Source organism: Microbacterium rhizosphaerae, assembly GCF_034120055.1.
In the GTDB taxonomy this organism is placed as follows: domain Bacteria; phylum Actinomycetota; class Actinomycetes; order Actinomycetales; family Microbacteriaceae; genus Microbacterium; species Microbacterium rhizosphaerae.
The window spans coordinates 3,990,904-4,048,381 of the sequence record NZ_CP139368.1; the positions used below are offsets into that span (position 1 = coordinate 3,990,904).

The 57,478-nt window shown below is 65.9% G+C and carries 54 protein-coding genes and 2 pseudogenes (2 of these 56 running past the window's edge); 27 read left to right on the plus strand and 29 right to left on the minus strand.

Annotated elements, in window-relative coordinates; all coding sequences use genetic code 11:
• Both SM116_RS18120 and SM116_RS18125 read left to right on the plus strand, forming a co-directional pair.
• Positions 1-10, plus strand: the 3' end of a protein-coding gene (locus SM116_RS18120; protein ID WP_320942364.1) for a TetR/AcrR family transcriptional regulator. The gene continues 608 nt to the left of window position 1, outside the view; only the last 10 of its 618 coding nucleotides appear in the window; its start codon lies beyond the left edge, outside the window; the stop codon is at positions 8-10.
• Between the two features lie 324 nt (positions 11-334).
• A pseudogene (locus SM116_RS18125) lies at positions 335-664 on the plus strand (tyrosine-type recombinase/integrase); the annotation flags it as partial.
• A 257-nt stretch (positions 665-921) separates the two neighbouring features.
• Here SM116_RS18125 and SM116_RS18130 read toward each other — a convergent pair.
• The 8 genes from SM116_RS18130 to SM116_RS18165 all read right to left on the minus strand — a co-directional run bounded on the left by SM116_RS18130 (position 922) and on the right by SM116_RS18165 (position 9,943).
• Entirely contained in the window at positions 922-2,004 is a 1,083-nt protein-coding gene (locus SM116_RS18130) for a transaldolase family protein (RefSeq protein WP_320942365.1), read from the minus strand.
• 94 nt (positions 2,005-2,098) lie between these two features.
• On the minus strand, positions 2,099-3,109 hold the full coding sequence (gene iolG / locus SM116_RS18135) for an inositol 2-dehydrogenase (RefSeq protein WP_320942366.1): 1,011 nt from the start codon (positions 3,107-3,109) through the stop codon (positions 2,099-2,101).
• Between the two features lie 17 nt (positions 3,110-3,126).
• On the minus strand, positions 3,127-4,044 hold the full coding sequence (locus SM116_RS18140) for a sugar phosphate isomerase/epimerase family protein (RefSeq protein ID WP_320942367.1): 918 nt from the start codon (positions 4,042-4,044) through the stop codon (positions 3,127-3,129).
• Complete coding sequence (iolD, locus tag SM116_RS18145; protein ID WP_320942368.1) at positions 4,041-5,969, minus strand: 3D-(3,5/4)-trihydroxycyclohexane-1,2-dione acylhydrolase (decyclizing); 1,929 nt, start codon at positions 5,967-5,969, stop codon at positions 4,041-4,043. The genes SM116_RS18140 and iolD overlap by 4 nt, the downstream gene beginning before the upstream one ends.
• Positions 5,962-6,885 carry a 5-deoxy-glucuronate isomerase gene (iolB, locus tag SM116_RS18150; protein WP_320942369.1) on the minus strand — a complete coding sequence of 308 codons (924 nt, stop codon included), beginning with the start codon at positions 6,883-6,885 and terminating at the stop codon, positions 5,962-5,964. Before iolB ends, iolD begins: the two co-directional genes overlap by 8 nt.
• A gap of 138 nt (positions 6,886-7,023) precedes the next feature.
• Positions 7,024-7,818: a glucosamine-6-phosphate deaminase gene (locus tag SM116_RS18155; protein WP_320942370.1), complete on the minus strand. Its 795-nt coding sequence runs from the start codon at positions 7,816-7,818 to the stop codon at positions 7,024-7,026.
• Positions 7,815-9,173: a 6-phospho-beta-glucosidase gene (locus tag SM116_RS18160; protein ID WP_320944210.1), complete on the minus strand. Its 1,359-nt coding sequence runs from the start codon at positions 9,171-9,173 to the stop codon at positions 7,815-7,817. Before SM116_RS18160 ends, SM116_RS18155 begins: the two co-directional genes overlap by 4 nt.
• Positions 9,170-9,943 carry a DeoR/GlpR family DNA-binding transcription regulator gene (locus SM116_RS18165; protein ID WP_320942371.1) on the minus strand — a complete coding sequence of 258 codons (774 nt, stop codon included), beginning with the start codon at positions 9,941-9,943 and terminating at the stop codon, positions 9,170-9,172. Before SM116_RS18165 ends, SM116_RS18160 begins: the two co-directional genes overlap by 4 nt.
• A 187-nt stretch (positions 9,944-10,130) precedes the next feature.
• Between SM116_RS18165 and SM116_RS18170 the strand changes: the two genes are divergently transcribed.
• The 5 genes from SM116_RS18170 to SM116_RS18190 are packed head-to-tail and all read left to right on the plus strand — an operon-like array spanning position 10,131 to position 15,870.
• A complete protein-coding gene (locus SM116_RS18170; protein WP_320942372.1) occupies positions 10,131-11,084 on the plus strand; it encodes a carbohydrate kinase family protein in 954 nt (317 codons plus the stop codon).
• A gap of 37 nt (positions 11,085-11,121) precedes the next feature.
• Complete coding sequence (locus SM116_RS18175) at positions 11,122-12,138, plus strand: extracellular solute-binding protein (protein ID WP_320942373.1); 1,017 nt, start codon at positions 11,122-11,124, stop codon at positions 12,136-12,138.
• A complete protein-coding gene (locus tag SM116_RS18180; RefSeq protein ID WP_320942374.1) occupies positions 12,135-13,886 on the plus strand; it encodes an ABC transporter permease in 1,752 nt (583 codons plus the stop codon). Before SM116_RS18175 ends, SM116_RS18180 begins: the two co-directional genes overlap by 4 nt.
• Before the next feature lie 23 nt (positions 13,887-13,909).
• On the plus strand, positions 13,910-14,947 hold the full coding sequence (locus SM116_RS18185; RefSeq protein WP_320942375.1) for an ABC transporter ATP-binding protein: 1,038 nt from the start codon (positions 13,910-13,912) through the stop codon (positions 14,945-14,947).
• Positions 14,944-15,870: a sugar phosphate isomerase/epimerase family protein gene (locus SM116_RS18190; RefSeq protein WP_320942376.1), complete on the plus strand. Its 927-nt coding sequence runs from the start codon at positions 14,944-14,946 to the stop codon at positions 15,868-15,870. Before SM116_RS18185 ends, SM116_RS18190 begins: the two co-directional genes overlap by 4 nt.
• Positions 15,871-16,488: 618 nt before the next feature.
• Here the strand turns inward: SM116_RS18190 and SM116_RS18195 are convergent.
• Entirely contained in the window at positions 16,489-17,742 is a 1,254-nt protein-coding gene (locus tag SM116_RS18195; RefSeq protein WP_320942377.1) for an MFS transporter, read from the minus strand.
• 183 nt (positions 17,743-17,925) lie between these two features.
• On the opposite strand from SM116_RS18195, the gene SM116_RS18200 reads away from it, so the two are divergent.
• The 4 genes from SM116_RS18200 to narI are packed head-to-tail and all read left to right on the plus strand — an operon-like array spanning position 17,926 to position 24,783.
• The gene (locus SM116_RS18200) at positions 17,926-21,687 is read left to right on the plus strand and encodes a nitrate reductase subunit alpha (RefSeq protein ID WP_320942378.1); all 3,762 of its coding nucleotides are present in this window, start codon (positions 17,926-17,928) and stop codon (positions 21,685-21,687) included.
• Positions 21,684-23,339: a nitrate reductase subunit beta gene (gene narH / locus SM116_RS18205; RefSeq protein WP_320942379.1), complete on the plus strand. Its 1,656-nt coding sequence runs from the start codon at positions 21,684-21,686 to the stop codon at positions 23,337-23,339. Before SM116_RS18200 ends, narH begins: the two co-directional genes overlap by 4 nt.
• Entirely contained in the window at positions 23,336-24,025 is a 690-nt protein-coding gene (narJ, locus tag SM116_RS18210; protein ID WP_320942380.1) for a nitrate reductase molybdenum cofactor assembly chaperone, read from the plus strand. Before narH ends, narJ begins: the two co-directional genes overlap by 4 nt.
• Entirely contained in the window at positions 24,025-24,783 is a 759-nt protein-coding gene (gene narI, locus SM116_RS18215) for a respiratory nitrate reductase subunit gamma (RefSeq protein ID WP_320942381.1), read from the plus strand. Before narJ ends, narI begins: the two co-directional genes overlap by 1 nt.
• 575 nt (positions 24,784-25,358) lie before the next feature.
• Here narI and SM116_RS18220 read toward each other — a convergent pair.
• The 8 genes from SM116_RS18220 to SM116_RS18255 all read right to left on the minus strand — a co-directional run bounded on the left by SM116_RS18220 (position 25,359) and on the right by SM116_RS18255 (position 32,907).
• Entirely contained in the window at positions 25,359-26,633 is a 1,275-nt protein-coding gene (locus SM116_RS18220) for an ATP-binding protein (RefSeq protein ID WP_320942382.1), read from the minus strand.
• An 86-nt stretch (positions 26,634-26,719) separates the two neighbouring features.
• Positions 26,720-26,938: a hypothetical protein gene (locus SM116_RS18225; protein ID WP_320942383.1), complete on the minus strand. Its 219-nt coding sequence runs from the start codon at positions 26,936-26,938 to the stop codon at positions 26,720-26,722.
• A gap of 88 nt (positions 26,939-27,026) precedes the next feature.
• Complete coding sequence (locus SM116_RS18230) at positions 27,027-27,734, minus strand: FadR/GntR family transcriptional regulator (RefSeq protein ID WP_320942384.1); 708 nt, start codon at positions 27,732-27,734, stop codon at positions 27,027-27,029.
• A 62-nt stretch (positions 27,735-27,796) separates the two neighbouring features.
• Positions 27,797-29,011: an alpha/beta fold hydrolase gene (locus SM116_RS18235; protein ID WP_320942385.1), complete on the minus strand. Its 1,215-nt coding sequence runs from the start codon at positions 29,009-29,011 to the stop codon at positions 27,797-27,799.
• A 28-nt stretch (positions 29,012-29,039) separates the two neighbouring features.
• Positions 29,040-29,417 carry a carboxymuconolactone decarboxylase family protein gene (locus SM116_RS18240; protein WP_320942386.1) on the minus strand — a complete coding sequence of 126 codons (378 nt, stop codon included), beginning with the start codon at positions 29,415-29,417 and terminating at the stop codon, positions 29,040-29,042.
• A gap of 72 nt (positions 29,418-29,489) precedes the next feature.
• The gene (locus tag SM116_RS18245) at positions 29,490-31,019 is read right to left on the minus strand and encodes an APC family permease (RefSeq protein WP_320942387.1); all 1,530 of its coding nucleotides are present in this window, start codon (positions 31,017-31,019) and stop codon (positions 29,490-29,492) included.
• A gap of 74 nt (positions 31,020-31,093) precedes the next feature.
• Complete coding sequence (locus SM116_RS18250) at positions 31,094-32,377, minus strand: glutamate-cysteine ligase family protein (RefSeq protein WP_320942388.1); 1,284 nt, start codon at positions 32,375-32,377, stop codon at positions 31,094-31,096.
• Between the two features lie 77 nt (positions 32,378-32,454).
• A complete protein-coding gene (locus tag SM116_RS18255; RefSeq protein WP_320942389.1) occupies positions 32,455-32,907 on the minus strand; it encodes a GFA family protein in 453 nt (150 codons plus the stop codon).
• 79 nt (positions 32,908-32,986) lie between these two features.
• Here SM116_RS18255 and SM116_RS18260 point away from each other — a divergent pair, with 79 nt between their 5' ends.
• On the plus strand, positions 32,987-33,658 hold the full coding sequence (locus SM116_RS18260; protein WP_320942390.1) for a GntR family transcriptional regulator: 672 nt from the start codon (positions 32,987-32,989) through the stop codon (positions 33,656-33,658).
• A 50-nt stretch (positions 33,659-33,708) separates the two neighbouring features.
• On the opposite strand, the gene SM116_RS18265 is transcribed toward SM116_RS18260, so the two are convergent.
• The 5 genes from SM116_RS18265 to SM116_RS18285 all read right to left on the minus strand — a co-directional run bounded on the left by SM116_RS18265 (position 33,709) and on the right by SM116_RS18285 (position 38,527).
• Positions 33,709-34,092, minus strand: coding sequence for a nuclear transport factor 2 family protein (locus SM116_RS18265; protein ID WP_320942391.1), 384 nt, complete (start codon positions 34,090-34,092; stop codon positions 33,709-33,711).
• A gap of 47 nt (positions 34,093-34,139) precedes the next feature.
• Positions 34,140-34,874: an SDR family oxidoreductase gene (locus SM116_RS18270; protein ID WP_320942392.1), complete on the minus strand. Its 735-nt coding sequence runs from the start codon at positions 34,872-34,874 to the stop codon at positions 34,140-34,142.
• 17 nt (positions 34,875-34,891) lie between these two features.
• Positions 34,892-36,019 (minus strand): alcohol dehydrogenase catalytic domain-containing protein, encoded by a 1,128-nt coding sequence (locus tag SM116_RS18275; protein WP_320942393.1) that lies wholly within the window; start codon positions 36,017-36,019, stop codon positions 34,892-34,894.
• A 30-nt stretch (positions 36,020-36,049) separates the two neighbouring features.
• Positions 36,050-37,507: an aldehyde dehydrogenase family protein gene (locus SM116_RS18280; RefSeq protein WP_320942394.1), complete on the minus strand. Its 1,458-nt coding sequence runs from the start codon at positions 37,505-37,507 to the stop codon at positions 36,050-36,052.
• Positions 37,508-37,639: 132 nt separating this feature from the next.
• A complete protein-coding gene (locus SM116_RS18285; RefSeq protein ID WP_320942395.1) occupies positions 37,640-38,527 on the minus strand; it encodes an NAD(P)-dependent oxidoreductase in 888 nt (295 codons plus the stop codon).
• Between the two features lie 76 nt (positions 38,528-38,603).
• On the opposite strand from SM116_RS18285, the gene SM116_RS18290 reads away from it, so the two are divergent.
• The 3 genes and pseudogenes from SM116_RS18290 to SM116_RS18450 all read left to right on the plus strand — a co-directional run.
• Positions 38,604-39,653, plus strand: coding sequence for an aminotransferase class I/II-fold pyridoxal phosphate-dependent enzyme (locus SM116_RS18290; protein ID WP_320942396.1), 1,050 nt, complete (start codon positions 38,604-38,606; stop codon positions 39,651-39,653).
• Position 39,654: 1 nt separating this feature from the next.
• The gene (locus tag SM116_RS18295) at positions 39,655-40,233 is read left to right on the plus strand and encodes a thiamine pyrophosphate-dependent enzyme (protein WP_320942397.1); all 579 of its coding nucleotides are present in this window, start codon (positions 39,655-39,657) and stop codon (positions 40,231-40,233) included.
• A 148-nt stretch (positions 40,234-40,381) separates the two neighbouring features.
• A pseudogene (locus tag SM116_RS18450) lies at positions 40,382-40,636 on the plus strand (three-helix bundle dimerization domain-containing protein); the annotation flags it as partial.
• 200 nt (positions 40,637-40,836) lie between these two features.
• Here the strand turns inward: SM116_RS18450 and SM116_RS18300 are convergent.
• Both SM116_RS18300 and SM116_RS18305 read right to left on the minus strand, forming a co-directional pair.
• On the minus strand, positions 40,837-41,943 hold the full coding sequence (locus SM116_RS18300; protein ID WP_320942398.1) for an alpha/beta hydrolase family protein: 1,107 nt from the start codon (positions 41,941-41,943) through the stop codon (positions 40,837-40,839).
• Positions 41,944-41,975: 32 nt separating this feature from the next.
• Entirely contained in the window at positions 41,976-42,989 is a 1,014-nt protein-coding gene (locus SM116_RS18305; protein ID WP_320942399.1) for a hypothetical protein, read from the minus strand.
• Positions 42,990-43,048: 59 nt separating this feature from the next.
• On the opposite strand from SM116_RS18305, the gene SM116_RS18310 reads away from it, so the two are divergent.
• Positions 43,049-43,558, plus strand: coding sequence for a hypothetical protein (locus SM116_RS18310; RefSeq protein WP_320942400.1), 510 nt, complete (start codon positions 43,049-43,051; stop codon positions 43,556-43,558).
• Here SM116_RS18310 and SM116_RS18315 read toward each other — a convergent pair.
• Positions 43,499-43,921 (minus strand): hypothetical protein, encoded by a 423-nt coding sequence (locus tag SM116_RS18315; RefSeq protein WP_320942401.1) that lies wholly within the window; start codon positions 43,919-43,921, stop codon positions 43,499-43,501. The genes SM116_RS18310 and SM116_RS18315 overlap by 60 nt on opposite strands.
• A 340-nt stretch (positions 43,922-44,261) precedes the next feature.
• Positions 44,262-44,543, minus strand: a complete 282-nt coding sequence (locus tag SM116_RS18320; RefSeq protein WP_320942402.1) for an ArsR/SmtB family transcription factor — start codon at positions 44,541-44,543, stop codon at positions 44,262-44,264.
• 584 nt (positions 44,544-45,127) lie between these two features.
• On the opposite strand from SM116_RS18320, the gene SM116_RS18325 reads away from it, so the two are divergent.
• From SM116_RS18325 to SM116_RS18360, 8 genes are all read left to right on the plus strand, one after another.
• Complete coding sequence (locus SM116_RS18325; RefSeq protein WP_320942403.1) at positions 45,128-45,586, plus strand: hypothetical protein; 459 nt, start codon at positions 45,128-45,130, stop codon at positions 45,584-45,586.
• Positions 45,587-45,648: 62 nt separating this feature from the next.
• Entirely contained in the window at positions 45,649-46,215 is a 567-nt protein-coding gene (locus tag SM116_RS18330; RefSeq protein ID WP_320942404.1) for a M23 family metallopeptidase, read from the plus strand.
• A 24-nt stretch (positions 46,216-46,239) separates the two neighbouring features.
• Positions 46,240-46,533: a hypothetical protein gene (locus SM116_RS18335; RefSeq protein WP_320942405.1), complete on the plus strand. Its 294-nt coding sequence runs from the start codon at positions 46,240-46,242 to the stop codon at positions 46,531-46,533.
• Position 46,534: 1 nt separating this feature from the next.
• Positions 46,535-47,983, plus strand: a complete 1,449-nt coding sequence (locus tag SM116_RS18340; protein WP_320942406.1) for a hypothetical protein — start codon at positions 46,535-46,537, stop codon at positions 47,981-47,983.
• Positions 47,980-49,473: an SCO6880 family protein gene (locus SM116_RS18345; RefSeq protein ID WP_320942407.1), complete on the plus strand. Its 1,494-nt coding sequence runs from the start codon at positions 47,980-47,982 to the stop codon at positions 49,471-49,473. The genes SM116_RS18340 and SM116_RS18345 overlap by 4 nt, the downstream gene beginning before the upstream one ends.
• Entirely contained in the window at positions 49,470-51,062 is a 1,593-nt protein-coding gene (locus tag SM116_RS18350; protein WP_320942408.1) for a hypothetical protein, read from the plus strand. The genes SM116_RS18345 and SM116_RS18350 overlap by 4 nt, the downstream gene beginning before the upstream one ends.
• The gene (locus tag SM116_RS18355; RefSeq protein WP_320942409.1) at positions 51,059-52,321 is read left to right on the plus strand and encodes an AAA family ATPase; all 1,263 of its coding nucleotides are present in this window, start codon (positions 51,059-51,061) and stop codon (positions 52,319-52,321) included. The genes SM116_RS18350 and SM116_RS18355 overlap by 4 nt, the downstream gene beginning before the upstream one ends.
• Before the next feature lie 10 nt (positions 52,322-52,331).
• The gene (locus tag SM116_RS18360) at positions 52,332-52,994 is read left to right on the plus strand and encodes a hypothetical protein (protein ID WP_320942410.1); all 663 of its coding nucleotides are present in this window, start codon (positions 52,332-52,334) and stop codon (positions 52,992-52,994) included.
• Here SM116_RS18360 and SM116_RS18365 read toward each other — a convergent pair.
• The gene (locus SM116_RS18365; protein WP_320942411.1) at positions 52,964-53,326 is read right to left on the minus strand and encodes a hypothetical protein; all 363 of its coding nucleotides are present in this window, start codon (positions 53,324-53,326) and stop codon (positions 52,964-52,966) included. The genes SM116_RS18360 and SM116_RS18365 overlap by 31 nt on opposite strands.
• Positions 53,327-53,480: 154 nt before the next feature.
• Between SM116_RS18365 and SM116_RS18370 the strand changes: the two genes are divergently transcribed.
• The 3 genes from SM116_RS18370 (at position 53,481) to SM116_RS18380 (ending at position 56,184) form a co-directional block, all read left to right on the plus strand.
• The gene (locus SM116_RS18370; protein WP_320942412.1) at positions 53,481-54,827 is read left to right on the plus strand and encodes a type IV secretory system conjugative DNA transfer family protein; all 1,347 of its coding nucleotides are present in this window, start codon (positions 53,481-53,483) and stop codon (positions 54,825-54,827) included.
• Positions 54,828-55,211: 384 nt separating this feature from the next.
• A complete protein-coding gene (locus SM116_RS18375; RefSeq protein ID WP_320942413.1) occupies positions 55,212-55,694 on the plus strand; it encodes a hypothetical protein in 483 nt (160 codons plus the stop codon).
• 37 nt (positions 55,695-55,731) lie between these two features.
• Positions 55,732-56,184, plus strand: coding sequence for a single-stranded DNA-binding protein (locus SM116_RS18380; RefSeq protein ID WP_320942414.1), 453 nt, complete (start codon positions 55,732-55,734; stop codon positions 56,182-56,184).
• Positions 56,185-56,289: 105 nt separating this feature from the next.
• On the opposite strand, the gene SM116_RS18385 is transcribed toward SM116_RS18380, so the two are convergent.
• Complete coding sequence (locus SM116_RS18385) at positions 56,290-56,646, minus strand: hypothetical protein (protein ID WP_320942415.1); 357 nt, start codon at positions 56,644-56,646, stop codon at positions 56,290-56,292.
• A gap of 101 nt (positions 56,647-56,747) precedes the next feature.
• Positions 56,748-57,478: the final stretch of an AAA family ATPase gene (locus tag SM116_RS18390; RefSeq protein WP_320942416.1), read on the minus strand. The gene runs 2,023 nt beyond the window's last position; only the last 731 of its 2,754 coding nucleotides appear in the window; its start codon lies off the right edge, out of view — the gene reads right to left on this strand; its stop codon occupies positions 56,748-56,750.

Sequence of the window (57,478 nt, forward strand, 5' to 3'; positions counted from 1 at the left end):
CTCGGCCTAGACAGCGATCCCCCGACTCGGGGTCCATGAGCCGTGGATTCCCGAGTTCTTCGACATCGTGGGCAGCGACGAGCGCCCCGCCAGCGACGTCCAGGGCGGCTGCATATGCGGGGTGCATGCGGATGTGGCGAACGTGGAAGCGTGGCAGGGCTCACCTGCGTCATACCCGTATACCACGACCGTCCATGCGGAGTTTGCGGCCGCCCTGCCCGACGAGAGGCCGGGGAGCTGGTTCATGCCGAAGGAGTACTGGGTGCCGTCGGTGGTCGTCATCCGCGCATTCGGCGGCGCGACGACGCATCTCATACTTCCCAATTCGAAGGATGGCTGGTTCGCGGCGGCGGTGCGCCGGTGCCAAAGAAGAGATGCCCGGTTCCCCCTGGTGACGCCGCACGATCTTCGCCATACGACGGCAAGCCTCGCGATCAGCTCCTGGGCGAATGTGAAGGCCGTGCAGCGAATGCTCGGGCACGCTTCAGCGGCGATGACGCTCGACACGTACGCCGACCTCTTTGAAGACGATCTCGACACCGTTTCACTGGCGCTGGAAGCTTCGCGACGGAGGGCCATCGCGACGGGCGGTTCAGGAAGTTCTTTCCCAATTCTTTCCCACGAGACCCCTGGGTGGAACGACGAAGGCCCCGCCATCCCTTGAAACGACTGGGATGTCGGGGCCTCGCGCGTTGGCGGTGACGGTGGGATTTGAACTCTTCTGCAGAACAACGAGTTGGATAGCGTTCGCCACTACTTCGTTGATTTCACGCGGGTTCGCGGGCCATGCGGTTCACGTTGGATCAGGTTGCACAGTGCTCAGCCGATCACATTTCGTTTCATTCTTTCCCACTTCGTTCCCACGCGACGCCCGCACCGTGAATGCTCAGGACTGCGGTGTCTCCGCGCGGCCGAAGCGGTTCACGCCGCCGGTATCAAAACATCGCGAACCAGCGCATCCAGCTGTGCGTCGGCCTCAAGGAACTGACGCAACGTGTTGCGTGCTGCACCGAACTGCTCGAACTCCTCCACCGACATGCCATCGATCTCGTATGCCCGACGGAACTCGGAAAGCGAACATAGCTCCTCGAGGATGTCCGGCGGGACGGGCACGTCAATGCGGTTCTCTGCGGGGATCCGGTTCTCGTTGATGCGCGCCTGCCAATCGAACGGAGGAGACACTACGAGATCGCCGCCCACGAGCTCCGACCACTGCAGGGAGTTGCGGAATGCGGCGGAGAGGATGCGGCTGCGGTAGCCGCGCTCCTGGAACACCGCATAGGCACGCTTGAGTGCGGCGAGGCCGGCCCAATCCAGGACTCCGGGTCTGGTGAGGATGCGGTTGTCGACGGTCCATTTCTTGAGCCAGTCGTCGAGTCGCCCGCCCATGATTGTGACGACGTGGCCGAACTCTCGATCAGGAAGCCCGTCGGCAGCGCGCCGGTCGAGGGCGCGCTCGAGTGCGGCGCCGACGGTAACCGCCTGCGGCACCGAGAAGCTGAGGGTCGCGTTGATGCTGACGCCGCGGTACGCAGCTTCCTCCATTGCGGCGATTCCGGTGGCGGTCGCGGGGATCTTCACGATGATGTTCTCGGCGAGTTGCGAGAACTCAACGGCTTGGGCGACCAGGGCCGCGGCATCGCGGTGCAAGCGTGGATCTGTCTGGATTGAGAGTCGGCCGTCTCGCCCGCCGCTCGCCACGAACGCCGGCTCGAGAAGCTGGGCCGCCCCGATCGAGAGCTCCTTCACCGCCTCCCATCCGAGCTGCGACTCGCCCCACGTCGGGTGCTCATCGGCGAGCTCGCGAAGTCGCGGCCTCCATACGTCGGGGTGATTGCGAATCGCGGTGAGGGCGATCACGGGGTTGCATGTTGCGCCAACTGCTCCGAACTCGATCGAGCGGCGCAACTCGTCGGGGTCGGCAGAGTCGTTCCACAAGGATGTCGCCGTTTCAGCGGCCGCACGTGCGAGCGGTGCGAGGTGGGTGAGTTCAATCGAATGCATTTCGAGTTCTTCCTATCAGGGATATGTCGAGGCATCTGTGCCCGGCAGATCCGGTCTTCTCTGGCCACTGAACGAGGGGCATGTGTGACGCTCTTCAGCCCAGGTCGACCGTCACGACGATGCGTTCGGTCGCCGATCGTTGCGCAGCATCCGCGAGCAGCAGGGCCGCACGGCCGTCTTCGAACGTCGGACTCGTCGACTGCCGACCACGCACAAGGTTGATGAACTCGCGCAGCTCTGCCCGATATGCGACGGAGTACCGCTCAAGGAAGAACGGCTCGTACGGAGGCTTGCCCTCGACGCTTGTCGCGGTGGACAGGCTCACCAAGCTGGTGGGCATGTTCGAAACGCTCAGGGTGCCGTGCGCGCCGAACGCTTCGATTCGCTGGTCATAGCCGACGGCGCTGTGGCGCGAGTTGATGATTGTGACGATGGTCCCGGATGCGCCGCGGAGGGTCGTGACCGCCGTGTCAAAGTCGCCGTGCTCGCGCGCGCCGGCGTCGAAGGTACTCGTTCCTGTCGCCGTCACCTCGATGATGTCGTCGACGAAGAACCTGGCCATGTCGAAGTCGTGGATGGTCATGTCGCGGAAGATTCCCCCCGACACGGCCACATACGACGCCGGCGGTGCCGACGGATCGCGACTGATGATTGTCAGCTGCTCGAGCGCGCCGATCTCGCCGGCAGCGACTCTCGCACGGGCGCTCGAAAAGCCAGGGTCGAACCGGCGGTTGAACCCGAGCGCGACGGGGACTCCCGACTCCAGAACCCGGGGCCGCAGGGCATCGACTCGGGAGATGTCGAGGTCGATGGGCTTCTCGCAGAGCACCGGGATGCGGGCGTCCACCGCCTGGGCGATGAGGTCGACGTGTGTCGGCGTCGGCGACGCGATCAGAATGGCGTCGACCTGTCCGGAGGCGAAGACCTCATCGGCATTGTCGGTGGCGGTGCCTCCGTAAATAGCTGCGACGGCCCGCGCGCCGTCGACGAATGGGTCGGCAACCCAGGCAAGCTCGGCATCGGGCTCGGCCGCGATGCTGGCAGCATGCACCTGCCCGATGCGGCCGCTGCCGATGAGGCCGAAGCGGAGGGGGCGTTCAGTCACGGTCGATCCTTCTCTGGTCAGGCCCATGGGGCCAGTGCGTCGCGGTTGGTGCGCTGGTCTGCGGCACGCTGGGCACGGAATCGGTCGATGGCAACACCAGGACCGTTGAGGACGTCCTGTTCCACGACGATCCATCCGTCGTAGCCCTGATCGGCGACGGCGGCCATGACCCCTGCAAGGTCGATATCGCCTTTGCCGAATGCGACGAACGCGCCTGATGACCACACTTCGGGCATTCCTCCCCCGGCGTTCAACACTCGTCGCAGTTCTCCGAGATCGACGTCTTTGAGGTGCAGATGGTTGATCCGGCTTCCCCAGCGCCTGACGAAATCGACGGGATCTCCACCGGCGATGAAGAGGTGTCCGGTGTCGAGTGTGAGGTCGATGTCCACGTTCGCGAGGAACCGGTCGATCTCCTCGGGCGACTCGACGAAGGTGCCGGCGTGATGATGGAACGTGGGCTCGAATCCCGACGCACGCACCAATGCAGCAGCTCGCTCCGCGTTCGCGGCCAGTCTCGCCCATGCCGGTCCCGGCAGCGGATCGAGCTCGCCACCCCGCCCTGGGTGCGCGCGCCTCACCGCTGAGCCGTCGTCGGCGAGGGTCGGCAACGGCAGTCGGGACGGCCCTCTGGATGCCGCATCGGAGAAGACGGCGAGTGCCTCTCGAAGCGTGGGCAGCGCCGCCTCGAAGGCGTCGTCATCGGTGAACGGCAGTTGCACCCATCCCCCCGCGAGGTCGAGATCGAAGCGGTCGAGTCGGTGGGCAAGTTTCCTCCCTCGACCGAGGTAACCGAGGGGGCCGAGGTCGACGCCGACATAACCGGCCTGTGCGAGGATCTCGAGCATGTCGTCGGGTGAGACGATGTCGGCTCCCTCGGGGGTCATCTCGAAGACGCCGAAGCTGACGGGTGCTCCTGCGACAGACGCCTTCATCGGTCGACCCCGTCGCCGAGGAGCGGCCGCTGTGCAGTACGCAGCCGCTCGTACTCGTCGCGCGCCCGCTGGGTGGATGCGAGGGTGGAGACCTGGGGCACCGGGACGTCCCACCAGCCGGCGCCGTCGGGCGCGTAGATCAGCGGGTCGCTGTTGATGTGGATGAACGTGGACCGGTCCGAGGCCTTGGCGGTCGCGACGGCCGCCTTGAGGTCGTCGATCGCGGCGGCGCCCGGCTGGACCTCGATGACGTCGAGCCCGTGGCTGCGGGCATTCATGGCGAGGTCGACGGGCAGGACCTTCTCACCCTGGAAGTTGCGCGCCGCGCCGTCGTACTCGCGGTACCAGGTGCCGAACCGCTCCGATCCGACGGTCTCGGACAGGTGGCCGATCGAGGCGAAGCCGTGGTTCTGGATCAGGATGACGATGAGCTTGATGCGCTCGGCGACCGCGGTGACGAGCTCGGTGTTGAGCATGAGGTACGAGCCGTCGCCGACCATCACGATCACGTCGCGATCGTCGCCGTCGGCGAGCAGGCCCCGCTTGGCGCCGAGGCCGCCGGCGATCTCGTAGCCCATGCACGAGAACGCGTACTCGACGTGGTACCCGAGCGGGTCACGCACCCGCCACAGCTTGTGCAGGTCGCCGGGCAGCGAGCCGGCCGCCTGCACGATCACGTCCTCCGGTGCGCTGGATGACTGCACGGCGCCGATGATCTCCGGCTGCCCAGGCAATGCGAGCCCAGAGGGCGCGAACGCGTCGTCGACCGCCGCATCCCACTCGGCCTTCTCGCGGGCGATGCGCTCGGAGAGGTCCCTCGATACCTCGAAGCCCTCAAGCTTGATGGCCAGTTCGGCGAGCGCCTCGCGCGCGTCAGCGATCACCGGCAGCTGCGAGCCGTGCTTGTAGGCGTCGAACGATGCGACGTTGATGTTGACGAAGGTGACGTGCGGGTTCTGGAACGCGGTGCGGGATGCGGTGGTGAAGTCGCTGTACCGCGTGCCGATGCCGATGACCACATCGGCCTCCGCGGCGAGGCGGTTCGCGGCGAGGGTGCCGGTCGCGCCGACCCCGCCGAGGTACTGCGGGTGGTCCCACGCGAGCACGCCACCGCCGGCCTGGGTCGTGCCGACCGGGATGCCTGTGGCCTCGACGAGAAGGCGCAGCTGCTCCTCAGCGCTTGAGTAGAGCACGCCGCCGCCGGCGACGATGAACGGCTTGGCTGCGCCGCGGATCGCGGCGACCGCGCGGGCGAGCGGCCCGCGCTCGGGCAGCGGTCGGCGGATGTGCCACTCGCGGTCCTGCAGGAACTCGATGGGCACATCCAGCGCCTCGGCCTGCACGTCCTCCGGGAGCGCGATCGTGACGGCACCGGTTTCGACCGGGTCGGTGAGCACGCGCATCGCGGCGAGGGCGATCGAGTACAGCTGCTCGGGCCGCTGCACGCGGTCGAAGAACCGCGACAGGGGACGGAACGCGTCGGTGACCTGCAGTCCGATGTCCCACGGCTGCTCCAGCTGCTGCAGCACCGGGTCCGCAACGCGGGTGGCGAACGTGTCCGAGGGCAGCAGCAGGGCGGGCAGGCGGTTCGTCGTGGCGAGGGCCGCGGCCGTGAGCATGTTCGCGGCGCCCGGACCGACGGAGGCGGCGGAGGCGTAGGTGCCGCGGCGGCGGTGCATGCGGGCGTAGCCGACGGCCTGGTGCACCATCGCCTGCTCGTTGCGCGCCTGGTGGTACGGCATCAGGTCGGGCTGCTCGACGTTGACCTGCTTGAGGGCCTGACCGATGCCCGCCACGTTGCCGTGACCGAAGATGCCGAACACGCCGGGGATCGTGCGCTCCCGGATGTCGCCGTCCACCGTCCACTGGTGCGCGAGGAACTCGATCAGCGCCTGGCTGACCGTCATGCGCTTGGTCTCAGCCATTCGCGCCGGCCTTTCTGGTGTCGCCCGTGAAGGGAAGTCTCGGGTCCAGCCGCTGCTCGTCCCAGCTTGCCCGCACCCACGCATGGGCGGGGTCGTCCGTGATGAGCCACGCCCGATCAGGGTCGGGCCCGGCCATCACATTCAGGTAGTAGAGGTCGTACCCAGGGGCAGCCACGGCGGGCCCGTGATACCCGTACGGCACGAGGGCGATGTCACCCGTGCGGACCATCGCGTTGACGTCGATCTCCCCCGCTGGGGACGAGTACGCGCTGAACATGCCGAAAGCGGAATGCGGATCGACGGATGCTGCGGCCCCCCGCGTCGGGGCCGTCTCGAAGTAGTAGATCTCCTCAAGCCGCGACTCATGACCCGGGACGTGCTCGTCATGCTTGTGCGGCGGGTACGACGACCAGTTCCCGGCCGGCGTGATCACCTCGCACACGATCAGGCGCGCCGCATCCAGCGCCTGCGGCGTGCCGAAGTTGTGCACCTGCCGGCTCGACGCGCCCTTGCCGCGCAACTCGACCGGAGTGTCGGATGCCGCGATGTACTGCCAGGCCCGGCGCTCGGTCGTGGGCGCCTCGGCGACCGCGACCCGGCCGCGACCACGGATCTCCGCCGTCGTGCCGGACGGCAGGTACAGCACGTCGGTCGCGCCGGCGAAGACGGAGGCCCGACCATGAAGAAGCGTCTCCCACTCCCCTGGGTGATGGTGGTGCGTCACGAAGAATGACCCGGCAAGGGGCACGACGATGCGCTCGACTCCGGTCTCGGTGAGGGCGAGGTGGTCACCGTCGACGAGCTCGGCGACGCGGATTCCCGTGTGCTCCCACCCCGGGGTGGCGCCGTCGACGACGCTCTCCCAGCCGTCGCGGGCGAGCTCGCCGCGGCGGTGGAACCAGCGCTGGTCCGTCATGTCTGTCCTTCTGCGGAGGTGGTATCGGATGCCGCGACCCGCCGTCCCGGGTCGCGGCATCCAAGTCTTGTCAGTTGTTCTGAGTAAAAGCCGGTGTCGAGGCGGTCCAAGCCGTGCAGCGGGTGGTCCGCGAACGATTCACACCATCGCTTCATCGGCGGCAAGGGCGTGCACGACGGACTCATCCCAGAGCTCGCGTGGGGTGCGCGCCAGATCGTACGCGGCGGCGCGGTCCGCGAAGACGGTGGCATTGGGATGCGTCCGCAGCATCGACGCGGGACAGTCAACGCTGACCTCCCCGACGATCATGTCGCGCAGAGCTTGCGCTTTCGACTCGCCGGTGATGACGGCCACGATGTGACGGGCGGAGCAGATAGTCGCGAGGCCCTGCGTGATAGCCCGGGTCGGCACCTCGGCCGCGGAAGCGAAGAATCGGCTGTTCGCGGCGATCGTGCTCGATTCGAGCTCGACAACACGAGTTCGTGAGTCAGCAGATGAACCCGGTTCGTTGAAGCCGAGATGGCCGTTGACACCGACACCGACGATCTGGACGTCGACGCCGCCTACCGCCTCGATCGACCGTTCGTACTCCACGGCTGCGGCATCAGCGTCCTCCGGCACTCCCGGCGGCACCATGACGTTGGCGGGATCGAGCCCGAGCGGCCCGACCACCTCGCGGTCGATCGTTGCGTGATAGCTGCGGGGATCGTCCGCGCGAACCCCGAGATACTCGTCGAGCGCACACACACGCAGGTCTGAGAAACTTCCATTGCTGGCCAGTTCGGTGAGCGCACGGTAAAGCGGCGCAGGCGAGGACCCCGTCGCGACGCCCAAGACGCGCGCTCCGACAGTCAGCGCCTGAAGCGCTGACGCGACCTCGCGGGCGGCCGCGGCACCGACCTCGACCTCGTCGTCGAGAACAACCAGCCTCATCGCGTGAGGACCGCCGCGACCTCGGGGATCGCGTCGATGTAGCCGTCGACGAGCGAGCGCGCCACGGTGACGCTGTCGACAAGCGGGTGAAGCGCGAATGCGGTGACCGCCTGTTCGCGTGAGCCGGAGGTCGCGGCCGCGATGATTCCTCGTTCGACCTGCTTGATCTGTGACATCAGCCCGAGCTGGTGGAGGGTAGGCGCCGTGACGGACAGCGGGTGCACGCCGTTGGCGTCGACCATCGCTGGAATCTCTACGACCGCGTCGTCCGGAAGGCCCGAGATCGCGCCGCGGTTGCGGACATTGAGGATCATCGTGTGCCGTTCGTTTCGGGCTATCGCGTTCATGACGGCCAATGCCACGCCGGCATAGCCCTGATGCGAGGGGTCGGGTTCGTATTGCTTATGCGCGACAGGTGAGTCCTGAGTTCCCCCGGTCGCCTCGGCCATGTAGCTTGCACTGCGTCGGTCGACCGTGGACCACCACAGATCCGAACGACCTGCCGACATCTCGCCGACGCGATCGTAGAACTCGGTCTGGGTCGCAGCGAGGAAATCACCGCGCGTCTTCCCCGACTGAGCGATCGCCCGAACCGCGTCGCGGTTGTAGTAGTAGTAGTACAGGTACTCATTGGGGATGAGCCCGAGTGCACGGATCCACTCCGCGCCGAAGATCTGGCCCTCCTCGAGCCCTGCCAAGAGCACGTCGTTCGCGATCAGCTCAGGGAGCCGGTCGACGCCGTCGAAGATCAGGCCGCGCATCCAACCCAGGTGGTTGAGCCCGATGTAGTCGATCTCGACCCGGTTATGGTCAAGACCGAGAAGACTCGCCGCGCGCCGTCCAAGCCCAGACGGCGTATCGCAGATGCCCAGTACCCGGTCCCCGAGCACGCCCTGCATGGCTTCCGTGATGATGCCGGCGGGATTCGAGAAGTTGAGAACGTATGCGGACGGCGCGACATCTTTGACGCGCTGCGCGATGTCCAGCATCACGGGGAGTGTGCGGAGCGCATATGCGAGCCCACCGGGCCCGGTGGTCTCTTGTCCGAGGACGCCCAGGTCGAGCGCCACATGCTCGTCGCAGCGTCGCCCCTCCAGGCCGCCGACACGAATCGCCGAGAAGATGAAATCGCTTGCTTCGAGCGCGGCAGTGAGCTCAGTCGTCGCGGTCACCGTCGGTGCGTTCGCGACACCCTCGGCGAACTCCTCGAGGATGCGCACCATCGCGATGAGCCGCTCTTCATCGACGTCGTAGAGGACGACATGTTCCACCCGGGGCGTGCCGAGGTCATGCAGGAGCGCCTGATAGATGTAGGGCGTGCGGAACCCGCCTCCGCCCAGGATGCACAACTTCATGCGATGACTACCTCTCCGCCGGAATTCCGGCACATCTCGATGAGTTCCTCAGGTGCCCCCGCCGTCGTGATCATGACGTCGATGTCGGTGATCGAGCACAGGCGAAGAGCACCTGTTCCCGGGAACTTCTTCTCACTTGCGAGCAGAACGACTCTGTCGCTCGCAGCGATCATGGACTGCTTGATCGGCGCCTCCACCGCCATGTTGTCCACAACGTGTCCGCTGGAGCGCACGCCCGTACAGCTGAGAAAGAGGACGTCCGCGCTCACCTGCGTGAGCGCGAGTTCAGTGAGCGATCCGACGAGAGTGCGGTAATTGCGTCGCACGACCCCCCCGAGCAGAAGGAGCCGGACCGCGTCATCGTCACGCAACTCATCGAAGACGGCAAGGCTCGACGTAATGACCGTGACGTCACGCCCTCGCAGGCGTCGCGCGATCAGCGGGGTCGTGGTACCGATGTCGAGAAGGACGACCTGACCGTCCGATACCAGGCCGGCCGCCGCATCGGCGATCGCCTCTTTCAGGTGTACGTCAGCTTCCGCCGCGTAATGTCCCTCATCGAGTGACTCACCGTCTTCGACCGTTGCCCGCGGGCGCACGACGGCACCGCCGTAGGTTCGCGTCAGCTCCCCATTCTTGTCCAGGATCTCCAGATCGCGGCGGATGGTGGATTCGCTGACATTCAGAATCTGCGCGAGGTCTCTCACAGAGGCGGCGCCGTCTGCCTGCAGTGCGGACAGGATGCTGTCCTGGCGTTGACGTAGAAGCATGCACCCAGCGTAACTCAAAGTCGCGCAAACTACGTCACCTTTCTCCAATCCTTCTCAAACACTTGTTTACAGATCTCCAACTTGCGCGACATCGATGCGCGACTTATGCTCACTCTTGCTCAAGTTCGCGCTCTGTTGCGCGACCTGCGACGAAGCCGATCATCATCGATCACGAAGGAGTGCAGTGTTGACAATCCCGCACAGCCCCGTGGGCTCCTTCGTGTTCGCCGGGGACACCTACTGCGACCTGGTGTTCAGCGGAGCCGAACTACCCGGCGTGGGCGAAGAGTCCTGGGCGTCGGGCTTCCGCATCGCGCCGGGCGGCGTCGCCACGCGGGCCGTGGCATCGGCGCGCACCGGAGGCTCGGCCGTGCTGTTCAGCCGGCTGGGAGATGATCCGCTCGGTGCATACACCCACCGGGTGCTGCAGGACGAGCCGCGACTGGACACATCCTCCGTCGTTGTGGTGCGGGGTGCCCAGTCACCGGTCAGCGTCGCGGTGAGCGGCGCCCACGACCGGTCATTCATCACCTACGAGGAGCGACTTCCCGACCTTCCTGTCCCCTCCGCGCAGACGCGCTACGCAGCTGTTCAGGTCAGCCTGAGCGAAGCTGGCGTGCCCACATGGGTCGCGGACCAGCGCGCTGCAGGCGCACGGGTGTACGGCGGTGTCGGCTGGGACGGCACGGGCAAGTGGGACCTCGACCTGAGTGCACTGCTCACCGACGTGGACGTCTTCATCCCGAACGAACTCGAAGCGGCCAGGTACTCGCGCCTGCACGATCCCCGCGCCGCCGTCAAATGGCTGGCGAACTTCGTCCCACTCGCGATCGTCACCATGGGCAAGAGAGGAGTCGTTGCAGTGGACTCTGCTAACGACGTCTTCGTCGAGTTGCCGGCCGCGGTCGTCGAGTCACGCGACCCCACCGGGGCGGGAGACGTCTTCACGGGCGCCCTCGTCACGGCGGCCAGCTGGAACATCGATCTGCGCACCCAGCTTCTCATCGCATCGCTCGCCGCATCCATCTCGGTGACGCGACTCGGCGGAGCGACGAGCGCGCCCACGTGGACAGAGATCGTCGAGTTCGCGCACCGCATCGGCGCGGATGAGCTCTCCTCGATCGATCCCGTACTCATCTGATTCCCCTCACCACTATCCACCCAACGAAGGGACCCCAATGAACAAGAAGCGACTCGTGTCCGCATTCGCGGCAGGTCTCGTGCTTATCGCTGGCCTTACGGCCTGTTCCGGCAACAGCGCCGCCCCGACGAAGTCGTCGAGCGCCGCGGCCGCCAGCGGCAACCTGGTCATCTACACAGGAAGCGGGCCGGAGGTGACAACTCCGCTCCTCGCGGCCTTCGCGAAGCAGTACCCCGACATCCACGTGCAGATCGTGAACGCCGGGTCCGGCGAGCTGCTCGCACGCATCACGGCCGAAGCCAACAACCCCGGCGGAGACATCTTCCTCGGCGCCTCGCCCGCCTCGTTCTCCTCTGCACCGCAGCTGTTCCAGGCGTATAAGTCCAAGGGCGACGCCGGCGAGGTGCAGCAAGACCCGCAGAACCTGTGGCACGGCTGGGACATCATGCCGCAGGCCATCCTGGTGAACACGCAGCTCCTCCCGGACAAGTCCTCCTGGCCCAAGACACTGGCCGATCTGACGAGCTCCAAGTGGTCAGGAGGCAAGATCGCGTTCGCGGACCCGACGAAGTCGGGCACGGGCCAGTCGATCGTCCGCGGCATGGTCGCCGCGCACGGTTGGAACTACATCAGCGACCTCGCCCCCAACCTGACAGTTCTCCCCGGTTCGGACGCCATGTTCGACGCGGTCAAGGGCGGCACCCAGCCCGTCGGATTCATCAACGAGGATCTGGGCACGAAGTGGGAGCAGGCAGGCGTCCCGGTCAAGATGATCTTCCCCAAGGACGGGACCACCAACGCCCTCGACGCCTTCGGAATCATCAAGGGATCAAAGGACCTCGCAAACGCAAAGCACTTCGTGGACTTCCTCACCTCCAAGTCGGGCGGGGAGGTCACCGTGAACAAGATCCTCCGTCGTTCCACGCTCAACGGTTCGCCGACGCCGGCCGGACTCGCCAAGATCTCGACCTTCAAGCTCATCGACACCAGCAAGATCGCGACCGAGGACGTCGCCACCAAGTTCACTGACACGGTGGCCGAGGCGCGCAAGTGACGATCCAGACCCTCGAGGTCGACACCCGGATGGGGCAGCCAGCGGCTGCCCCATCCGGGGTGCCCCGCGCAACCCCGCCTCGAAAGTCGCCCATCAAGGACGCGGTCACCCGCAGCCCCTGGCTCATCTTCGCCCTCCTGTGCATGGTCATCGGGGTGATCTTCATCATCGTCCCGCAGGTCAACACCGTGGCGACCGCATTCCGCACCCCGACGGGCTGGGGACTTGACGCGATCATCGAGTTCTTCTCGTCCTCCCGCTACACGTCGGCGATCTGGAACAGCCTGCTCGTCGTGTTCTCCACGAGCGCGATCGCAACTCTGCTCGCCGTTCCGCTCGCGTTCCTCTTCGCGCGCTACGACTTCAACGGCAAGACCGTTGCCCTCACCCTTGTCACACTCGCCACCGCCTCGCCGCCGTTCCTCGGTGCATACGCGTGGCTGATACTTCTCGGCCGTTTCGGGGTCGTCCACAACGTCGTGATGAGCCTGTTCCACGTCGACCTCGATCTGCAGATCGTGGGACCGGTCGGCGTCATCTGGGTGGTCACCTGGCTCGTCTTCCCGCTTGTCTTCCTCCTCTCGTTCGAAGGATTCTCAAACCAAGACCCGAGCCTGGTCGACGCCGCACGCTCGGCAGGCTCGCACCGCATCCGCACCCTTCTCAAGGTCGAGATCCCCCTTGCCGTCCCCGGCATCATCACGGGCATCTTCATGGCCATGCTCGCCGCCTTCTCGGACTTCGGCACGCCCGCCGTCATCGGCGGAGAGTTCCCAGTAATGCCGACCCTGGTATACGGCGAGTACGTCAGTGAGGTGGGCGGGAACCTCTCCCTCGCGTCCACGGCCGGCCTCGTGATGATCCTGATGTCCTCGGTCGCGCTCACCGTGCAGCGCATCATCCTGGCCAAGCGGGCCTTCGCCACACTCGGCGCCAAGCGTGCACGAACCAATCGGGCCGGCCGTCTCGCGCGTTTCTGGATCGCGTTCTACACGACGGTGGTGCTCATGGCAGCGTTCGCACCACACATCACACTCATCGTCGTGTCGTTCATGAAGTGGAACTACGGCATCCTGTCGAACCAGTTCACGCTGGAGAACTACAGCAGCCTGTTCACCGACCACCTGGCACCGATCGGCGTGAGCTTCATGGTTGGCGGGATCGCGACCGTCCTGTGCTCAATCTTCGGCGTGGGGATCTCTTACCTCCTCGTCCGCAAACGGTGGAAGGTCGTGTCGCCCTTCCTGAACATGACGACGACACTCCCGTACATTATTCCGGGGACGGTCCTCGCGCTCGGTTATGTCGTGGTGTTCAACAACCCGCCACTGATCCTCACCGGCACATGGATGATCCTGGTCATCGTCTCGTTCGTGCGTAAACTCCCGTTCGCGATCAAGAGCGCGGAAGCGTCGCTCTCGCAGGTCCATCCCGCTGTCGAGGAGGCGGCCCTCATGGCGGGCGCCGGACCAGGCCGCGCCTTCCTCACGACCACCATGCGGCTGATGATCGGCGGAGTCCTGACGGGCGCCTCGCTGGCCTTCCTGCAGATGATGACCGAGCTGAGCTCGAGCCTCATTCTCTATCGTCCGCCATGGGAGACGATGACCGTCGCCATCTATCGCAACACCCTGTCCAGTGGGGCCGACTTCGGCCTGTCCGCGGCCATGGGCGTCGTGTTGCTCGTCAGCGTGAACGTCATCCTTCTGGCCGTCAACCTGACCACTCGTAAGAACATCCGGCTGTGACCAAGAGCGAAGGAGCACCCACAGTGAGCGCTGACATCACCATCCGCGATCTCGTTAAGTCATTCGGCGGAAGCCCTGTCCTGCGCGGCATCGACCTCACGATCGAGGACGGCGAGTTCTTCACGCTGCTCGGGCCGTCCGGCTGCGGCAAGACCACCATGCTGCGGTGCATCTCTGGATTCGAGCGCGCAGACAGCGGGCAGATCCTGATCGGAGACGAAGACGTCACGAAGGTCGACGTATGGAAACGGAACATCGGCTTCGTCTTCCAGAACTACGCGCTCTGGCCGCACATGACCGTTGCAGACAATGTGGCCTTCGGTCTGAAGACCCGCAAAGTCGGCAAGGACGAACGGGCTCAGCGTGTGGCGGATGCGCTGGCGATGATCGACATGAGCCACGTCGCGAACCGCTACCCGGGTGAGCTCAGCGGCGGCCAGCAGCAGCGCGTGGCGATCGCCCGCGCGCTCGTCTTCCGACCACGCGTCCTCCTCTTCGATGAGCCGCTCAGCAACCTCGACGCTCAGCTCCGCGTCAAGATGCGCCGCGAGATCAAAGACATCCAGCGCAGCCTGAACATCACGTCGATCTACGTGACCCACGATCAGGAGGAGGCTCTGGAACTCTCCGACCGCATCGCTGTCATGTCCGGGGGCGAGGTCCTCCAGGTCGACACCCCGGCGGGTGTGTACCGGGATCCGCACAACGAAACGGTCGCGCGATTCGTCGGACGCAACAACCGGATGACCGGTGTCGTCGAGAACGGCATCTTCAACACCGCAGACCGGGACCTCCGACTGGACGCTGCTGGCCGCGAGGATGGACCGGCTGTGCTCTGCTTCCGCCCCGAAGACGTCCGCGTCTCTGAGAGGGCAACCGCAGGCTCCCATCGCGCGACGATCGTCTCCAGCGGTTTCCGTGGCAGCTATTCGCTCGGCGAACTTCAGCTGCCCGGCGGTAAGACGTTCCTGGCCGACCTGCCGCCGCTCGCTGCGAGCGGTCACGTCACGGACTTCACCGTCGCCCGGTACCACCTGTTCGATGCCAAGGACGCCGCATGAAACTGGCAGGGCTCGGAATCAGCACAAATGCCGACATGATCAACGGTGATGACGAAATCCTCGGGCGTCATCTCGGAGAGATCGCGGATGCCGGCTGCAGTCACGCTGAGCTGATCCTCCACGGACTGGACGTCGTGGTCGGAGGGCGGCTTCAGCCAAGCCGAGTCCGCCGCGTTCACGACGTCCTGCGCCGCAGCGGACTGAGATTCTCGATCCATCTCCCCTACACCCTCAACTTGATGGACCCGAAGTACGGGGAACCGTTCACGCGGATCTTCGAAGCCGGCCTCGACTTCGCTGACACGATCGGTGCCGAGGTCGTGGTTTATCACAGTTCCTGGCGACAGCCGGAATCAGCCCATCGCACGATCAACGATCGCGATGCGCAGGAACTGCTGCTCCGCGACCGTGACACACTCAGAACACTCGGCGAACGCGCGGCTCGAAGCGGTGTCGATATCGGTGTAGAGAACAATGCTTGGACTGACCCGAGCGCCATCACCTACGGACTCCGCCCCGCTGACATCGTCGACCACGTGCGGCAGATCGAGTTGGACAACGTGGGGATCACGCTCGACTTCGGGCATCTGCACCTCACGTCGGAGGCCTACGGGTGGGACTTCGCCGACGAATGTCGCACCGTCCTCCCCTACCTGAAGCACGTTCACGCGCACGACAACTTCGCCGTGCTGGAGCAGACCGGGATATACAATCGCGACTTTCCGCTCGGACTCGGCGATCTCCACCTCCCGATGGGATGGGGCAGCATCGCCTGGCCCGAGATCCTCCCTCTCTTCGCCGACTATGACGGCATTTGGATGATGGAGATCGAGTACCGCCTCGCTTCCTTGTTCCCGGAGATCGCACAGGCCGCAAGAGGGCTTCTCAATCTCCACCAGGATGGCGCTGGGATTGTCCGGTAGCGTCAAGGCGCCGTGAACGTATGGTCTTCGCGAGCAGTTGCGCCTTGAGGCCAGGGATCGGCTCAGCGACATCGCGTGGCATCAGCGGCCGCTTACTCAGAGCCGTTTCAGTCGGCTTCGCGCGTGTGGACACGGCAATTTCCTGCTGAAGTCAAGAGCCGGCAGGGCGTAGAAGTAGGGCGTCCCGCCAAGTCATAGCCCGCCCTCGCGGGCGCGCCGTTGCACGACTCGAGCCGATCCCGTTTGCCCACTGGATTGCTCACGAACGGCGCGGATCCACGGATGTGCAGTGTGATGACGCAAGACATCGGTGACACTTCGTCTGTCAGGAGATCGGTGACAGTCGCGAGTGTCTGACGCGGTCCGCGGCCGTTGCCATTGCCGACGTACTTCGTGCCCGCGGGGGCCAGAGCTTCTCGCTGATGAGGGGGCCGCGGATCGAGGGTTGTCTCTCAAATCAGCCTCTCGGGCGCCGCGGCTGAGCGACAGGTCGCGGTGATCCACTGCGGCAGTTCACGTATCCTCATCGCGCACGTGACCGCAGGGGGTCCTGCGGCGGAGCAGCCCGATAATCGACTTCCCGTCTCCAAGTCAGCCGGCACGTGCGGCTGAGGACCCCTAGCGCGCGGCCTTGGGGGCTCGGGCGTCCCGTAGCATCCCGGCGACGACGAGTGCGATGGCGCCGACGATGACGAGGAGCCACAGCCCGAGCGCGTAGGAGTTCGTTTGCGGGTTGTAGGTGAGACCCATCACGAGCGGAGGGAAGTAGCCGCCGAGCCCACCGGCCGCGGCGACGACGCCGGTGACGGCGCCGACCTTGTCGGACGGGGTCGACGGGCCGACCCATGCGAACACGGCGCCCATGCCGAGACCCATGGCCGCGGCCATCAGAAGGAACGTCGTGCCGGTGACGATTCCTTCTGGTGGTTGCTGCCCGACGACGTAGGCGAGTGAGACGATGCCGGCGAGTGAGACGAGGGAGATGACCTTGGGGCCGAGCCAGTCTGCGAGCACGCCTCCGATCGGGCGCGCGATGACGGCGGCCGCAGCGAACAGCGCGGTGCGGGTGCCGGCGCCGACCGGGTCGACTTCGTTCGGGTAGATCGTCGTGAGGTATTTCGGCAGGAAGGTCGAGAAGGCGACGAAGCCTCCGAAGACGATGCCGTAGAGGAATGCCATCTCCCACGTGACCGGCAGCTTCAGGGCGCCGCGGACTTTCGGCACGAGTGGCTCGTGGCTCGATCGCCAGGCGGGTGAGTCTTTCATGAGGAACCACACCAGCACCGCCATGGCGATCATGACCCCGGCGACCAGGAGATGCGTCGGGACGTATCCGATGCTGATGACGAGCCGAGGGGTGGCGAAGGCCGACACCGCGGTGCCGATCATCCCCATGCCGAACACTCCGTTCGCGAAGCCTCGTCGGGCGGGCGGGAACCAGGCGCTGGAGAACGGGATGCCGGCCGCGAAGATGGTGCCGGCGATGCCGAGCAGGAAGCCGCCGACGAGCAGCAGCGGGAAGCTGCGGATGATCCCGGCGAACATCACGATCAACACAGCCGGCACGGCCGCGAGCAGCACGCCCGCGAACATCTTGCGACCGCCGAAGCGGTCGGTGTACGCGCCGACCAGGATGCGTCCGAGGGCGCCCACGAGCACGGGCGTTGCGAGCATGAGGGAGATCTGTCCCTCGTTGAGTCCCATCTCGGTGGCGTAGGTCTTCTGCAGCGGCGCGATCAGCATCCACGCCCAGAACCCGACCGTCGACGCGAACGTCGCCAATATCACCTGCGCGAGTCCGCCCCGGAGCGAACCCGCATCCGTCGTCGGTTCCGCCCGGCCCGCCTGATCCGCCTGATTCATCGTGTGCATGGCTCGTCCCGTCTTCGAGCAACCGCCTGTCGACCATGACGCTAGCGGACAGTAGGTACCGAGCGGCAGGCATTTTCGCCGAATTCGTCCGGGGCTCCTGACAGATGAATACTCACGGTGGATACTGGCGCGAGGACGGCGTGACATCACGAGGCTGTGATCAGGCGAATCGAAGGACCGCACATGACACCGCGCGACAGCGATATCCATCCCTCCACCGACGGCGCTTTGGCCGACGCGCTGGTCTCGATGCGCCGGTTCCTGCGGCCGCGCGAGGTCTCCCCAGATCTGCGGACGTTGTTCCTCGAGGGCGGACGGTCTGGGGACGTGTTCTACCGCGACCGCTGGTCGCACGACAAGGTCGTGCGCTCGACGCACGGGGTGAACTGCACGGGCTCCTGCTCGTGGAAGGTGTACGTCAAGGACGGCATCATCACGTGGGAGGTGCAGCAGACCGACTACCCCTCCGTCGGGCCCGATTCGCCCGAATACGAACCGCGCGGCTGCCCGCGAGGTGCGGCCTTCAGCTGGTACACGTACTCGCCGACCCGCGTGCGCTACCCCTACATCAGAGGAACGCTGCTCGAGTCGTACCGGCGCGCGAAGCAGGAGCATCCCGACCCCGTCGACGCGTGGGGCTCGCTCATGGCCGACCCCGAGGCCTCGGTCGCGTACCGACGGCAGCGCGGCAAGGGCGGGCTCGTGCGCGCGACGTGGGACGAGGCGATCGAGATCGCTGCCGCCGCGCATGTCCACACCGTGAAGTACTACGGACCGGACCGGATCGCCGGGTTCTCACCCATCCCCGCCATGTCGATGGTCTCGCACGGCGCCGGCGCGCGGTTCATGAGCCTGCTCGGCGGCGTGATGCTGTCGTTCTACGACTGGTACGCGGACCTTCCAGTCGCGAGCCCGCAGGTGTTCGGCGACCAGACCGACGTGCCCGAGTCCGCGGACTGGTGGAACGCAAGCTACCTGATGATGTGGGGCTCGAATGTGCCGGTGACGCGCACGCCGGACGCGCACTTCATGGCCGAGGCGCGCTATCGCGGCACGAAGGTCGTCACCGTCTCACCGGACTACACCGACAACACGAAGTTCGCGGACGAGTGGGTGGCCCCGCATCCCGGTACCGACGGCGCCCTCGCGTTCGCGATGGGGCATGTCATCCTCACCGAGCACTTGGTGCGCCGCCGCACACCGCGCTTCGAGGACTACCTGCGCCGCTATACCGACTCTCCCTACCTCGTGACGCTCGAGGATCGCGAGGGCGTCCTCGTGCCGGGCAAGTTCGTGACCGCGAGCGACCTGGGCGGCGCGGCGGCGGCAGAGACGCATGCGGACTTCAAGCCGGTGCTACTGGATGCCGACGGCACGCCGCTCGTGCCGGGCGGCAGCCTCGGCCACCGCTTCTCGCCGGAGGACGAGGGTCGATGGAACCTCGATCTCGGCGGCGCCGTGCCCCCGCTCTCAATCGCCGACGTGCCCGGGTGGAGCGGCGCCTCAGCCGCGATCTCGCTGCCGAGGTTCGACGTTACGCCCGAACCCGGGCACGAGCACGAGGGCGGCTCGGGCGTCGTCGTGCGCGGGGTGCCGACGATGGCCGTCGGGGGACGCATCGTGACGACGGTGTTCGACCTGCTGCTCGCCCAGTACGGCGTCGCCCGCGAGGGGCTGCCGGGCGAGTGGCCGGTGGGCTACCAGGATGCGTCGACCCCGGGAACGCCCGCGTGGCAGGAGGAGATCACCTCCGTGCCGGCCGCGCAAGCGACGCGGATCGCGCGCGAGTTCGCGGACAATGCGGAGCGCAGCGGCGGCCGGTCGATGATCATCATGGGCGCGGGCACGAACCACTGGTTCCACTCCGACACGATCTACCGCACGTTCCTCGCGCTCACCACGATGACGGGATGCCAGGGTGTCAACGGTGGTGGCTGGGCGCACTACGTCGGCCAAGAGAAGGTGCGGCCGCTGACCGGCTATTCGCAGTACTCGACGGCGGCTGACTGGAGCCGCCCGGGGCGGCAGATGATCGGCACGGCGTTCTGGTACCTCGCCACGGACCAGTGGCGTTACGACGGCCTGCCCGCGGATCAGCTCGCCTCGCCTCTCGCACGCGGCCGGTTCGCGGACCGGACGACTGCGGACTGCCTGGTCGAGTCCGCGAAGCGCGGATGGATGCCGAGCTACCCGACCTTCGACCGCAATCCGCTCGATCTGTGCGACGAGGCCGACGCGGCCGGCAAGGAGCCGGCGCAGTACGTCGTCGACGCGCTCGCCGACGGATCGCTGCACTACGCGGCCGAGGACCCCGACGCCCCAGAGAACTTCCCCCGGATCGTCACGGTGTGGCGCGCGAACATCCTCGGCTCGTCGGGCAAGGGCAACGAGTACTTCCTGAAGCACCTGCTCGGCACGGACGCCGCGATCCGCGCACCCGAGACGCGCCCGTCGGCACGGCCGAAGACCCTCCGCTGGCGCGACGACGCCCCGAACGGCAAGCTCGACCTGCTCCTCACCGCCGACTTCCGGATGACGAGCACCACGCTGTTCAGCGACATCGTGCTGCCCGCCGCCACCTGGTATGAGAAGCACGACCTGTCGTCGACGGACATGCATCCGTTCATCCACGCATTCACGCCCGCGATCGACACCCCTTGGCAGACGCGCACCGACTTCGACATGTTCGGCCTGCTCGCCCAGCGCTTCAGCGAGTTCGCCCGCATCCATCTCGGCGTGCGGCGCGATCTCGTCGCAGCTCCCCTCCTGCATGACACCCCGGATGCGATGGCCACCCCGCACGGGCGGGTCGTCGACGGCGCGCCCGCGGTCCCGGGCGTGACGATGCCGAAGCTCATCGTCGTCGAGCGCGACTACCCTGCGCTCGTCGACAAATGGCGCTCTCTCGGCCCGCTCACGGAGAAGCTCGGGCTCACGACGAAGGGCGTGACGTTCCACGCCGAACCCGAACTGAAGCTCCTCGGCCGGGTGAACGGCGTCTTCCCGGACGACCCACGGGCGGGCGTCGCGGCCGGGCGCGTGCGGCTCGACAGCGACGAGCGCGCGTGCGAGCTGATCCTCGCCCTGTCCGGCACGAGCAACGGCCGGCTCGCGGTCCAAGGCTTCCGTGAGCTCGAACAGAAGACGGGCCAGGAGCTCGCCTATCTCGCCGAGGAGCACGAGGGCACGCGCCTGACCTTCCACGACGTGCAGGTGCAGCCGCGGAGCGTCATCACCTCGCCCGAATGGTCGGGCTCCGAGCACGGCGGCCGGCGTTACACCGCGTTCGCCGTCAACGTGGAGAACCTGAAGCCGTGGCACACGCTCACGGGGCGTCAGCACTTCTACCTCGACCACGACTGGATGGAGGAGCTCGGCGAGAATCTGCCGATCTACCGCCCGCCGCTCGATCTGCACCGACTGTTCGCCGACCCGGTTCCGGGCGACACGCGCCGCATCGCCGGCCCCGGCTCCCCGGGACAGACAGAGGTCGCAGTGCGCTATCTCACGCCGCACTCGAAGTGGTCGATCCACTCCGAGTACCAGGACAACCTCTTCATGCTGTCGCTCTCGCGCGGCGGCCCGACGATCTGGATGAGCCCGCAGGACGCGGGCAAGATCGGGGTCGTCGACAACGAGTGGATCGAGGCGTACAACCGCAACGGCGTCGTGGTCGCCCGCGCGATCGTGTCCCATCGGATGCCCGAGGGCACGGTCTACATGTACCACGCGAAGGACCGCACGATCGACGTGCCGATCACCGAGACGAGCGGCATGCGCGGCGGCATCCACAATTCGCTCACCCGCATCCTGCTCAAGCCCAGCCATCTGATCGGCGGGTATGCCCAGCTCTCGTTCGCGTTCAACTATCTCGGCCCCACCGGAAACCAGCGCGACGAGATCACCACCATCCGCCGCCGCAGCCAGGAGGTGCAGTACCGATGAAGGTCATGGCGCAGATGTCGATGGTCATGAATCTCGACAAGTGCATCGGATGCCACACCTGCAGCGTCACGTGCAAGCAGGCGTGGACGAATCGCACGGGCATGGAATACGTGTGGTTCAACAACGTCGAGACCCGGCCCGGGCAGGGCTATCCGCGCGCGTATGAGGACCAGGAGCGATGGCAAGGCGGCTGGGTGCGGAAGAAGAACGGCCGCCTCAAGCTCCGCGCCGGCGGCCGGCTCAACAAGCTCGCGAACATCTTCTCCAACCCGAAGCTGCCCGAGATCCAGGACTACTACGAGCCCTGGACGTACGACTACGACATGCTGCTGAACGCGCCCGAGAGCACGCAGATCCCGGTCGCACGCCCGAAGAGCCTCCTCACCGGCGAGGACATGAAGATCACCTGGTCGGCCAACTGGGACGACGACCTCGGCGGATCGGCCGCGACGATGGAGAAGGACCCGATCCTGCAGAAGATGAGCGAGCACGTGCAGGCCGACTTCGAGCAGGCCTTCATGTTCTACCTGCCCCGGATCTGCGAGCACTGCCTCAACCCGTCGTGCGTCGCATCCTGCCCGTCCGGCGCGATGTACAAGCGCGCCGAGGACGGCATCGTGCTCGTCGACCAGGACCGCTGCCGCGGCTGGCGCATGTGCGTGTCGGGCTGCCCTTACAAGAAGGTCTACTTCAACCACAAGACCGGCAAGGCCGAGAAGTGCACCCTGTGTTATCCGCGCATCGAGGTCGGGCTGCCGACGGTGTGCTCCGAGACGTGCGTCGGACGGCTGCGGTACCTCGGGCTCGTCCTGTACGACGTCGACCGTGTTGCGGAGGCGGCCGCAGTGGCGGACGAAAAGGACCTCCTCGACGCTCAGCGGAACGTACTCCTCGACCCGCACGACCCCGAGGTCATCGCCGCGGCGCGGCGCGACGGCATCCCCGAGGACTGGATCGAGGCCGCGCAACGCAGCCCGATCTGGCGACTCATCCACGACTACCGGATCGCACTCCCCCTCCACCCTGAGTACCGGACGATGCCGATGGTCTGGTACATCCCGCCGCTCTCACCCGTCGTCGACGTGGTCACCGGGTCGGGCAACGACGGCGAAGATGCACGCACGCTCTTCGCCGCGATCGACAAGCTGCGCATCCCGATCGGCTACCTCGCGGAGCTCTTCACGGCGGGCGACACGAAGCCCGTCGACAAGTCCCTCCGCACTCTCGCCGCGATGCGCTCGTACATGCGTGGCATCAACCTCGACGACGAGCGTGACGAGCGGATCCCGGCCGCGATCGGAATGACGGGCGCCGAGGTCGAGGAGATGTACCGTCTGCTCGCCATCGCGAAGTACGACGACCGCTACGTGATCCCCGCCGCGCACGCCGAGCAGGCTCAGCAGCTCGAGGAGCTCGCATGCTCGCTCGATTACGACGGCGGCCCCGGGATGTACGGCCCCGGCCGCTTCGGCACCTCCAGCGGCCAGCCGATGCCGGTCGCGGTCGAGAACTTCCACGCGTTGCAGACCCGGCAGACGGCTGACCGCCCGAGCACCGCGGGCCGCGTCAACCTCCTGAACTGGGATGGCAACGGCAGCCCCGACGGCCTGTTCCCGCCGCGGGGCGATTCCGGCGCGGAGGACGAGTCGTGATCGGCCGCGTCACGCCGCAGCGGATGATGCCCGATCCACTACCCTCTCTGTCACTGCGGCGCGAGCAGCGCGCGACCGCGCACATGGTCGCATCCCTCCTCCTCGACTACCCCGACGACGCCTGGTTCTCCCGCCTGCCGGTGCTGCGCGCACACGTCGCCACCCTCCCGCACCGCATGGCGCAGCTCTTCGACGGATTCATGGATGCAGCGGCCGCCACGGGCCCCCGAGCCTGGCAGGCGCAGTACGTCGCGACCTTCGATCTGAAGCGCAGGTGCAGCCTCTACCTGACCTACTACGCGACCGGCGACACGCGCCGCCGCGGCGCCGCGCTCGTCGCGTTCCTCGACGCGTACCGCGCCGCTGGCTGGGAGTTCGAGGCCGACGAGCTACCCGACTACCTCCCCGCCGTGCTCGAGCTGTCCGCCTCGTCCGACTCGCCGATCGCCGCGGGCATCCTCTCCGCCCACCGTGAGGGCGTCGAGGTGCTGCGCTACGCGCTCGAATCGCAGGACAGCCCCTGGAGCGCCGTCGTCCGTGCGGTCACGCTCTCGCTCCCGCCGATCGACGAGCGCACCCGCGAGCGTTACTTGCGCCTGATCAACGACGGCCCGCCCACCGAGACCGTCGGGATCGACACGCTGCCGCCATTCCCGGTGCGGCCCGAGATGGTTCGGGAGGGCTGATGGACACGCTGAGCCTCCTGCTGTGGGGCATCCTGCCCTACGTGGCGATGGTGATCTTCATCGCAGGCGCCGTGTGGCGGTACCGCTACGACCAATTCGGCTGGACCTCGCGCTCCAGCGAGACCTACGAGAACCGTCTGCTGCGGTGGGGCGGACCCCTGTTCCACTACGGCATCCTGCTCGTGCTCGCCGGGCACGTCGTCGGGCTCCTCGTCCCCATGGAGTGGATCGCCGCGATGGGCGTCCCGGAATGGCTTTACCACCTCGCCGCGGTGGGTCTCGGAACGATCGCCGCGATCATGACGATCGTCGGCCTCGGCATCCTGATCTATCGCCGCCGCACGGTCGGGCCGGTCTTCCTCGCGACGACCGTCATGGACAAGGTGATGTACGTCTTCCTCGGTGCAACGATCCTCTTCGGGGCTCTGGCGACAATGGCGACCCAGATCTTCGGGCCCGGCTACGAGTACCGCGAGACGGTGTCGCCGTGGGTGCGCAGCATCCTGCTGTTCCATCCCGAGCCGCAGCTCATGGTCGGCGTGCCCCTGCTGTTCCAACTGCACGCGGTCTCGGCGACGCTGCTGTTCATCCTCTGGCCGTTCACCCGGCTCATCCACGTGTTCTCGGCGCCGGTCTGGTATCTGTTCCGGCCGTATATCGTCTATCGCTCGCGCGACCGGCGCACCGGCACGCGCCCAGTTCGCCGCGGATGGCAGCCCGTGCAGGCTCCCGACCCGAAGCGGCTCCGCCGTCCCTGACCCTCCACGCGAGGACGTCGCCGTCGCGCCCGACATCGTGCTCGCAGATGGCCGGGTCTTGCGCGTCGGGTGGTCCACGGATCCTGAGGCGATCGGCAAGACGAGGAGCGACATCAGTGCCGGCGTCGGCTCAAACCTCCCCGACACGACATCGGAACCCGCGACAGATCGCAGCCCATCGGTGGCGGGGACGGTGGGACTTGAACTCTTCTGCAGAGCGGCGAGTTGGATAGCGCTCGCGGCCACTTCGTTGATTTCACGCGGGTTCGCCGGGCCTCCGGTTCACGTTGGATCAGGTTGGAGAGTGCTCAGCCGATCACATTTCGTTTCGTTCTTTCCCACCCAGTTCCCACGCGAATCCCGCATCCCAACTTTCGCAGGACACCGTTCATGCGCGTACTTCCTCTACTCGCGACGCGATGATCGTTGTGCAGGCGGCGGTCCCCGCATGGGCCGGCCGCAGCCTCCGGCGCGACGCAGGCAAGGTTACTGACATCATGCGGTGGGAACGAACGATTCGGGAATCCGGAGACCGTGGGGTCACGGACGCTGGGCAGGCGACTCCCACCCCTGGCTCAGAGGCGGGCGATCGTCTCGATGTCGGCGTGGAACTCGTCGATCGCCTCCGGCGACACGGTGGCGCGCGTGTTGCCGAGCGCGCGCTCGTAGTCGTGGGTCGTCAGCAGGGAATCGGCATCCTCATCGCTCAGCGCGCGAGCGAGCGCCTCCTGCGATGCGCGCCGCGCCGCGTACTCGATGTCGGCCGGCGTCAGCCCCTCACTGTCGGACACGAGCCGGTCGAGGTCGATCCCTTGCGCCGACTCGGGCGGGATGTAGCGTCCCCAGATGGCGCGGCGGGCGTCGGCATCGGGGAGCCCGATCGGGATCACGTAGTCGAAGCGTCCGTGGCGGAGAAAGGCGGCATCTAGCGCCCTGATGAAGTTCGTGGCGCAGATGAGCAGCCGCCCCTCGCGATCGCGGAAGTCGGCGACGAGCTTCAGCAGCTCGTTCGTGACACCCTGCGTCGGCGACGGCGGGATGCCGCCGCGGCGCGATGCGATCTCCTCGACCTCGTCGATGAACACCACGGCGTGCTCGAGCTCGTCGATCTTCTCGAAGGCCGAGCGGAGCGCCCCCGCCAATCCTCCGGCAGAGTCGGCGAGGCGGGAGGGGAAGAGCTCGACGAACGGCCAGCCGAGGCGGGATGCGACGCCCCGCGCGAACGTCGTCTTCCCGGTGCCGGGCGGACCGAAGAGCATGACCGCCCGCGGCGGGACGACGCCGAACCGCGCGGCGAGCTCGGGCCGCGAGAGCGGTGTGACCAGGCGCTCCTCGAGCAGCTGCTTCTCGTGCGCCATGCCGGCGACGCGCTCCCACAGATGGCGGGGAAGGATGCGACCGCCGACGTCCTTCAGCGCCTCGATCTCGCGGCGCTGCACGGGCATGTCGCGCTCCACGTAGCGGACGGAGTGGTGCACCTCGAAGGCGTTCGCGGTGAACGCGTCGAGCCCGTCCGCCTCGGGGATCAGCACCGAGAGCTTCGCGAGGCCGAGCGGCGCCATCCGGCGCTCGAGCGCGTCGAGAAGTGCCGTGCTCACCTCGGCGGGCGTGACGGCATCCGCGACACCGAAGAACACGATCCAGCCCTGAGCGTGGGCGGCGCGTCCCACCACGGCTCCGACGAGGTCGTCGCCCTGCATCGCGACGACGGCGTAGTCCTGCTGGCAGGAGGCGATCACCTCGGCGAGCGAGTAGATCGGCCACTCGTTCTCGCCGGTGACCTGGCCCCACAGCCGCACGATCTGGTCGAGATCGTCGCCGTGGAAGTCGCGGATGTACGTCCTCGCCATGACTGGCCCCCTCGCGGTCGTGCGGCTCCGTCGTGCGGCTGCGGTTTCACCGGCCCAACGTCTCCGCATCGACGATAGTCGGGTCCTCAGGTCGCGGGCACGATGACGTCGCGCACGAGCGCGTCGAGCTGCGCCTCCGCGTCGAGGAACTGCTGTCGAAGCGTGGTGCGCGCGGCGCCGAAGTCGGCGAACTCCGACGGTGCCATGCCGTCGACCTCGTAGGCGCGGCGGAAATCGCTGAGCTCGAGCAGCTCGTCGAGGAGCGCCGCCGGCACGGGAACACCGATGCGATCTTTGACAACCATGGCGTTGGACTGGATGCGATCCTGCCCGCCCAACGAGTGCGGTGCTGGGAGAGGCGGGTCTGATTCGAGCGAGCTCCGCATGCCCCCGCTATTCCGGCGACGCAGCTTCGATCGCCAATATCCCCTTGAAAGTCGCTCGGGTCCGCTCAATGTGTACGCACATCAAGGTCTCTGCGCGCTCCGGGTCTCGAGTTTGGATGGCGCTCAGTATCGCCTCGTGCTGATCAGCATCCTCCTCTGGAGTCACTCCGAGATCGAGGATGTCCAGCGGCGTGAACAGTTCGCCACGGAGCTGGCGAACTGCGGCCGACAACCGAGCGGACCGGGCCGCGGCTGCCACTGCAGCGTGGAACTGAGAGTCGGCGACACGGAACTGCACTTGAGTCGAGACTTTCCGCAGGGCATCGGTCGCCTCCCGCATGATCTCGTGATCGTCGCGTGTGCTTCGGAGCGCCGCGAACCGCGCCGTGGCCATCTCGATTCCGATGCGCAAATCGAACAACTCGTCCAAAGCGGCAGATTCGGCGATCATGCGATCCCGCCAGGCCTGCGCCGGCTCACTCAGGTCGGTGACGTATGCGCCACCGTGCGGCCCTCGACGAACCTCGATGTAGCCCTCACTCTGCAGCACACGAAGCGCCTCTCGCAGGGTGACACGTGATACACCGAACTGTTCTGCGAGCTCTCGTTCAGCGGAGAATCGTTCGCCCGGCCGGAGCTCCCCCATGTGAATGCGGGCACGCAGCGACGCGGCGAGGCTGTGCGGGATCCGCCCACTCGTCAGCTCCAGGTCCATGAGCTAACGGTATCGAATTGGAACGGTCTTCAGACCAATCGCCGCGGGACGCCTTAACGAGCTCATTCGAACGTGGCCAGAGCCCACCGGAGGTGCTCCGCGAACGCCACAGGATTCTCCGCGTGAGGGAAGTGTCCGAGTTCCGGCATCTCGTGGAACACCGCTCCGGGGACACGCTGGGCGAGTGACATTGTCGCCGCCGGCGGGACGGTGTAGTCGTAGGCGCCGGACATGAGCACGACCGGCGGGGTGGCCGCGTCAAACATCGGCGCCACGTTGTCGATGTCCCAACAGGTGGTGTAGTAGACGATGTCACGTTCGTACACCGCGTAGCCGCCCTGTGAGTAACCCCACCAGACTCGATCGCGGTCAGCCTTCGGCGAGTTCGGAGACATCAGTCCGAATGTCCACTCCGGTACGAAGAGCGCCTGGTTCACTTTCGGATTCCGGAGCCACGCGTTGTGCCGGTTGCCCACCCGGGGACCGACCTGGCATCCGATGGCCGCCGCGATCGACGTGGGGTGGCGCGCGGCGACCTCTACGACGGCGGCGCCTGCCATGGATGCGCCCACGAGCACAGGCGGCTCCTCGAGCTCGAGCGCGGCGATCACGGCTACAACGCAACCGGCGTACGTTTCGCTGGTGAGTTCGTAGTCGAGCAGTCGCCGCGCCTGAGCCGGCGAGGACCGGCCATGCCAGGGAAGGTCGAAACTGATCAGGCGGCGTCCGGGGAACCGGTCGGCCAAGGAGAACAGTCCGTGGAACTGGGTGCTGTCCGCGCCGGCGGTGTGCAGGAACACGATGGGCCGGCCGGTCCCGACCGACTCGACGTAGACGTCGCAGGTTCCCCATCCATCCACGTCGACGCGCACGTAGCGCCCCTCGACGAGGGAGAGATCCACGGGCGTCGGCGGCACGTCCGCCCTGCCTGCGAGCACCTCCACCGTGCGGCGCACGAGATGAATGTGCTGCGCGAAGGCGAGATGGTCGCCGCGGACTTCCCCCGCGCCGCGCGGTGCCAGGTGGGCGAGGATGTGCTGAGTACCCGGCGTCGGCTGTTCCGCCAGCAGCGAGATCCACGCATCCTCTTCGAGGATGACGGTGAAGTCCGCACCCGCACCTCCGAAGGGTCTTCCATCCTGCACCCGGATCTGGATCAACGTTGCTGCTGGGGTGGCCAACGCGAAGACGACGTTCGAGCCGGCCGCCAACGATGCGAACTCGCCGTCCCCGGCGAGTCGCGCCAGCAACGAACTGCGATCGATTGCGAACGCCATATCGACGCCGGCCTCCCTGTCGTCGACCTCAGTCGTCCGACTTGCCACTATGTGCATCCACCGTCGGTTCGAGGGGGTTGATGCCCACGACGTCCTGCCATGCCTCGACCCCCCACTGGAATGCGACGACTCCGGCCTCCGGAAGGGAGATCTCGATCGCTTCGAGAATCTCCTGCGGAGTCAGTCCGAGGTCGAGCGCCACTTGGATGTGGCTGCGCAACTGCGGCAGCGGGGCGCGCATGACCGTCAGACTGACGATGAAGAGGAGTTCCTTGGTCCGCCGATCCAGTGAACGCTGGTCGAGGTACGCCGCATTCACGACGTGGTTCGCGGCCTGGAGAACGGGGAAGTCAGCTGCCGCCATCACCTTGTGATAGTTGAGCACGTACCCGCGTCTGGTGGCCATGTCGTCAATGTAGCTCTGCGCGATAGCAGTCATGCGTTTCTCCCTCGGGTGATGAGTTGGGATCCGTCTGGGTCAGCTCTGCGTAACCAGCGCCGAGTCCTCGTGATCGCCGTCGGTCGCGAGGCCCACGAGGCTCTCCCGGCGCCGGCGCCAGAGATACATCGCGACTCCTGCCCCGACGAGATACCAGACGGCGACGATGGGTCCGGCGAGGTTGAGCGGGAATGTGAGCGGAGCGATCCAGCTGAACACCGGGATCCCCGCTCCGGCGAAGAATGCTGGGATGAGGAACAGTACGCCGGCGACAGGAATCACCACATGCAGCCAGACCCGGAAATCCTTGCGCTGGAAGCGGAGGAAGTAGATGGGGCACGCGATCGCCGCGATCAGGTAGATCGGGAGGATCGCGATGGTCAGCACCTCACCGAACATCACATACCCCTCCACTGGACCGAGGATGCCGGCGACCACGATCGTCAGTACCGCTTCGATGCCGAAGACGAGGAACACGGCGCGCGTCGGAGACTTCGTGCGCGGGTTCGTCCGCGCAAAGACGTGCGGGATGGTGCGGTGGTGAGCCATCGCCCAGACAGAACGGGACGCGGCCATGCCACCACCGGTAGCGCACGCCAGGCAGGAATTCATGAGGGCGATGAGCACCACGATCCATCCGAGACCCCAGAGCTTCTGGGAGATCGCCAGCCAGCCATTCCCACCCTGGAAACTCAGGAAGTCGACCATCTTCTCGGGACCGAAGTAGACCGTGATGGCGTACGTGGTGAGAACGTAGAACACACCGACGAGAAGGGTCGCTCCGATGATGGCCCGCGGGATGTTGCGGCGAGGACGCTTGGTCTCCGCGGCAAGCGGTGCGGCCGCTTCAAAGCCGATGAACGCGAGGAATCCGTAGATCGAGCCCGCGACGACGCCGGACATTCCGTGGAAGCCGTTGGCGTCCGCATCCGCCGGGGTGAAGACCTGCAGGGTGTTGTTCGGGCCAGCCGCAACGATCAGGACGATCGCGAGGATGACGAACACCGCGATCTCGAAGATGCCGAGGATGACCACGACGTTGGTGCCGAATTTCACACCGAAGTAGTTCAGCGTGAAGGCGACCGCCATGCACACGGCCGTGGCGACGATCCAGGTGAGCGTGTAGCCGGGGCCTTCGGCCTTGGGAAAGATGGTGCTTGCAATCAGATTTCCGAACACCAGGCACAGGTAAGGGCCTGCGCAGATGTAGACGAATGGATAGACCCACGCGGTCACGAACCCGATCCCGCTGTGGATCGCCTTGCCCACGTAGGAGGCCAGGCCGCCCGCCGTCGCCATATGCTTCGCGAGCTGCCCGATGGCTACGGCCACCAGGAGACAGCCGACGAGAGCGATCAGGACGCCCAGAGGAAGAGATCCTCCGGCGAAGCCGCTTCCGGAGGTGATCGCGTATGCGGCGCCGGACGCGGGCCCCATTGCGGCGATCGAAACGAAGAGGACCTCCGTGAGAGAGACGTTTCCTTTCGCGAGTCGGTCGTCGCCCGCACCCGCGTCGACCCCGCCTGTCATCGTGCTCACCTGCGCTGGCGCGCTCGGGTTGGTGACCATGTTTCCGCCTTTCGGTTCGCACCCCGCCCTTGGGGTGTCGACATACGGTATTACCGCATTGCGATACTACGATATTACGGTTGCTGGGGGAAGAGCCAATTCTCGCTGGCCCCGCAAAGGTCGGCGGGGCTCAATCCTCGAGACGTCCAGCGCTCGCGGTAGCGATCGATTCGAGCCGCGACACGACGAGCACCGGGCGTTTCCTGCAGGTTCTCGATCGATAGCTCGAGCAGCTCCTCCGCAGCCCGCCGCAGTCGCCTGTCTTGGAGCCCATAGTGAGCCGCTGACCGCCAGAGATCCTCGGTTCCTTCGCAGATGGCGCGCGCCGCGTCCGCAGCGCGAGGGCCGGAGATGACCGCGTGGATCACGGCGGTCGGTACGATCCACCAGTGCCCCGGCGGCATGTCGAGGTACCTGACTTCGAAGTACCCCTTCGGTCTGACGAAGGGAAACAAGGTCGTGAGGTGCAGGTCGAGGTCGGCGAGCCGGGCGGGGCACCTGCGGTCGACCACTTCGGTTCCCCGGAGGATCCAGTCGCGGAAGCTGACGTCGCGCGGGGCGAGCCAGTCGTGTCCATCCATTTGCGTGAGCATGAGTGGCGCATCAAGCGCCCATTGCGCGTATCCTGCTGGGCCGGCGTGCCTGCCATCGAGGGTCGGCGTCGCCGTGCGGGCGGGGTCCAACCCGAGCCAGGACCGCAAGCGTCGGCTCTTCCAGCCGCCCTCCCTGGCTGCGGACGGCGAGTTCCCGAAGGCGGCGACGAGTGCCGGGCCGATCGCATAGAGAAGCGTCCACCGGTCGGCGACCTCGGAGGCGGTGGCGCCGACATCGACATTCACCTGCAGCGCAGCGGTGGCGCGCATCATCTCGAGCCCGTACGGGTTCCAGGGCAGGAAATAGCGCTCCATCGCGTCGTACCGCGGGTTGTGCAACACGCGGTCAGGCAGCGGCGCGTCGGTGTCTCGTCGCGTCGTCGCCTGGAGCCCCACTCGTCCAAGTCCGTGCGCAAGCCGGCGCAGGTCGCAGTCCACCTCGTCCGCCAGCGATTGCAGGTCGGCTGCGGGGTTCGAGCTCAGTTCGATCTGGCCGCCCGGTTCGAACGTCAGCCGACCGCTGAGGTGATCCTGCAATTCGTGGGACACGGCGGCGGCGACACCGAACGCCGGCGGTTCTCGCACCCCTTCGGGCTGGAGGAACATTTCGATCTCCACCCCGACGGTGTGGGCATGTGTCGGAGTGAAGAGGCGGTCAATGTGGCCGAGTGCGGACGCGACCGTCAGAGCGGAATCCTCGACGCCGAGCGTACGCTCGTCGTTCGTGGCCGGGCCTTGTTCGGTCTTCATCGCATCCGTCATCATTGGGTGCTCGTCTCCTCGAAGGAAAGGCGAGTGCCCCCGCTGCGAAGTCGCAGGTGGGGCACTCAGGAAGACCGATCTCAGTCGACGGGGATCCCGCGTTCGAAGATTTCGGCTCCGGGGATGTGCGGCACCCAGGGCTGGGCTGACCGGTGCCACAGCTCAGATGTCGGCTGCAGCCAGGAGGTGTCGTTCAGCGTTCCGGCCTTGACGAAGACGAGCCCGGGCATCGCGTCGATCCGGCTGATGATCGGCGACCCGCAGTTGCCGCAGAACGAGCGATTCGTGTTGCTCTTGTGGTCTTCGCCTCGCGTGATGAAGGTCTTCAGCGAATCGCCTTCGATCGTCAGCGCGTCATCATCGATGCCGATGACGAGCGAAACGGCGGCGCCGGTCTGTCGCTGACAGTCCGTACAGTGGCACACAGCCGTGAATTGGACTTCGGTGTCTGCCGCATACTGCACGTTTCCGCAGAGGCAGTGACCTTCGAGTTTCACTGGTGATCTCCCTTGATTGTGGGGCGTGACATCCACCCAGGATTACAATACTACGGTACTACGGTCATTGAGTAGTAGCATATGTTTAGTTTCGAAGAGGGGAGACCATGTGTCCATGCTTCAGCGGGAGGCAGCGCCGTTGCGAACGCAACTCGTGGCACGGCTTCGTGAGGACATCATCGAGGGGCAGTACACCGCCGGCGATCGTCTCATCGAGAAGAACTTGGAAGCCACATACGGGGTGAGCCGCACGGTCGTGCGCGAGGCTCTTCGCCAGCTCGAGTCCGAGCAGCTCGTGGAGATCGTGCCCAACGTCGGCCCGAAGGTCCGCGGGTTGACGTATGACGATGTCGTGCACCTGTACCAGGTGCGTGCGGCACTGGAGTCTGCAGCATGTCGCCTGGCCGCCGAATCGGCATCGCTCGAAGGCGTGGATGGGCTTCGGCGAGCGTATGAGCATCTTCATGATCACGCTGCGCAGGAGTCGGTCGCAGACCTGATCGTCGAGAAGAACAAGTTCTATGACGCGCTCATCGAAGCGAGCGGCAACCCGATCATCGGGGAGATGCTCGCCAACGTACAAGCCCGAATCGCGCAACTTCGCTACATCACTCTAGGAACCCCAGATCGGACCCCGCACATGCTCGCGGAGATCCGCGCCATCGTCGACGCGATCGAGGCCTCGGACCCGGAAGCGGCTGTCGCCGCATCGATCGCACATGTCGAGAGCGCCGCTGGGATCGCGAAGCAGCACGTCGCCCACCTGCGGTCCGCTCCCGTCGGCTGAGCTCACTGTGCGCCGCCCCTGGTTCGGGGCGGCGCACTCGGTGAGGGGGCTCAGTTGTCGTACTGGTGGTACACCTTCGCGATGACCTTCCACTCGCCGTCCTGCTTGAGGAGGGTGTGGAAGTCGGTGTAGTCGGCTCCGATGGCGTCGGACTCCATGTCCACACGGACGACCGCGGTGGTCGGGGTGATGCCGATGACGTCGAGCCGAGTTGCGATCTCGGGCGCGTCGCCGTTCTCGTCGACGAAGGTGTACAGGTTCTGGATGGTTCCACCGAGGAGCTGCCCATTCGTGAACCCGTACATGACGGCGTCCTCGTGGAACGCGCGGGCCACATCCCCGGCGTTGCCGATGCGCAGACCGTCGACATACTTCTGCACGGTGGCAACGACCGCGTCGTAATCGGAGGTGGGAACAACCTTGATATTCGGCATAGCAGTGTCTTTCTGTCTCGTGGATGGTTGGGGTATGGACGGGCGGTTCACCAGGCGGAGCTTCCGCCGTCGATGGTGAGGACGGAGCCGGTTGCAAAGCTGGAGCGATCTGACGCGAGCCAGGCGATGGCCTCTGCGATTTCGCTCGGCGCCCCCATCCGGTTCATCGGGGCGCGCTGGTTGAACTCCGAACGTGTCGCGGTCGGATCTGCTGCGGCAGCGATCACGCCGTCGATGAGCGGAGACGAGACGGTCCCCGGCGCGACGGCGTTGACTCGGACGTTGCCCGAAACGTGGTCGATCGCCATCGCTCGGGTGAGCGAGCTGATCGCGCCTTTGGAGGCGACATATGCTGCCCGATCGGGGATGCCGACGAGTGCGGTGTACGAGCTGGTGTTCACGATACGGCCGCGACCGGAAGCGACAAGATAGGGCATCGCGTGCTTCGAGCACAGGAAGACGCCTTTGAGGTTGACGGCCATCAGCAGATCCCAGTCGGCTTCGTCGGTCGTCACGACTGTGCCCCTGTGTCCGAAGCCCGCGTTGTTGCACAGCACATCGATGCCTCCGAAATGCTCGACGGTCACCGCGACCATGGACGCCACGGAAGCACTGTTGGAGACGTCGACGGCGGTGGCCAGCGCGCCTTCCCCCAGGTTTGCCGCGACGTTACTCGCCGCGTCGCCGTTGATATCGGCGATGACCACGCGTGCACCGCGCGAATGCATCAGTTCGGCCGCGGCCCGGCCGATGCCGCTGGCGGCTCCCGTGACGATGACCACGTCGTCCCCGAACTCGCTCACTCCTCGCCTCCGGACGTTGCGGGTTCGAACCGAACGATCTGTCGGATTTCCAGACCGTCCTGGAGACGGTCCATGGCCACGTTCAGATCCTCGAGACACGTCGAGCCCGTGATGAGTCGCTCCACGGGCAGCGTGCCGTCGAGATACATCTCCGCATAGCGCTGGATATCCGTGGCCGGCACGCCCGACCCCATATACGACCCGACCAGAGAGCGAGCCTCAGTGACCAGCGCCAGGGAGTCGACCGCGACCGTAGACCCGGGCCGCGAAAGACCCACCGTGACGGTCGTTCCCCCGACACCGGTGAGCGAAACAGCGGACGCAAGGGCCGCGGGATGGCCCACACACTCGACCACGACGTCGAAACGCTTGCCCGCATCGATGGCTTCATCCGGAAGGAACGCATCATCCGCCACCAGTTCCGTCGCGGCGGTCAGCTTGGCCGGATTGGTGTCGATCGCCGTCACGTGCGCACCGATGGCACGCGCCACGAGTGCCGCGGCCAAGCCGACTCCGCCCAAGCCGACGATGGCCACCGATTGGCCGGCACGGGCCCGAGCTGCGTTGATGACCGCGCCGCCGCCCGTGAGCACCGCACACCCGAGGAGGGCACCGACATCTGAGGGGATCTCGTGGGGAAGGACGACGACGGAGTGCTGATCGACGACGGCGTACTCGGCGAAGGCCGAGACCCCTCCGTGGTGATCGATCGGCATGCCGTCGAGAGCGATTCTGCGTCCACCGCTGAGCATCTCTCCAGCCGCGTTCGCCGCGAGCCCACGCTCACACAGCCGCCACCCTGGTGCCAGGCAGGAGGCGCACTCACCGCACCGCGGCATGAACGTCAAGGTGACCTTGTCGCCGACTGACACGCCGGTGACATCGGCACCGACATGCTCCACGATCCCGCAGCCCTCGTGGCCGAGAACCATCGGCACGTGGCACTCGCGCACTCCCGACACTCGAGACAGGTCGGAATGGCACACGCCGGCGGCCTCCATCCGCACCAGCACCTCACCCGGGCGCGGGGCCTCGAGGTCGATCTGGCGGATCTCGATCGGGCGCGTCTGCTCCCATGGCCTGTCCGCCCCTATGACGCCCAGCACGGCCGCCCTTGCCTTCACGGGTACACCTCCGCCTTTCCTGACCGCGAGCTACTTCTTGCGGATGACAACGGTCTTGTTGTTCGTGTGCGAAGCGAGGCCCTCATTGCCGTGTTCCACGCTGAGCCCCGACTGCTTGTGGCCACCGAACGGCGCGTTCAGCGGGTGGCTCTGCCCCTCGTTTACCCAGACGTTCCCGGAATCGATACGGTCTGCGATCTCGAGCGCCCGATCGAGGTCACTCCCCCAAACCGTCGCCCCCAGCCCGAACACGGTCGCGTTCGCGCGTGCGACGACATCGTCGACGTCCTCGTAGGCGATGATCGGGACGATCGGACCGAACTGCTCCTCCTGGACGATGCGGCTGTTCTCCGGCGGGTTGTCCACGACGGTGATCGGCACGAAGTTCCCCTCGCGGCTGTCATCGACGGAGCCGCCCAGCGGCACCCGATAGCCGTTGGCCCTGGTGTCCTCGAGGAGTTCGCGGATCTTCTCGTACTGCATTCGGTTGTTGATCGGACCGAGGTCGCTGGTGGGATTCATGCCGTCGCCGACGGACTGGGTCTTCGCGTACTCCACGAAGGCGGCCACGAAGTCCTCGTGGAATGAGTTGTGCACGTAGACGCGCTTGGCGGCGATGCACCATTGTCCGGAGTTGCCGAGCGCCGCAGCGAACACCTTCGGCACCGCGGCCTTCCAGTCCACGTCGGGGAGCAGAATCGCCGGGTCGTTGCCACCCATCTCCAGGGTGACCCGCTTGACGGTGCCGGCGGCCGCGGCCATGATCTTCGAACCCGTCGCCGTGGATCCGGTGAAGGTGATCATGTCGACGTCAGGCGATTCCGTCAGCACCGGGCCGAGCTCGTTACCACCGGTCACGATGTTCAGGACGCCCGCCGGGAGGATCTGTGCGGCGAGTTCACCAATGCGGAGTGCGCACAGCGGGGTATACGGGGACGGCTTCAGGACAACGGTGTTGCCGGTGATCATGGCTGGCACCGACTTCCAAAGCACGTGGAGGTACGGGTAGTTCCAGGGGATGATCGCGCCGACGACGCCCAGCGGCGACCGCCGCAGCTCAACACGCCGCTCCTCATCCTCTTCGAGGACGACGGTCTCCAGACGCGACGCCGCTGTCTTCGGAATCCAGGGGTTCGCGAGGTTGACCTCGAAGGTCGCCTGGTTGTGGCGAGGCTTACCCTGCTCGAGCGACAGGAGAGTGATGAACTCCTCCTTGTTCTCTTCGAGCGCGTCGTAGAGCGCCACCATGTATGCCTCGCGCTCGGCGGCACTGAGCGCCGCCCACGCCGGGAACGCGCCCTTCGCTGCCGCAATGGCTCGGTTCATGTCCTCAGCGCTCCCGCGGGGCGCGTCGGCGAACGGCCTGTTCGTGGCCGGATTGAGCACCTCGAAGGTGGTGGCGGCGGGAACGATCTCACCGTCGATGAGCATCCCGTACGGAGCGCCGAAGTCGAGTCGCTCACGTGTCGTCACCGGGGAAACATCCATGTCTGACTCCTGTCATCGGTTCGACTGCACCGCAGCTCGGGAGGGGCCGCTACCGCTGCAGTCCTCGTCTAATACCATAATACGGTAATCTCGTTGGGCTGCAACAAGTCCGTCGAACTCAACGATTCGCGCTCACGCGCGAAGCGTGACGCCGTTGCGGGCTTCGTAGTACCGGACGACCTCCGTGTGATCCGGTGATCCCTCGAGCCCTTCGCGAGCGTTCTCCGTGATCTCGCGCGCAAGGCCGGTGACGGGCATGTACACGCCGGCCTCCTCACTGATCCTCCGAGCGATTCCGAGATCCTTCAGCATCAGGTCCATTCCGAACCCGGATGCGAACGATCCCGAGAGCACGAACTCTGGGAACTTGACCTCTGTCGCCTGGCTGCGCCCGGTTGAGGAGTTGAGGACTTCGAGCATGATGGCGGGGTCGATACCGAGCTTCGCGGCGGCCGTGAGGACCTCACTTGCGGCGGCGATGTGGGTCGCCGACAACAGGTTGTTCAGCGCCTTGGCAGCACCACCCGCTCCCGGGCCTCCCACATGGACGATCCGAGCACCCATCGTCTCCAGGATCGGATGTGCCCGTAGATACGCGGAGTCGTCCGCGCCCACCATGATCGCGAGCTCACCGGACTCTGCGCGTCGTCGGCCACCCGACACTGGCGCATCCACGTAGGCAACGCCCCGACTCGCCGCCACGCGGGCGAGCGAACGCGTACTCGCGGGCTCGGAGGAGGTCATGTCGATGATGAGTCCGCCGGCCGGAATTCGGTTCAGCAATCGGGAAGCGCCCGTCAGAACGGATTCTGTGATGGTCGAGTTCGGAAGCATCAACACCACGGTGTCGATGGACGCAGGCACATCTCCGAGATCGGGCAGCTCGGGAACGCCGAGCTCCGCGGCCACTCGACGGCGTGCGTCGCCGTCGATGTCGTAGACAGTCACCTCGAAAGACGAGCTCAGCCTCTTCACCATCGGCTGGCCCATGGTTCCCAGACCCACGAAAAGCACACCCATACGACAGCCGTTCTCTCGGAAGCTCTTGTATTACCGTAATACTATACGCGCGTGTCTCTCGACGGCGATCTCGTTCATGGTCTATGGTACAGACTATAGACCTAATGAGATTCCATGTCGTAACCCGCGCACACTTGCGACTCCCGCGCTGCGAGCACGCCAGTTCACTACGACGTGTCCGCCGACGTTCGCGCAGGATGCGGCGGTCGCAGCGCTCCAGGACACCGCTCGTGATCGCGACCGCAGCGCCAAGAATTCGCCCGAGCGCCGCGTCACAGCGCTCGAACTGTTGGCCCAGCAGGATGTCCTGCATACCTCGAACGACGGGGGCGCCTTCTATCTGTACCTCACCTACCCGAAGCGACTCGGGTCGGCCGACGACCTCGCCCTACGACTGCTCGAACAGGAGCATGTGGCGCTCGTGCCCGGCACGGCGTTCGATCCGACCGGGAACGGGGACCGTTCCCTCCGCGTGTCCTATGCCAGTTCACTGGACGACGTGCGCGAGGGCCTCTCTCGATTGATCCGTTTGGCCGCCATGGTGGCGTGGCCAGTCCGAAACAGCCATCCCAGAGGAGGAGATCTCTTGTCCAACGAATACTCGCGCGCAGTCGCCGAGGCGATTTGGGCCTCAGACGTGAAGAGGGTCGGATACATTCCGTCGGTCACCGTCGCACCCGTCATCCACGAGCTCGTCGCGTTGGACGGGGGCAGCGACGGGGTCTCACCGCGTGTCACCCCGTTGTCCCGTGAGGAGGAGGCGGTCGGCGTCATGGGCGCCGTCTCACTCGGCGGGGACCTGGCAGCCGTCGTCATGCAGGACAACGGTTTCGGCAATGCGCTGACCGCCCTCACGACGTTCTCATTGTCGTACCATCTCCCGCTGCTCATCTTCGCGAACACCCGCGGCAGCCTGGGCGAGTACAACTCGATGATCCACTCCATCAGCGCACCGGTGCCCCGAGTGCTCGAGGCGACCAACCTGCCGTATGTCGAGCTGGACCGGCGCAGCGCCCCGGAGGATTGGCGCGCCGTCGTCGAGGAGGCCGCCGTACACGCGGTCATGACCTTCCGGCCCGTGATCGTCCTCGCGGCGTTCTGGAACACCGATGGAGAGGTCGCCTGACATGAAGCGCATCGAAGCGCTCGGCATTCTGGCCGAGCTCACCGACGAGCATCCCGTTGTGGTTACCTGCGCCGCAACGAGCCGCGAGCTGGCTTCCCTCAAAGACAGCGACAACCACTTCTACCTCCTCGACGCGATGGGTCTGGTCGGCTCAGTCGCGACCGGCATCGCCTTGGACCGGCCCGCCGCGGCGACAAAGGTCGTCGGAATCGAGGGCGACGGCTCGCTGCTGATGAATCCCAACGTGCTCCCTACGGGAGGGTTCGTGCGCCCGAACATGCTGCTGATCCTGCTCGACAACGAGGTGTACGGCTCCACTGCGGGTCTGCCCACCTACTCCTCCCGCGTGAACCTCGCCCGCCTCGCCGAGGCCTCGGGCTGGGAAGTCGGCACCGCTACCGACGAGGACGGGATCCGGGCGGAGTTCGCTCGCCTCGCGAAAATAGTCGGACCGACTTTCCTGCATGTGCCCATCGCGCCCGGCAATGCATCCGGGATCGCCAAGCTGCTCGTCGATCCGGTGATGATCACGGCCCGGTTCGGCGGATGGCTGCGGAAATCCAACGGGGCCCACGCATGACGCAGACAAGCGCACACGGTGTCGAAGTCATCAACTCCGCTACCGTCTTGAAAACGCCGATTCCGTCACAGGGTGCGCGATCGAGATCGAGCGCGTGCTCTCGCTGACGTGATCGAACGTCTTCCAGCCGGGTTCCCCGCACACGCCTCGCAGCCTGATCGTGTCGGTGGTTCATGACGCGTATCGGACGCTCGAGCGGGCGAGTGTACGCGACTTCGTTCCGGGCCTCATCGAACTCGAAGTACGCGCGCGCATCGAACGCCCGATGTGGAAGCGCGTCAAGCGAAGCGCCCACTCCAAGCCCCCGATGTTCGCGGCGTTGAGGTGTCTCCGGATAGCGGAGTCGACGACGGGACGCCGGGGGCTCTCATCCCGACCACCCTGCCAGACCGCTGACAGATAGGAGGCGAGCCGGTCAGCGCGGAAGCGGTCGCTTTCGCCAGGCGCCGTGGTCTCAACCGCAGGCGGGTCAGCGAGCAACTTCCGGTCGAGAGAGCCGGCTGACACCAGCAAGCCGTCTCCGGACATGCCGGGGAGAGTCACCCGTGGTCCGACTCGAGCCACCGACACCTGGAGCGACCACTCCAGCCAATTGCGGTTCGTTCAGTCGCCGCGGCGCGTGATCCTCTCCCGCACGAGGCGTTGCCAGCGTTCGGGTTCGGAGTTCCAGGTCATGGTGTGGTCGGCATCAAACGTCTCGAGCTGAACAAGATCCGGCCGGAGTTCGGCCAGCCGTCGAGAGATCCCGTACGGAGCTGACGTATCCGCACGGCCGTGCAGGATGAGCGTTGGAACGCGTAGCTCGGCAGCACGATCCAGCCAACTGAACTTTCTCAGCGGGACCGCCCCATCCAGCCCGACAAGTCGCCCCAGCGCACGGGTTGTCAACCACGGGCGGGCGAAGAATCCGAACCAGGATGGCAGCCCGGCGCGCGCACAGTTCGCGTTGATCGTGGCCTGCCAGTCCAGCACGGGCGACTCCAGAATGAGCAGGTCGACCACGTCACGAAACGCCGCCTCGGCCGACAGCTGAAGCGCGATCGCCGCGCCCATGGACCAGCCGAACAGTGCGATCCGTTGCGCTCCGCGGGCGATCGCGTAGCGGAGCGCGGCCCGAACGTCGTCGGTCTCTGTCTCGCCGAGTGTGGAGCGACGCGAGCCGACGTCGGGGCCTTCGCCGTCGTTTCTGTAGGTGACGACGAGGGAGGTCAGTCCGGCGTCGACAGCGACCTGCACGCCGCGAAGGGTGCCCGCGCGCGGGCTGCCGAGTCCGTGGATGTGGACCGCCCAATATTGGCGCTCGACGCCGGGCGGTTCGATCAGCCATGCGGGCGCGGGTCCTGCAGGGGTCTCAATCTCGATGTCGCACGCGGCGAGGCCGGCATCTTCAGGATCCCGGTAATAGATGCCACTCCACGAGGCACAGGCTCCGGGCCGCACACCAACCGGAATGTCACCAGCCACAGCACGCGTCACCGTCGACTCCGATGCGTCTACGACCTCGTCGAGATGCACCCATCCTGCGTATTCGAGCCAGAGACTGTACCGCCCAGGCGCCGTGGTGCGTGACGTCCGGTCAAGCACGATCGCATCCCGGCCCTCATCAGGAACGACATCGCGGATCACGAGGTCGAACTCACGAGCGCCTCGCGGTTGCGTCAGTCGTCGTGCGATCACCCATCCGGTGACGCCGACAGCGACGGTGACCACGGCCGCGCACAAGGCGGCAACCCGCGCGACTCTCAATGCGCTGCCTTCGTCCGACCCAAACGCGGCTCAGAGTCGGTTGCCGCAGGCGCATCTCGCCCGGTGAGGTGCGCCTCGGCGCTCTCGACGAGCTGACGTTCCGCAACAGTCAGGGTGAACGACACGCGCGGATCAAAGAGTGCGTCTCGGATCTCCACGATCTGCCGGTGAAGCTTCGCCTCCGCGTCTTCAGTGGTGAAGGATCCGAGGGCCCGCGAACTCACACCTGGTCGGACTGAGCTGGCACGTTCCCAGGCGGGAGTGATGCGCGCAACGAGGTCTTGCGTCTTCTCGGCGCGACCTCGTGCGCGCACCCACCGGATCGCCGGAAGGCTCGCCAGGCCCAAGCAGAGGAGGATGAACGTCACGAGGAAAAGGGGACTGTAGAGCACGCCGAGGCCGAGCATCAGGTTGTCGTTTCCAACCACGTGCGCGACATCCATGGCGATAATCACGATGGACAGTACGAGACCGCACATGCTGCCCAGAAGCAGAGCGACCGCAGGGAGTCGTTCCACGCCCCTGCTCTGGCCGATCCTCCACGCTGCGGCGATAGCCATGACGGTGACGATGACACCGTTGTACGCGTACTCGATCACCGAATACGCTGCCGCGGCGGGCTGGGCTCCGAGATCCAGCATGAAGGTAGTCGTCGTCGCACCTCGCCGAATGAACGCGAAGGCCAGCGAGACACCAACCACCGCGGCCGACAGCAGGAGGGGCCCGAGGGCGATGCGTACGAAGTGCGACTTGTATTCCGTGGCCTTCGCCACCCCGCGCCCGAGGAAGAAGATTCCTACCATGAGGGCCAGATCCGCGAGCAGGGTGACGACGTTCCTGCCGCCCGCAAGGCGATCGACCCACCGATAGGCAGCATCGATGTTCAAGGTCATCGCCACCGCGATTGTCACAGCAGAGTAAGTGATGCTCCGTTCCGCGCGACCTCGGCGGAGGATGAGAAGGCTCGCGACGAGCATCCACATCAAGGCGGCGACGAGGATCTGGATCACCCGAAGATCTCCACGAACCTCGATTCACGCAAGACCGACCCGCGGATGCCGCTGGCAAGATGATCCGCGAGCACCTCGGCCGCAATCTCATCCTCCGAGTCCAGATCGTGACGCGCGAGGATACGGCGACGCGTCTCAGCGGGTATATCCGGCAACAATCCGTCTGGCACCGGCTGAGGGTCCTCGCCGTGGTTCAGGATCAGGTGCGCGAGCTCATGAAGCACGAACTGCTGCTGATGAAGGACGGACTCGCTACGCGCGTGCACGACCACGTCCTCGTCATCGCCGACGAAGAGCACAGCGCACACTCCGCCTTTGTCGGTGAGTTCGGCCAACTCCACCATTCGAAGGGCCCGCTGTCGGTTTCGCTGAACAGCGGCAACAAGCTCATCAAAGCTGAATGCGGGCCCCAGGCCGAGGTCCGCTACTGCCGCCGTCGCAGTCGCGTGGATACTCACGTCATCACATCCCTTGGCACCGCCGTCATCGCGCAGCCCACCGCACGGTCGCTAGGTGCGCTTCAATCCCTCGTCGAGGAAACGACTGATGGCTTGAAGCGCTTCGGGTGAAACATCCCCGAGCGTGCGTGCGGCATACGACTTGACCTTTGCGGCTCGCATCGCCCGCACAAGATCGAGTTGTGCTCTCACCTTGGCCGGCATCGGGGTGTTGTCCTCCCCGATGAGGAATTCCGGTTCGACGCCGAAGAACTCGGCAAGTGCTTCGAAGAGGCGGCGATCCTGAACGTATCGATGGCCGTTCACCATGTATGTCCACCGCGAACGAGACAGGTTCACCCCGCGAGCACGGAGGAATTCCGCGATCTGCCCGTACGTCGGTTCGCTGCCCGTCTCGGTGATCGCGACGTCGAGAAGCAGACGAAGACGTTTTGCCAGGTCTTCGGCACTTGCCTTGCTGTCGTCTTCTGTCATTTCCACTGGTCCTCGTTCACCCTCGGGCAAGGGAACGCCACTTCGTCTCGGCATGCGCAAGCGCGCCGTTGAGCATGACCAATCTACGCGTTGGGCATGCTCAAATCAACCATTGCATGCTCACCGCGCAGGTGGGAGGCTGATGCCCTAGGCGCATTTTGAGCATGCTCAAATGCTTCGACACGAAGCACGCTCCGGCACGGAGGAGGCATCAGGTGAAGAACCCTCGCGTTTCCCCGCGCCAGGATCCGCCCTCCGGATCCTTCCCCCTTGTGGCATACGCGGAGCCGGACAGAGGCGCCCCCTCCTGGCCTTCGCACCCTCGGAAGCTGCCCTGCTACTACAGTTCGCCGATCGCGATGCCCAGCTGGAAGTACATCTCGCTCACCGCAGCACGGTTGACCGAGTACCTGATTCGTTGGCCACTAACGGCCTGTTCAGGGGGTGGGTCAGGGATGAGCATCCCCGACTTGACCAAAGCCTGCAGAGCCTTCGCGACAGTTGGCACCGCCAGCCCGGTTCCCGCGGCGATCTCGCCGCGGGTGGATGCGCCGTGATTCCTGATGTACCCGATGATGCCGGCGCGCACCATGCTGCCGAGAGCTTTGATGGGGTCCTCCACGTTGTCAGCGTCGAGGGGTCTCGCGTATCTGGGCACGTGCCCATTCTGGCGCAGCTCCCCGGCAAGAGCGAATAATTTAGGGGTTCCCTTGTGAAGCGTATCGTTATAGTATCCCCTTACGCAAGGCCGGTCAGCGGATCTGAGGAGAGAACGATGGGACTTCCGCACATGTACACGTCCCCCCGGGCTCTCCCCTGCGCGACCAGCGGCTTCAAGTTCGTGCCCGATGCGGTCCTCACCCATGAGCACCTGCAGGGGCGCAGTGACCGCCTCAGAACCTCACGTCGTGATGCGGTGAGCAGTCGCTCCCGAACTCCCGAGCAGGAGCCCCGGCGATGAGTGGTAACCGTCCGGGGCGAGGCCTCGTGTGGGCGCTCGTAGGGGCAGCTGTACTGATTGTCGCGCTCGCCGCCGTGATACTCCCGGCGCTTCTGGGTCGCCCGGAGGCACGACCGACCGCTTCACAAGGTGCGACACAAAACACTCCCGACGGCCCCACTTCGGCGGCGGCTGCTGTGGTTGACCCATCCGTGACGCGCTACGGCTGGGTCCCGGAACCTGTGACGAGGGACCGAGACGTATACGTGCGGGCGGCGCTGGCCGCCGCATCCACTTTCGATCCGTCGAAGTCGACCCGCGACAACTTCCTCGCGCACCTCGCCACGTGGTTCACGCCCGACACGCGACGTACAAATGCGGCAGATCGGGAACGCGCGACTCAGCTCTATCTGGGCGACCTCTCGCGCTCGGTCGTGCTGCCGCAAGATCAGTGGGACCAGATGAGGAGCGAACAGGCAGCGGTAACGGCGAAGGTCGACGGCCCCATCACCCACGTCGCCGTGTCGGATGACCCGGGCGGGATGTCGATCGGGACGGCAAACGTCATCCTCACATACCGCCACGGTGACGTGACGAACACTGAGCACGTACGCGTCAGTGTCCAGGTGCTCTGCGGGCCCGGCTCGGTCCCCGCCCCCGATTCTCCTCAGCAGGCGGGTGACTGCAAGGTGGTCCGGTTCTTCGACTCGGCGGTCGAGGAGTAGTCATGGGTGCCCCGGCCGTCGCGACGCTGGCAGTAGCCAGGTCGAAGACGGCCCGGAGGGTCATGACCGCCCTCATCCTCTTTGCGGTCTGCACCGCAGTCGGAATGGCCGCCCCCGTATTGATGGTGACTTTCATTGCCGCGTCGAGCAGCCCAGCGAAGGCCGATGTGCACAACGCAGCTGTGGCCACGCCGGTCGCCGCGGGCGGCTGGACCTATCCGCTGGTCGGCCCGTACTCGAAGGGGCGCGGCTTTGGCGCCGACCCGAACATCGCGAGGGTCTGCGCGTACTGCTCGACGTACCACGAGGGATACGACATGTCGCAAGGATGCGGCGCACCCGTTCATGCCGCCGCGCCTGGTCGAGTAGCGACCGCGGGCAGTTACTTCGGATATGGGAATGCCGTCGTGATCGACCACGGCGGAGGCATTGTCACCGTGTACGGCCACATGGCGTGGGGATCACTCCTCGTCGCAGTTGGGCAGATGGTGAACGCCGGAACACCACTGGGTGCCGAGGGAAATACCGGCCACTCATTGGGGTGTCACCTGCATTTCGAGGTCCGAGTCGGCGGGAAGGCCGTCGATCCTCAACCCTTCATGGCCGCGCGCGGCCTACCCCTCAAGTGAGCTGGCAATCAAGGAGGAGCAGCGATGTCGCTCATCATTCCGGCGGACGTCCAAGTGCCGCCCATCAACCCCAACTTCTCGGCGCCATGGATGTCGGGGCTCGAACTCTTGGCGTCCTATCTCTTGGGGACAGCCCTCGTCGTAGTGCTGATCATGCTGGTGATCGCCATCGCGGCGATCGCCGGCAGGACGCTCGGCCCCGAACGCATGCGGACGTGGGCCGGCGAGAACATCGTCGGCATCTTCATCGCCGCGGCCGCCCTCGGGTCGGCGTCAGGCCTCTTCCAGTGGTTCGTCGGGTTCAACTTCGGGTTCTGACGTGGGCTCCCTTCTGCGGGTCTCGATCGGCGTGGTGCTTGCACTCGGCGCCGTTATCGCGGCGGGCGCCCCCGCCTCCGCAGCGACTCCAGCGTCGGCGACGCTCACAGCTCGCCTCGGCAGCCAGGTCACGGGAGAGGCCTGGTCCTCGCCAGCGTTCCCCGTGTCCTGCGATCGTAAGGAGAACCTCATCTCATGCACGCCCAACGACCCGAACCAGGTGAAGCCGACCGCGTGCTTCTTGGACGTGATCGTCGACGGCCAGAACGCCACGGTATGCACCACCTTCGCCGGTCACCAGGATGCGATCAAGGCCGCAGGCGGCGTTCCCGCGACCGTCGACTTCGGCTGCTCCTTCGGCGACATCGTGTGCGGCACCTTCCAGAACTGGGGCATCGGCGCCGCGATGATCGCGACTGCATTGATGTATTCGGTCCTCAGCGTCGCGAAGTTCGACGTGGGGGGCAGTCTCTGGAATGCGGCCGCTGGACAGTGGTCCTTCTGGGCGTGGGCGACCCTGATCGTCGTCTTCGGCGCGATGATCTGGTCGATCACGGCAGCAGTGATTTCGGGTGATCGCAGCCAGCTCGTGAGCGCACTCGTACGCTCGTTCTTCGCGATTCCCGCTGTGCCGTTGACGTTCTGGCTTACCGGGCAACTCGTCCAGTCCATCGACGGACTTACACAGGACATCGTCGGTCAGGGGGCGGGCGCCGGCGGACTCTTCGGCACGCTCCAAGCCGCCATGTGGGCCGGAGGTCAGGCGGGCTACGTCTTCGGATTCGCCATCTTCGGACTCATCTTCGTCGGCATGCTCCTGCTTCTGGCGGTCTTCCTTTTCCGCAACGTCGCTCTCGCCGCGTTGATCATGGTCGGTCCGATCGCCTGGATGATGTTCCCTGCACGGGGCGTGGGCCCCCAGTGGGTCGTTCGCTACGTGTCCGCCGTCGTGGTTCTGTTGCTCACCGGCCCGTTGACCATCGCCTTCTTCTCGCTCGTGGTTCACGGGCTCGCGGCGGTGAAGACCATCTGGGACCCGGCCGCCTGGCCGTACATCGTCGGTCTCCTGGTAATCGCGTTCGCACCGTTCGCCGTGTTCGGCCTCTTCAGCTTCGTGGGAGCTGTCGCGGTCGACTCGATCGGCTCCCGGCTCGGTGGGCACGCAGCGGCAATGGGCTCCCGGGCGGCGCGGACCGCGGCATCCATTCCCACCCGTGTTGGTTCCATCCCTGCCGGTGTACCGAGCGCGCAGCGCCCACCCGCAGCGAAGTCATCACCGAGCGCAAGGGCAACCGCCGGGTCGTCCCGAGCCACTCCCCCAGCTCGTCGCTCGAGTTCATCCGCCCCGACGAGCACGCCGGCGAAGACCGCTCAAGCGAATGAGTCGATGGCCAAGCCACTTCCCGACCAGTCCCACCCAGCTCCCACACCGAGGAGAGCGCATCGATGAGCACAAACGATCAATCCGCCCGCCCCGTTCGCCTTCCGCGTCGATCTCGGCAAGGAGTGGTGCTCGGTCTCGACGGCTGGCAGGTGCTCTGTCTCATCGGCGCCGCGGCCACACTGCTGACCGCAGTCGTGCGACTGGGTCCAGTCGGACTGCTGGTGTCCGCTCCGATCTACCTCCCGCTGGGCCTCGGGGCCGTTGTGACGATCCACGGCTTGTCTGCGCCGCGACTGACCGGACTGTGGCTGTCCAAGCAGATTCGTGGAGCGGCGGGTGCGACGCGACACACCTACCGGCCTGAGCGGGTTCGCCTCGAAGGGACGATCAACCTTCCCGGAGTCCGTGCCTCTGTCCAGATCTGGGATGTTGACGGCCTCGCATCCGTCTACAGCCCGCACGAGCGCACCGTCTCGATCACGGCCGAGCTCGAGGTACAGGGCTTCCTCATGAAGGACGTTCCGGACCGGCTGGACCTGGCCGAGCAGTGGGCAAAGGTGCTCGCGTCGTTCACTCAGCGCAACGGGATCAAACGGATCACCCTCCAGGAGCGAACGACGCCGACGACGATCCGAGCGGCTCGAGAGCATTACGAAGCTACGGTCGGCCGTCTGCATATCGATCCGAACTCGCCTGCCGCGGTCAACTACCAGCGAGTGCTCGACGACTCCGAGCAGTTCGCCGTGGCGCACCGGAACTATCTCACCCTGACTCTCGATCTGGTCGCGCTCGGGCCGCAGCTGAAGGCGCTCGGAGGCGGCAAATCCGCCATCCAGACCCTCGCCGCGATCGAAGCGGGCAACGTATCGGATGCCTTACAGGCGGTGAAGATCACGGTCCGGCACTGGCTCAGTCCTCGAGACATCGCGGCACTCGCCCGAACCGCATTCGACCCCGAGTTCCTTCCCACGGTCCAGAACCGGGACGACGCCACAGCAGGAGTCGACCTGACTGCGATCGGTCCGATGTTCCTCGACGAGCCCAAGGGCCGCAACGGGGTCGTCCTGACGGACTCCGGCGTGCACACCACCCTGTGGATCCACGAATGGCCACGCTCGGATGCTGCTGTCGGTTTCGTCTCCCCCATCGTGTTCGCCCGCCACCCGGTCTCGGGAGAGGCCGTGACCCACATCCTCTCGATCGTCCTGGCGCCAGTACCCGTGTCGAAGGCCCTGAAGCGCATCCGTGACGAGAAGCGAGTGTGGCGTGGAAACGAACGCCTCCGCGCGAAGCGCGGTGCGGATGGTTCCGCCGCCGACGAGGCCGATTGGCTGGCACTCGAAAAGCAAGAGGAGGAGATCGTCGCCGGGCACGGCGAGTTCCAGTACGGCGGCTACCTCACGATCACGGCTCGCGACGAAGAAACGCTCGACGAGGCGGTCGCCGGTATGCGCAATTCCTTGTCTCGTGCCGGGATGGAGGCGCAGATCCTCTACTGTCAACAGGCTGAAGCGCTCCTCCTCAACGCGCTGCCGTTGGGCATGGGGCTGAAGTGATGGTTAGGCACGCGTTTTCCGTCACTCCGGCCGGTCAATCACCGGCGGAGCGCCGGGCCGTCCGTCGGGAGATCACGGCGGCGCAGCGGGCCGACACGACCGTCCGAACGAGGAAACACGAGCGCCGGCTTCCTGCTCCGGCGATGCCTGGCCCGTTTGGCCCCGGTGTGAGGGAACACGGGTATTGGAATCTCGCCCGACTCACAGTTCCGGCACACCAAGCGACGTCGCAACACCTGGCCGGCATCTACCCTTTCGTCGCAGACGTCGGACTCGGCCACCGCGGCCCTGTTGTCGGCGTCGATCTCAACGCCGATGCCCTCTGGCACTTCTCGCCTTGGGAGGCGTACGCCGACGCGACAGGTCGCGGCGCGTTCTCGACGAACATCCTCGTGCTGGGCGCGTACCGGGCGGGGAAGAGTGCCGTCATCAAGATGCTCACGACGCGGTCGCTCCCCTTCGGGCACCACGTCGTGCTCCCGTCCGATTCCAAGGGCGAATGGGTGAAGGTCGCGGAGGCCGTCGGTGGGTCGGTCATCCGACTGGGCGCCGGCGGTGCGGAACGACTCAATCCGCTGGACCGCGGTCCACGGCGCACGGCGTCGACTGATGACCAGCATGAGCAGATGGTGGCTCAGCGGCGCATCGGGACGCTGATCTCCCTGATCGAGCAGACCATGACGGGGGCCCGACTTTCAGCTGTGGAGCACGCCGCGGTGCATCTCGCACTCCGCCGCGCGATCACGGAGACGGACGACGCACCGACTCTGCGTGAGGTTCACCGCCAGCTCGGGCTCATTGCGAGCGGTGACACGGACGGAGATGCCGCCCTTGTCGCTGCATCCGCACAGCCGCGCTTCGTCCTACGTCGCTTCGTGGAGGGCGACTTGTCCGGCCTCTTCGAGGACGCGTCCACGGTTGCCTTCGACGAGGACGCCCCGATGGTGGTCATCGACACCAGTGAACTGTTTGCCCGCGGCGACCTCGTGGCCCAGCTCACGCAGGTCTGCTCGACGGCATGGATCCAGGCGGTCGTGTCGGATCGCGACGCGCACCGCACGCGTTACGTCGTGCGAGAAGAGGGGTGGCGGGACATGACGTCGCTCGCCGCGCTGCAGATGTATCAGCAGTGGCTCAAGCTCTCGCGCCACTACGGCATCAGCAACATCGTGATCCTGCACAAGATGGGCGATCTGGATGCCGTCGGCCAAGCGGGGTCTCAAGAGCGCAATCTCGCCTACTCCATCGCCGGCGACATCGAGAACAAGTTCATCTTCCATGTGAACCATCAGGAGCGTGCTCCCCTCATTGAGCGCTTGAACATCTCGCCTGCGCACGCTGAGATGGCTCGCCAGCTCGCGCGCGGCCAGTTCATCGCCTACGTCGGCCAGTACTCCTATCTCGTCGACGCGTTCTCGACATCCACCGAATGGGAACTCGAGCTCTTCCAGACCGACGACGCCGTTCTCCTGGCCAGCGAGGAGATGCCGGAGCTCGTCCACTTGCGAGAGCGCTTGGAAGAAGCCTGGCCTGACGACGTGGATACGAGCGTCGACGGGTGGCTTGCATACGAGAGGGGAATCGGATGAGTGCGACTCTGAGACCTGCGCTGCGTGTTTTCGTTCGCGGCGACACGGCCACGGTGGTAGACGAGAACGGAGCCACAACCTCGTTCAGCGGAGGCTCCGACCTGGACGTCCGACAGGCCGTAGTGGCCCACGCCGTCCGGCTCGCGCATCAGCGAGGCCGACCCGTGGCGGTCGAGACATCGGGCGATCGCGGATCTCACCGCCTGGAAGTCGGTGCCGACGGTCAGATCCGGGCGCTCAGCGGAGAGAGCGCAGATGCTGAAGCGGAGCTCACGGAGATGCCAGCGACGAGCGGCGACACCCGCGGGGGTGCGCATACCGTCAAGCTAGATGGCCCCGAGGCGGTCACAACCCGCGCATCGTTCATCGACGGCAGCGCAGAACGTGATCTGATCCTCTCGACCGGTCTCCACGGCTGGCTTCGAAAGCTAGGCCTGGTCCATTCGCCGACCGCCGCCGAGGTCGCCCGACACCGACGGGTGCAGATCGTCGCGGCGCAATGGGCGGGTCCGCGCACGATCGCGGTGGTGAATGGCAAAGGCGGTGTCGGCAAGACGCCGACGACCGCCATGCTGTCTGCGGTCTACGCACGCTTCGGCGGCGGGAGTGTGCTGGCCTTCGACAACAACGACACTCGTGGGACACTCGGGTGGCGCACGGAGCAGGGCCGGCACGAGTCAACGATCGCAGACCTGCTCGCAGCGGCGGACAGTCTTCAAGGTGCGCCGACGAGTGCAATGGCCGCTTACATCCACCACCAAACGGATGACCGCTACGACGTGCTCCGCTCGAACCCGAGGGTGCTCTCGGCCGACCAGCGGTTGACCACCCGCGAGTTCGACACGCTCGTGAGCACCGTAGGCCGTGGTTACCGACTGGTCGTATTCGACTCCGGGAACGACGAGTCAGCCGATAGGTGGCTCCGGATGATCGACTGGGCGAACCAACTGGTGGTTCCAACAGTCACCTCGCCGGAGTCCGCAGAATCTGCAGCCCTCCTCCTGGAGGCACTCGCCGCGCGCGACGAGCACTCGGCGCTGCTCGCACGTGACGCGGTCGTCGTCATCACGCAGGCTGAGCCCGCGGGAAAGGCTCGCGTTGCACAACTCGTCGAGACATTCAGCTCCCTCGCGCGCGCGGTCGCCGTCATCCCCTTCGATCCCGCGTTGAAGGACGGGCCCCTTCGATTCGGCGCTCTTCGGGCAGCGACGCGTGAAGCGTGGATAGAAGCCGCCGCGTACACCGCCGACCGGTTCTGAGGAGGAACAGATGAACACCGTACTCGCCCTGATCACCGGGTCCGCGCTGATGATGGCGTCGGTTGTCGGCACGACAGCTGCGCTATACCGGCGAGGACGCCGCGGGACAGGACGCCTCGCTCTTGCCCTGGCATCGATCTCTCTCGGCATCGCGGGCGCTTCCACTCTCCTTGCATTCCTCGGCCGCGTCATCTGGGCCGTCGGACTCGTGGTCGCGTGCGGGGCCCTTGCGTGCGCCGCCGCATTGGGGGTCCTTCGAAGTCGCGAGGTGGCGGCGGCCCGCCGCCGTGACGCCGCGCTAGGAGAACCGCCGCTCCGGCGCGAACCATCGATTGCGCTGACTGTCTCGGCCTCCGGGTTGTTCTCCCTCATTCTTTGCTCCGCCCTGATCGCGCCTTGGATGCTGCTGGCAGCGGCATCCGCCGGCATCTCGATCGATCGACTCATGAACGGTCTGCTCGCGAACCTCGCAGTCTCCACCCCGCTCGTATGGATCGCCAGCGCCGCGCTCGTGACGACTCGGTTGCGCCGCCGAGCGGAGGATGCGGATTCTCTCCGTCGCGGAGTAGAGACCCGCGTCGCGGATGCAGAGGTACACGGCTATCGCGAAGGATTCGCGACGGGCCGTGAAGACGGGTACCGTCATGCGGTCTTCGGGACGACGTGGGAGTAGGCGATGATCGCCGGAAGCCTCTTCTCCAAGGCCGTCGCGGCTGTCCTAGCGGTCGCCTTGGTGTTCGGCATGCTCAGCTCCTTTGTGGCGCAACTGGTCACGACGTGGGCCTGCGGCTCGCGACCTGCGGCGCGAAACATGTACTCGGGCCTCCTGGTCTTCGCCACCGGCGACCGATCCACATACGCAGTGGGCGGCGGCTGCATCTTGCCAGTCGTACCCATCCGAGTCGCGGACTTGATGCTTCTCATCGTGATCATCGGCGCTGCGATAGTCGCGTCCATCGCGTATTCGCGGTACCGCGAGTCGGATGCAGCCTTCCTCGCAGACATCCGATCCCGCCCTGGGTTCGCGACCCGCACAGAGATCGGCAAGCACCTTTCCGCTTCCGCCGTCCTACGACGAGCGAAGCATCTTCGTCCCGGCCAGAGCGGAATCAGACCCACGGACGTCGGTTGGCGGATCGGCCGAGCCCGAGGTCTCGACGTGTACGTCTCGATCGAAGACTCCGTCGCGCTCGAAGGACCTCCACGCGCCGGCAAGGGCTATCGCGTGCTCATCTCGGCGATTCTGGACTGGGCGGGCCCGCTCATCACCACGTCCACGACGAGCGACAACCTCACCGCCACAATGCACATGAGGATGCAGCGTGGCGAGGTTCACGTCTTCGACCCTCAAGGGCTGGCGGGGGTGCGACACACGTTGCGCATCTCTCCGATCGTCGGATGCGAGGATCCCCTCGTTGCCGTCCAGCGTGGGCAGGCTGTCGTCACGGGGACGGCGCTCGGGTCGTCTTCCACCAATCAGGAGTGGGCGGATGTCGCTGCGACCGTGCTGTCGAGGTTGCTCCATGCCGCCGCGCTCACGGGAGGTACCGTTGCGGACCTCTACAAGTGGGGCTCGACGCCGGCCCTCGCCCATGACGCGGTACGAATCCTTCGATCCGAATCGGCGGCGGCTCCGGGATGGGCCGATGGGCTCGAGGCGGTCCTCGTCGGCGACGTGAAGCTTCTCTCGTCTACGTGGTTCGGTGTGCAGGCCGCGGTCGCTCCTCTTGCGATTCCCCAGATCCGCGAAGCGCTCATGCCCGCACAGGGGCCTGGGTTCGACCCGGACGGGTTCCTGCGGGGCGAGAACACGCTCTACCTCATCGGATCCGGCGCGGGAGCGGGTGCAATGGGTGGCTTCCTCTCCGCCATCCTCGACGACGTCGTGGAAGTCGCGAGACGACGTGCGCTCGCCTCCGACGGAGCCCGGCTCCCGCATCCTCTCGGCTTGATCCTCGATGAGATCGCGAACATGTTCCGATGGTCGGCGCTCCCCCGCGTGATGGCCGAGGGTGGCGGCCGCGGGATCTGCACGTTCGTCGTCCTTCAAGCGCTCTCACAAGCCGAAACAGCATGGTCGCGCGCGGAGGCTGACACCATCTGGTCTGCCGCAACCGCGAAGGTGCTCCTGGGCGGCGCCTCGCACGTTCAGCACCTGCGCGACATCGAAACGTTGCTCGGTTCCCGTGACAGGCAGCGCAACGAGCGCTCCTGGTCCACTCGCCAGCCCGGCAGCTCCGTGTCAGAGCGTCACGATCGCCTGCCGGTCATGACAGTGGACGAGATCCGTCGGATGCCCCCAACGGCCGGGCTTCTCGCGTACCGAAACCGCAGAGGCGTGCTTCTCGATCTCGCGGGGTGGGACGAGCGCAGCGACGCCCGCCACATCAAAGCCGGCAAGACCAAGACCGAGGCCGAGCAACGCGATGTGTTCGCGAGGGCGTACACCGCCCGGACGGCCGCCCCACCGATGCCCGAATTTCAGCGAGAAGAGGATGCGTCGTGAGCAACCGTCGACGGCGTCCCTGGGGGAATCGCTACCGATCCGGCTACCTCCGCTCGCGAGTGTGGCTCACGCGTCGGAACCGGTGGTTCGCCGAGCAGCACGACCGTGCCATTCCCCTGACGTGCGCTGCGTGCGGACGCCCAGCGCGCCCGAGAGACCTCGAGCTGCATCACCTCGAGTATCGCGGCGTGATCGAAGGCAAGCACGGATGGATCTCATGCGAGCAACACGAAGACCTCGTGCCCCTCCATCCCCTGTGCCATGAGCTGCTTCACCGGCTCATTGATCGCGATCGAGTGCTGGGCGGGATGCGAGGGCGGCGCGACGCATCGCGAATCGCGCTTGTGCGCCTTCGACAGAAGCTCACACGCAGCGAGGCATCTCATGGATGAGCACCCCGAGGGCATCAGCGTCGAGGAGCTCGTCGCCTCCCTCCAGCTTGGTGACCTTCGGATACTCAATCGGGATGCGTCGTCCGCAGACCTTGGCGCGCAACCCGTGAACTGGCGCGAGCTGAAGGACGACGACGCACGCGCGACGTGGGATGCATTGAGGGACTGGGTCGAATGGGTGACGACCCGGTATGAGATTCCCGAAATCATCGTGCCGGTCTGCTGGTGGCGCCACGGCGCTCTTGTCGAGGAGCTCTCGGCACTCCACATCGCGTGGGAGGCGGCATTCGACTCCACCGATAGCGGGCTCGGACCGGTCCTCTGGCACGAGAAATTCGCAGCGGCTCGTGCCCGTCTCAAGTCGGCATATCCGGGCTCGTGCGTCAACGGGCACAGGGAGCGTCCTCCTCGTTCATGGCGTGATGTCACGAACGCGGAGGAGTGGGACGCGTGGGCCGACGGGGCCCGCGCTTGATAGCACCCTCGGGTGCACGAGATGAAGGGAAGGACACATGTCGACAAGAATCCCCCTCACCATCGAGGGGAATATCACCGCGGACCCGGAGTACGGGACCGCCGAGTCGGGTCTGGAGTACGCGAGATTCAGCGTCGCTGTCAATGACCGTCGCCTGAACGAGACGACCGGCACCTGGGAGGATGCGGGCACCGTGTTCCATCGGGTCACGGCATTCGGGCGTCAGTCCCGCAACGTCGCCGACTCGCTGCGAAAGGGGGACACAGTCCTCGTGAGCGGCGACTTGAAGTTCACCAACTACGTCGACAAGCAGACCGGCACTACCCGGGAGTCGCGGGAGATCCTCGCCGACACCGTCGCCGCCTCGCTGAAGTTCACCGGGGTCGAAGTGAACCGCTCCCCCCGAGTGAACGGCCCCGCAGCTGACGCCACGGGGCCGTATTCAGCGCCGGTGTACGAGACCGACGCGGACCTCCACACGCTGAACTGATCCAACCAGCGGAGTACCGCCAGGGTACGCGCGTCCCTCCGGATTCGCGACCCTGGCGGTACCGCTTGAGGAGCGGCCGGTTATTGAGGCTCGCTGTGTCGTGGGTTACGGGCGCGACTCCCGCGGGAGCCCGGTGCGCGGATCGAGTCCTGCAACCCACCGCGCCTTCTGCTCCTCTGGGGTGATCGCAGACCCGTACCCATCACGGATCGGCGTTGCCATGTCGGGTGTCTCGACGGCCGCCCTGCACTGAGCTTCGGCTTCGGCGTACGTGTCGTGCCAGCCGACGATCACGCGGTCTTTGCGCTCTGGCTGCCACCGCTGCACCTGGTACAGCATGTGTGTCTCACCTGTTTGCCGGTGCACGGCCGGCACGTATCGGATCAGGAATCGGGGCGTGTAGACCTCATTGATGACGAGCCAGGCGTTCGTCTCGACCTGGATGAAGATCGCCCTCGCCATGGCTCGCCGGTGCCCTTCCCCCGGCCGGCCTCCAGCATACGTGCGCTGACGACACGCCTGTAGCGGAGTGCGTGCGTGGGATGACCCGGACCCGCTGGCTATCAGCCGAGGTCGACACCGGTCGACGTAGTCGCATCAGGCACGCCAACGGCATCCTCGACTTGACGTACAACCCGCGGTCGGGCCGCACGGCCCAGCTCGGAGCGAGCCGAGGCCCGGGCGTCGTCGAGCGTGACCTCGATGGTGCCGCGCATCAACGTCTCGGCGATGTCGCGCTCGGCCTCGGCCGATGACCCTTTGGTGACGAGGGCCTCATTGTGAAAGCGCCCGCGGGTCATGCCGACGTAGAAGCCGGCAGCGTCGACGCCCGGGCCGACGATCGATATGTCGGTGGTCTCGCCCTGGATGCCGTGCACCGTCGATGCGTAGGCCAGCTGTATGTGTTCAGAGGCGTAGTCGCGCGACACGACCCTGTGATCGCCGGCATCATCGACGGACGCGAGCCAGACGTACGTGGCATCCATCGCTTCAATGGTCCACGTGGCGCGGTTCTCGACGCCTGAGAGTCGATCGTTGCGACGCGTCTGGACGAGATCGCCGATCAGGAGGCATTGCTCCCCCATGCCGGCCGCGGCGGCTTCCACATGAAGTTGCCCGAGAGCGATCCGCCGTTGCTGGATTTCCTCGCTGACAGCGGCGGCATCCGCGTTCGTGGCCGTGACGAGAGCGACCCGGTGGCCTGGACGAGCGTGCTCGAAGTATGCGACGACCATCGCCTGCCGCGCGGCGTCTTCGTCATCGACCCGACGGATGCATCCCCGTTCCCCGAGCT

What these genes read in the sequence shown, in the direction of transcription:
- iolD (WP_320942368.1), bottom strand. Translation starts at nt 5,969, where the DNA reads ATGGCTGAGACCAAGCGCATGACGGTCAGCCAGGCGCTGATCGAGTTC.
- SM116_RS18380 (WP_320942414.1), top strand. Translation starts at nt 55,732, where the DNA reads ATGTCGACAAGAATCCCCCTCACCATCGAGGGGAATATCACCGCGGAC.
- SM116_RS18240 (WP_320942386.1), bottom strand. Translation starts at nt 29,417, where the DNA reads ATGGCCACCAGACGCGGGTACGTGCTCAACTATCACAAGGTGATGGCG.
- iolB (WP_320942369.1), bottom strand. Translation starts at nt 6,885, where the DNA reads ATGACGGACCAGCGCTGGTTCCACCGCCGCGGCGAGCTCGCCCGCGAC.
- SM116_RS18175 (WP_320942373.1), top strand. Translation starts at nt 11,122, where the DNA reads ATGAACAAGAAGCGACTCGTGTCCGCATTCGCGGCAGGTCTCGTGCTT.
- SM116_RS18160 (WP_320944210.1), bottom strand. Translation starts at nt 9,173, where the DNA reads ATGAAGTTGTGCATCCTGGGCGGAGGCGGGTTCCGCACGCCCTACATC.
- SM116_RS18365 (WP_320942411.1), bottom strand. Translation starts at nt 53,326, where the DNA reads ATGTCTGCGAGGAAGGCTGCATCCGACTCGCGGTACCGCGAATACGCG.
- SM116_RS18315 (WP_320942401.1), bottom strand. Translation starts at nt 43,921, where the DNA reads ATGACAGAAGACGACAGCAAGGCAAGTGCCGAAGACCTGGCAAAACGT.
- SM116_RS18155 (WP_320942370.1), bottom strand. Translation starts at nt 7,818, where the DNA reads ATGAGGCTGGTTGTTCTCGACGACGAGGTCGAGGTCGGTGCCGCGGCC.
- SM116_RS18220 (WP_320942382.1), bottom strand. Translation starts at nt 26,633, where the DNA reads ATGGCGAGGACGTACATCCGCGACTTCCACGGCGACGATCTCGACCAG.
- SM116_RS18345 (WP_320942407.1), top strand. Translation starts at nt 47,980, where the DNA reads ATGAGCACAAACGATCAATCCGCCCGCCCCGTTCGCCTTCCGCGTCGA.
- SM116_RS18200 (WP_320942378.1), top strand. Translation starts at nt 17,926, where the DNA reads ATGACACCGCGCGACAGCGATATCCATCCCTCCACCGACGGCGCTTTG.
- SM116_RS18140 (WP_320942367.1), bottom strand. Translation starts at nt 4,044, where the DNA reads ATGAAGGCGTCTGTCGCAGGAGCACCCGTCAGCTTCGGCGTCTTCGAG.
- SM116_RS18280 (WP_320942394.1), bottom strand. Translation starts at nt 37,507, where the DNA reads ATGGATGTTTCCCCGGTGACGACACGTGAGCGACTCGACTTCGGCGCT.
- SM116_RS18360 (WP_320942410.1), top strand. Translation starts at nt 52,332, where the DNA reads ATGAACACCGTACTCGCCCTGATCACCGGGTCCGCGCTGATGATGGCG.
- SM116_RS18375 (WP_320942413.1), top strand. Translation starts at nt 55,212, where the DNA reads ATGGATGAGCACCCCGAGGGCATCAGCGTCGAGGAGCTCGTCGCCTCC.
- SM116_RS18330 (WP_320942404.1), top strand. Translation starts at nt 45,649, where the DNA reads ATGACCGCCCTCATCCTCTTTGCGGTCTGCACCGCAGTCGGAATGGCC.
- SM116_RS18225 (WP_320942383.1), bottom strand. Translation starts at nt 26,938, where the DNA reads ATGGTTGTCAAAGATCGCATCGGTGTTCCCGTGCCGGCGGCGCTCCTC.
- SM116_RS18285 (WP_320942395.1), bottom strand. Translation starts at nt 38,527, where the DNA reads ATGGGTGTGCTTTTCGTGGGTCTGGGAACCATGGGCCAGCCGATGGTG.
- narI (WP_320942381.1), top strand. Translation starts at nt 24,025, where the DNA reads ATGGACACGCTGAGCCTCCTGCTGTGGGGCATCCTGCCCTACGTGGCG.
- narH (WP_320942379.1), top strand. Translation starts at nt 21,684, where the DNA reads ATGAAGGTCATGGCGCAGATGTCGATGGTCATGAATCTCGACAAGTGC.
- SM116_RS18260 (WP_320942390.1), top strand. Translation starts at nt 32,987, where the DNA reads ATGCTTCAGCGGGAGGCAGCGCCGTTGCGAACGCAACTCGTGGCACGG.
- SM116_RS18195 (WP_320942377.1), bottom strand. Translation starts at nt 17,742, where the DNA reads ATGCACACGATGAATCAGGCGGATCAGGCGGGCCGGGCGGAACCGACG.
- SM116_RS18385 (WP_320942415.1), bottom strand. Translation starts at nt 56,646, where the DNA reads ATGGCGAGGGCGATCTTCATCCAGGTCGAGACGAACGCCTGGCTCGTC.
- SM116_RS18335 (WP_320942405.1), top strand. Translation starts at nt 46,240, where the DNA reads ATGTCGCTCATCATTCCGGCGGACGTCCAAGTGCCGCCCATCAACCCC.
- SM116_RS18130 (WP_320942365.1), bottom strand. Translation starts at nt 2,004, where the DNA reads ATGCATTCGATTGAACTCACCCACCTCGCACCGCTCGCACGTGCGGCC.
- SM116_RS18355 (WP_320942409.1), top strand. Translation starts at nt 51,059, where the DNA reads ATGAGTGCGACTCTGAGACCTGCGCTGCGTGTTTTCGTTCGCGGCGAC.
- SM116_RS18245 (WP_320942387.1), bottom strand. Translation starts at nt 31,019, where the DNA reads ATGGTCACCAACCCGAGCGCGCCAGCGCAGGTGAGCACGATGACAGGC.
- SM116_RS18230 (WP_320942384.1), bottom strand. Translation starts at nt 27,734, where the DNA reads ATGGACCTGGAGCTGACGAGTGGGCGGATCCCGCACAGCCTCGCCGCG.
- SM116_RS18250 (WP_320942388.1), bottom strand. Translation starts at nt 32,377, where the DNA reads ATGATGACGGATGCGATGAAGACCGAACAAGGCCCGGCCACGAACGAC.
- SM116_RS18265 (WP_320942391.1), bottom strand. Translation starts at nt 34,092, where the DNA reads ATGCCGAATATCAAGGTTGTTCCCACCTCCGATTACGACGCGGTCGTT.
- SM116_RS18295 (WP_320942397.1), top strand. Translation starts at nt 39,655, where the DNA reads ATGAAGCGCATCGAAGCGCTCGGCATTCTGGCCGAGCTCACCGACGAG.
- SM116_RS18165 (WP_320942371.1), bottom strand. Translation starts at nt 9,943, where the DNA reads ATGCTTCTACGTCAACGCCAGGACAGCATCCTGTCCGCACTGCAGGCA.
- SM116_RS18290 (WP_320942396.1), top strand. Translation starts at nt 38,604, where the DNA reads ATGGTCTATGGTACAGACTATAGACCTAATGAGATTCCATGTCGTAAC.
- SM116_RS18310 (WP_320942400.1), top strand. Translation starts at nt 43,049, where the DNA reads ATGATCCGCGAGCACCTCGGCCGCAATCTCATCCTCCGAGTCCAGATC.
- SM116_RS18235 (WP_320942385.1), bottom strand. Translation starts at nt 29,011, where the DNA reads ATGGCGTTCGCAATCGATCGCAGTTCGTTGCTGGCGCGACTCGCCGGG.
- SM116_RS18190 (WP_320942376.1), top strand. Translation starts at nt 14,944, where the DNA reads ATGAAACTGGCAGGGCTCGGAATCAGCACAAATGCCGACATGATCAAC.